The following is a 53,670-nucleotide window of genomic DNA, read 5'->3' on the forward strand; positions in this document are numbered from 1 at the left end:
CGAAGAAGCGCGGTGGCCACCAGACAGGCCGCGCGCTGCGCTACGCCAGATGGCTCCGCGCGCGGCCTCCTACACCACCCCGTGGGGCACTACCCCTTGAAGCCATGTTTTGCCGCCCACTGGGGGACAGTCAGCCCACTGCGCCGGATATCTTTCTTGGCCTGAATAAGTGTCTTTGACATTTTCCTGGTCGCGTGTAGCTTGGCACAGACACGACACAGAATATACACAAGTCAGCACATATCAACACAAGACAGCACACGCGAGGACGGGGTAGGTGCGCGATTGCGCCACCTGCGCGGCGAAAGCACTCAGGCAGAGTTTGCCGAGCGCTTGGGGCTGACGCGTTCGGCATTGGCCAATTACGAGAACGGACGCACGAAACCCAAACCGTCCCTGCTTCGCGAGATTTCTCGGAAGCTGGGGATATCGGAGGATTTTCTTCTTTCTGGTCAGGTGCGTAATGAGTACGAGCTTAACCTTGTTGTTACTGGTCGAGGCATGTTGAACGAAAGCCACACGACCCACGACGAAGAGGCAATTCTCAGGCTCTTGAGGGCCATTCCGCCGAACTACGTTAAAGAGATCGTTGAAAAGCTATTGGAACTGGTCGAGCTGAAACCCGAGGTTCGAGAGCGTTTGAACGGACCGGGGATCGAGACGGACTTGGCTTTGTTGGCCGAAATCTACCGCAAAGGCGGGGTATTCGATAAGGGCCAGCATCCGCTCGAAGCGGAAGAATGGCTTGAGCGGTATGCAAAGCTCGCGCGCTCAGAGCACTGACCTACGCCTTACCAATAGCTTTACTGGCAAGCTTCAACACACGGAAAATCAATAACTTATCATGCCGCACTGTCCTGCGGGATTGGGGCAATATTGGCTGCCTTCATTTCCGTCGGCAATTCAACGCCTTACGCGACACTCACGGCACGGTCGCGAACATTCCAAAGGTATCACTCAGGGAAAATCCAAAAGTCGCGCGTCAGCGGGGATATTTCGGACCAGAAGAAGTTCAGGGTCGGGCCCCCCGTTCCGGTCTTGGGAACAGGGGGCCTTCTCCTGGTGCGGTCATCGGCGTCCCCGCCTGTACCGCGGGTCCAATCATGACGTCGCAGGATTAAGAGTTCGTTACTTCTTCTGGTTCAAAATATCCCCGCCGGAGGCATGAAAGTTTCCGGCGCGACGGATCGGCCACGCGCGCCGCTTCAGACGAAGTGCCGCACGTCGCGGGGGTGTCGATGCAGCGCGGGCGGTGCGGCGGTGTTGGCGACGGGGCGTGGCACCGGCGCCGGCCGGTCGGGCGTCAGCCGGGGGCGCAGCAGCGCCAGCGGGTGGGCGCGCAGCGTCAGGCGCAGCGAGACGTAGTCCTCCACCACCTCCTCGCCCAGGGTCATCGGCTTCAGCGTCACCTCCGGCTCGCGCAGCCCTTCGCCGTCGAGATCGCCCTGGAACAGTGGTAGCTCGCCACCGTCGGGCAGCGCCCTGGCGGCCCAGAGCGCCTGGCGCCGGGTCAGCCCCAGCCCGGCGAAGACATCCGCCGTGGCCAGCACCTGCAGCAGCTTCGACGACAGCCCGGCGCGGCGCCACACGTCCTCGACCGCGTGGTAGCCGTTCAGCCGGGCGGCGGTGATCCACTGTGCCTCTTCCTCGGACAGCCCGCGCACCTGGCGGAAGCCCAGCCGCAGGGCCAGCCCGCCCTCGTCGTCGGGTTCCATCGTGTTGTCCCAGGCGCTCGCGTTGATGTCGACGGGGCGCACCTCGACTCCGTGCTCGCGGGCGTCGCGGAGGATCTGCGCCGGGGCGTAGAAGCCCATCGGCTGGGCGTTCAGCAGGGCGCAGGCGAAGATGCCCGGGTGGTGGTATTTCAGCCAGGCCGAGGCATAGACGAGCTGCGCGAAGCTGGCCGCGTGGCTTTCGGGGAAGCCGTAGGAGCCGAAGCCCTCGATCTGGGAAAAGCAGCGTTCGGCGAAGTCGGCCTCGTAGCCGTTCTGCGCCATGCCCGACAGGAACCGGCCGCGGAACTCGCTGACCGAGCCGTGTTTCTTGAAGGTGGCGAGCGACCGGCGCAGGCGGTCGGCCTCGTCCGGGGTGAAGCCGGCGCCGGTGATCGCGATCTGCATCGCTTGTTCCTGGAACAGCGGCACGCCGAGGGTCTTGCCCAGCACCGCGCCCAGCGCGTCCGAGGGAAACGTCACCTCTTCCTCGCCGTTGCGCCGGCGCAGGTAGGGGTGGACCATGTCGCCCTGGATCGGGCCGGGGCGGATGATCGCCACCTCGATGACGAGGTCGTAGAAAGATCGCGGCCGCATCCGGGGCAGGAAGTTCATCTGCGCCCGGCTTTCCACCTGGAACACGCCGAGCGAATCCGCGTCGCAGAGCATGTCGTAGACCGCCGGATCTTCGGGCGGCAGGCTGGCGAGGTCATAGGCCACGTTGTGGTGCTCCCGGATCAATCCGAAGGCCCTGCGGATGCAGGTCAGCATCCCCAGCGCCAGCACGTCGACCTTCAGGATCCCCAGCGCGTCGATGTCGTCCTTGTCCCAGGGGATGACGGTGCGGTCCTCCATCGTCGCGTTCTCCACCGGGACCAGCTCGTCCAGCCGCCCCTCGGTGATGATGAAGCCGCCCACGTGCTGGCTGAGGTGCCGGGGGAAGCCGATGATCTCGTAGATCAGCGCCATGGTCTGGATCAGCCGCGGGTCGTCGGGGTCGAGCCCGAGCTCGCGGAAGCGGCGGTCCTCGACGGCGTCGGCCGAGAAGAAGCCCCAGAGCTGCGACGACAGCGCGCTGATCGTGTCCTCGGTCAGCCCCATGGCGCGGCCGACCTCGCGGATCGCGCGCTTGCCGCGATAGTGGATGACCGTGGCACACAGCCCGGCGCGGTGGCGGCCGTAGCGCTCGTAGATGTGCTGGATCACCTCCTCGCGGCGCGCGTGCTCGAAATCCACGTCGATGTCGGGGGGCTCGTTACGGGCCTCGGAGACGAAGCGCTCGAAGACCATGGTGCCGATCTCGGGCGAGACGCTGGTCACGCCCAGGCAGTAGCAGACCACCGAGTTCGCCGCCGAGCCGCGGCCCTGGCACAGGATGCCGCGCTCGCGGGCGAAGGTGACCACGTCGTTCACGGTCAGGAAATAGGGCTCGTAGTTCAGCCTGGCGATCAGCTGCAGCTCGTGCTCCAGCATCGTGCGCACCTTCTCGGGGGCGCCGGAGGGGTAGCGCCAGTGCAGCCCCGCGTAGGCCAGGCGCGACAGGCGGTCGGCGGGTGCCTCGCCCTCGGCGATCTCGGCGGGGTACTCGTAGCGCAGCTGGTCCAGGTCGAAGGCGCAGCGCGCGGCGATCTCGGCGCTGCGGCGGACGGCGTCCTCGTGGCCCTCGAAAAGGCGCAGCATCTCGGACTCGGACCGCAGCCGCTGTTCGGCATTGGCCAGCGCGGCGCGGCCGAGGTCGTCGACCCGCACGCCCGCGCGGATCGCGGTCAGAACGTCGGTCAGCTTGCGCCGCGCCCCGTGATGCATGACCGGGGCGGCAGAGGCGACGGTGGGGATCCGCAGGGCCTCGGCCAGCGCGGCGAGACGGTCGAACCGCTCTTCGTCCTGCCCGTCGTAGCGAGGATAGATCAGCAGCGAGACCTGCCCGGGGAAGCGGCGCGACAGCCGGTCCGCCTGTGGCCGCCACGCGCCCGCGCCGCCCGTCTCCGCCTGCGCCTCTGGGGACGGGTGGAGGAGCAGTTCCTGCCCGTCCCCCCAGGCCATCAGGTCGTCCAGGGTCAGCCGGCAGTGCCCCTTCTCGGCCCGGAGCCGCCCGGCGGAGATCAGGCGGCAGAGCCGGCCCCAGGCGGCGCGGTCGCGGGGCAGGACGGTGACAGTGAACTCGTCCTCCAGCACGATCCGCGCGGCGGGGATCAGGCGGGGGACGGTCAGCACCGGTGCCGCCGGCGGCGGCGGGATATGCGCGGGGCGCGGGGGGCCGATCGGCTCTGCCTCCTGCCGCAGGCGGACCGCGCGGGCGATCTCCTTCATCTGGGTATGGGCGCGGACGATCCCGGCGACCGAGTTCTCGTCGGCGACGGCCACCGCCTCGACCCCCAGGATCGCCGCGCGCGCCATGTATTCCTCGGGATGCGAGCCGCCCGTGAGGAAGGTGAAGTTCGAGGTGGCGTTCAGTTCGGCGAAGGGCATGCCCGGCAGTATATTCCCGTTTTGTTCCAGTGTGGAGTCGTCCTTGCCGGCGAGCATGATTGGATGGGCCGGAAAGGCGTATTTCGAACGAGAAGAAGCCTGGTGCGCGACAGGGGGCTTCTTCTCGTTTCAAATACGCAAAATCCGACGGTCCGGCCGGGGGTGGCGGCGGGGTCAGCTCGCGGTGCAGCCCATCGCGAAGCAGTCCTTGATCGCGTCGATCTGCTCGGTCGTCGGATCGGTGAAGAAGTCGGGGTAGCAGGGCCCGACCTCCAGCAGCGGATCGGCGCCGGCATCGACGCGCAGGAAGGTCATCACCTGCCGGCCGGTGGGCACGCTGGCGCACCAGGCGGAGACGCAGTGCTCGACCACGCGGACGGTGCGGTTGACGGGCTCGGCGGGGCCGTCGCGGTTCAGGGTGTGGCCGGTGAAGGTCATGTCGTAGACCCGGTCCTCGGGCCGGGTGTTCGAGGGATCCTCCGGGCGCGGGCCGGGGCCGCCGGAGAATTGGCCGAGGACGATCACGTAGACCTCGGTGGCGGCGTTGGCGCGGGCGAAGGCGTCGACCGGGTCGGGCCGCATGCAGGACAGGGCGGCGGCCTGGGTGGCGGTGAGGCAGAGGGCGGCGAGGGCGGCAGTCAGGCGGCGCATCAGAGTTTCTCCCGGAAGCTGTCGATGACCTGGGTATAGACCGCTTGCTTGAACGGGACGATGGCGGCCACCAGGTCGTCGGGCGCCATCCATTGCCAGCGCGAGAATTCGGGGTGCTCGGCTTCGAGGTCGATCTGGTCGTCGCGGCCGAGGTAGCGCAGCAGGAACCAGCGCTGCTGCTGGCCCCGGTAGCGGCCCTTCCAGACCCGGCCCAGCAGGTGGGGCGGCAGGTCGTAGGTGATCCACTCGGCGGTCTCGGCCTCGCAGTCGACGAGGTCGGCCGTCACGCCCGTCTCCTCGCGAAGCTCGCGGAGGGCGGTCGTGCGGGGGGCCTCGCCCTCGTCGATGCCGCCCTGGGGCATCTGCCAGGCGCCGGGGGTATCGATCCGTTCGCCGGCGAAGATCAGGCCCGCGGGGTTGGCGAGGACGACGCCGACGCAGGGGCGGTAGGGCAGGCGGGCGGCGTCTTCGGGGGTCATGGGGTCCTCGTGGCCGATTCAGGGGGCAGGGTAGGGCGTTCGGAGCGGAAGGGAAAGCGGGAAGCGGGGGTGTCCAAGGTTGGACGCTATGTCAAGTCATTGATATATATACCGATAGCGGTAACGGACATGGTCGCGTCCGTGCCTCCACGCCTCGGCGGCCTCTTGCACGCCGGGCGCGGCGGCCGGGGCCGGCCCGGTCGGGAACCTGCGGCGCCGGGCCTGCATTGCCATGGTAACGGAGGGCCGCGCCATTACCTATTTCCAGAGCCTGTCCGCGGCGGGATTCGCCGCAACCGCGATCAGCTACGGCCCCGGCCGGATGGGGTTCGGCCTGTTCGTGCCCGAGTTCCGCTCGGCCTTTTCGATGTCCACCACGGCCGTCGGCTTCGTGTCGAGCCTTGGCTTCGTGGGGTTCTTCCTCGCCCTCCTGGCGGCGCAGCGCCTGCTCGTCCGGCGCGGGCCGGAATGCCCCGTCCTGGCCGGGCTCGCCGCGGCGACGGCCGGTATGGGCCTCGTGGCGATTGCCCCGAACGCGGCCGTACTGGCGCTCGGCGTCTTCCTGGCCGCGTCGAGCGCGGGCTTTGCCTGGACGCCGTTCAACGACGCCGTGCACCGCAAGATCCGCGACGCCGACCGGCCGGCGGCGCTGTCGGAGATCAGCACGGGAACCACCGTCGGGGTCGCGGCGGCGGGGCTCGCGGCGCTGGCGATGGTCCTGCTCGGCCTGTCGTGGCGGGTGTGCTGGGGCGTCTTCGCCGCGGCGAGCGGGATCGCCCTGCTGGCCAACTGGGCCGCCCTGCGCCCGGTCGAGCGGTCGCCCGAGGGCACGCCGCGCCGGGCCTGGCGGGCGCTGATCCATGTCGCGGCGATCCCGCTGGTCGTCGTCGCCTTCGTCTATGGCACCACCTCGGCGATCTACATCTCCTTCGCCGCGGACCGGATGGTGGAGCGCGGCGGCGTTCCCGGCATCGCCACGGCGGCCACGCCCGCGCTCGTCTTCATCCTCTATGGCGTCTTCGGCCTGTCGGGGCTGATGACCGGGCGCGCGAAGGAGGCCCTGGGGCTGCCCTGGTTGCTGCGCCTGCTGATGCTGGCCGGTGCGGTCTCGGCGGCACTGGTGGCCGTTCTGCCCGGGCACTGGGCCGGGCTGGTGCCGTCGGCCGGGCTTCAGGGCGTGCATGTGATGATGACGAGCGCGGTGCTCGCCTTCTGGTCGGAGCGGCTGTTCCCGACGCTGCCCGCGCTGAGCTTCACCGCGGCGCTGCTGGCCACCGCGGCGGGGAGCGTGATCGGCCCGGCCGTGGCCGGCATGGCGTCGGACGCGGTCGGGGCGCGGGCGATGTTCCTGGGCACGGCGCTGCTGCCGGCGGCAACGGCGCTGCTCCTGCGCGGCCGGCATGCGCAGGAGCGGCCGGCGCGCACAGCCGCTGCGTGACGGATGGCGTCGCACAGCGATGGCACCGGGCCGGGACCGGCCGGAGTCGCCTTAGCGCCCGGCGGCGCGCGGGGCGGTCGGGTCCGGCGCGGACGGGAGGCCGACAAGGGGCGTGTCGAGGAGATCCTCGATGAAGAGGCTGACGAATTGCGACCGGTTGGTGACGCCGGCCTTGCCGTAGACACGGGCGAGCTGGGCGCGGACGGTGCCGGGCGCGGCCCCGCGCAGCGCGGCGATTTCGGCCATGTCGAAGCCCTTCAGCGCGAACAGCGCGACCTCGGCCTCGGCCGGCGTGAGGCTCCAGCCCGCGAACCGCTCCTCGATCAGCGCGCCGAAGGCGCCGGAGGCCGCGGCCACGGCCTGTTCGGACCGGCGCATCGCCTCGATGGCGCGGCGCATTTCGAGGCCGCAGAAGAACGTGCCGACAATCAGCGCCACCGCGACGGCCGCCTCGAAGAGCGTATGCGGCACCAGTCCGGTCAGCCGCAGGTCGGCGACCACGTCGCCCACGAAGAACACCGCGCAGAGCGCCTGCAGGATCACCAGCGCGGCGAGCAGGTTGACCCGCATCCGCCCGCCGCGCCGCGCTCCGCCGGCCGCCGGCGCCGTCATCGCCGCCCCGGACCGATCATGCCGCGCACCAGGTTGCGGCCGCCGCGCCGCGATTCGAACGCCACGCCGGCGAGGTGCAGGGCGGCCAGCACCAAAAGGAGGTTGCCGCCGAATTCGTGGATCTCCTCCAGCACGTCTTCTCCTTCTTCGTCTTCCCCGTCCTCTTCGTGTTCTTCCGCCCCTTGGGCCTCGTCCCCGGTCTCGGGCTCGACATAGCCGTATGTGCGGCCCTCGGGGAACGGGTCGGATTCCATGGCAAGGCCCGTCACGCCCATCACGATCAGCGTGGCCCACATCGCATAGGCCATCAGCGCGCCCAGCGGGTTGTGCGACCGGTGCTCTTCATGCCGGCCCGCGCGGATGTCGGCAATGTGGGACCATGCCGCACGCAGTGAGGGCGGGAAGGCCGTGAACCGGGCCTCCTCGGGCCCGACGAGGCCCCAGAGCAGCCGCAGGCCCAGCATCGCGATCATCGCGTAGCCGATCCAGATGTGGAGTTGTGCGCCGCCCTCGACGATCAGCCCGTTCAGGACGACCGCGAACGCGATCGTCCAGTGCGTGAGCCGGACGAGCGGGTCCCAGACCCGCCCGCCCTGTGCCCGGGCCGTGTCGGCCGTCATCAGCTGTCACCTTCGCTGCGCAGGATGTGGCCGGTCAGGGGATCGACCTTCAGCTCCCAGCGGCGGCCGTCCCGGGTGGCGTAGATCTCGATCTCGCCCCGCTCGCGCTCGTAGCGCGTGATCTGATAGCCTTCGGCCGCGATCATCTCGCGGATGGCCGCATCGTCCAGGCCGGCCCGGTCCGGCGCACCGCGGCGCAGCCCCGCCTGCAGGCCGATGACCTCGCCGGTGGTCGCGTCGACCACGAGGTCGAGACGCGCGTCGTCGCGGATGGCCGTGACGTCGATCCGGTCGCCGGTGACCGTGTAGCGGGTCATCTCGTAGGCCTCGGCCGTCAGGGCGTCGGCGATGGCGCCGGCATCGGTTCCGAGCGTGGTGCCGAGGGTGGGGTCCGCGGCGGAGGCGGCGCCGGCCGTCAGGCCGAGGGCCGCGAGGGCGGCAAGTGTTCGTGTGCTCATCGTGGTCTCCTTGATTAACGCGCCGGGGAACGCCCGGCGGTGGTCGCAATCTGGAGACCGGGTTCGGGGCGGGGAATTGCCGCGACGCTTATGGCGGCGGCCGTAAGCGCGTGCGTATGCCCGCATGCGCGACGGCTCTGGCCGGCCATGGTCATTCTCCGAAACGAAAAGAGCGGGCCGCAGGGGCCCGCTCCGTTCTGTGTCAGGCCGGGCGGATCACTCCGCCGCGGCGGACATGGCCGACAGGCCGTGCAGCAGGTCGATCGCGTAGCTGAGCTGGAAGTCCTCTTCGCGCAGCTGCGCGGCTTCCTCGGCGGCGGCGCGTTCTTCCTCGATCTGGCGCTGCTCGTCCTCGCTGAGCGAGTCGTTGTCCAGTGCGCCGCGCAGGTCGGCCTCGGAGCGCAGCGGACGCGGGGTGTCCTCGTCCTCGGTCTCCTCCTCGGGGCGGGCCGGCGGCTGCTGGACCACGATGTCCGGCGACACGCCGAGCGCCTGGATCGAGCGGCCCGAGGGCGTGTAGTAGCGCGCCGTGGTCAGCCGCATCGCGCCGTCGCCCCGCAAGGGCATCACCGTCTGGACCGAGCCCTTGCCGAAGGACTTGGTGCCCACGACGATGGCGCGGCGGTGGTCCTGCAGGGCGCCGGCGACGATCTCCGAGGCCGAGGCGGAGCCGCCGTTGATCAGCACGACCATCGGCTTGCCCTCGGCCAGGTCGCCGGGCGAGGCGTTGTAGCGTTCGCCGTCCTGCGGGTCGCGGCCCCGGGTCGACACGATCTCGCCGGCTTCGAGGAAGGCGTCGGAGACCTTGATCGCCTGGGTCAGCAGGCCGCCGGGGTTGTTGCGCAGGTCGAGCACGATGCCCTCGACATTGTCCATGCCGCCCAGTTCCTCGACCGCCTCGGCCAGCCCCTCTTCGAGGTTCGGGAAGGTCTGGTCGTTGAAGGTGGTCACGCGCAGGACGATGGTGCTGCCCTCGGTGCGGGTGCGCACGGCGGTCAGCGTGATCGTGTCGCGGATGATCGAGACGTCGAAGGGCTCGTCGGTGCCCTCGCGCACGACGGTGATGATGATCTCGGACCCGACGGGGCCGCGCATCATCTCGACCGCCTCGTCCAGGGTCAGGCCCAGGACGGATTCACCGTCGACATGGGTGATGAAATCGCCCGCCTCGATCCCGGCATTGTCGGCCGGCGTATCGTCGATCGGCGAGACGACCTTGACGAAGCCTTCCTCCTGCGTGACCTCGATGCCGAGGCCGCCGAATTCGCCGCGGGTCTGCACGCGCATGTCGGCGGCGTCCTGGGGCGAGAGGTAGCTGGAATGCGGATCGAGCGAGGTCAGCATCCCGTTGATCGCGGCTTCGATCAGCTCGGCCTCGTCGACCTCTTCCACGTATTGCGCGCGGATGCGTTCGAAGATGTCGCCGAACAGGTCGAGCTGCTCGTAGACCGATCCCTGCTTGTCGCCTTCCTGGGCGAGCAGCGGGCCGGCGATCTGGGTGGTGGCGATGACCCCTGCCAGGGTTCCGGCCACCGCGGCCATCACGAATTTCTTCATAGGGTCCTCGTCGTCAGTCTATGGCGAACCATTGGGCCGGATTGATCGGCTTGTCGCCTTCCCTTGCCTCTATGTAAAGCGTTTCCGTCCGGTTAGCGCCAGCGCCGTCGGCGCCGGCATCGGGAAACGCCGCTCCCTGCGGTGCCTCTCCGCCCATCAGCCCGACCGGCGCGCCGGCGGGCAGCACCTCTCCCAGTTCTCCATACACCTCTTCGAGGCCGGCCAACACCAGAAGATATCCACCGCCCGGCTCAAGGATCATCACGTTTCCGTAGTCGAGCAAGGGCCCGCGATAGCGGATCGTGGCGGGCCAGGGCGTGGTGACCAGCGCGCGGGGCCGGGTGGCTACCACTATGCCAGGGCGGGCGATGCCCGCGGCGTCGGCCTCTCCGGCGCGGTGCAGGACGGTGCCGGCGACCGGCAGGGGCAGGTTGCCGCGGTCGGGGTCGAAGTCGGGCAGGGGCGCGCCGGCGTCTTCCATGTCGGTTAGGCCGGAGGCGAAGGCCTCCAGCGTCTCGGCGCTGTCGATCAGGCGGGTCAGCGCGTCGGGGTCGGCGAGCAGGCGCTTCGGCAGGTCGACGCGGTTGGAGATTGCCTGGGAGAGCGCGGTGCGGGCCTGCTGCACGCCGGCGAGGCCGTCCTGCAGGGTCTGCGCGGCGCTTTCCTGCAGGGCGCGGAGGGTGGCGATTTCCTCCAGGTCCTTGCGGAGCGTTTCCGCCTCGCGTTGCAGGGCCGGCGTCACCTGGCTGGCGATCATGCCGGAGCGGGCGGTGCCGGTGGGGCCGGCGGGGTGCAGCAGCAGGAGCGGCGCGGGCGAGGTTTCGATGGATTGCAGCACGCCGAGGAGGCGCATGACCTCCTCGCGCTTGGCCTCGAAGCGCTTGCGCAGCACCTCCTCGCGGATGGCGGCGCGGCGCAGGCCCTCGCGGAGGGCGATCAGGCCGTTCTCGTAGGCGCGGATCGTCATGGTCAGGGCGCGGACGCGGTCGCTGGCCTGTTCGGCGGCGGCCAGCGCGTTCTGGGCGGCCTCCAGCTGGCCCGCGGCGCGGCGGGCCATGAGTTCGAGGTCGTCCTGGGCCGGGGCCGGGGTGGTGAGGAGGGCGAGCGTGAACGCCGGGATTGCGAGCGCCGATTTCCACCCGTCCCGCACGGCGGCACGCCGTGCAGCGCCGCCTCTCGGCGATTGCGGGGCAATCGCCTGTCGGCAGGGCATTTCGTTTCGAAATGCCCGAGAGACCCGCCCCCCCGGGGCGGCGCTTCTGGCGAGGACAGTACCAGGTGTCCGACCTAGATTCTTATGTCTCCGGCATCGCAAAGCTCGACCGCGCCCCGGCGGGTCGGCGCTGCACGGCGTTCCGCCGAACCGTGGCAGAAAAAGGCGAAACAGCCTCATTCGGAGATCAGGCTTTCGCCGGTCATTTCCCCGGGCTTCTCCAGCCCCATCAGGTCCAGCACCGTCGGCGCGAGGTCCGCCAGCCGGCCGTCGCGCAGGTGGGCGCGGTCCGGGCCGCCCCAGACGATCACCGGGACGAGGTTGGTGGTGTGCGCCGTGTGCGGGCCGCCGGTCTCCGGGTCGACCATGGTCTCGCAATTGCCGTGGTCGGCGGTCACCACGATCGCGCCGCCGGCCTTGTCCAGCGCCTCCAGCGCGCGGCCGAGCCCGAGGTCGACGGTGGAACAGGCCGTCATCGCCGCCTTCAGGTCGCCGGTATGGCCCACCATGTCGGGGTTGGCGTAGTTGACGACGATCAGGTCGTAGCCCGCCTCGATGGCCCCGACGAGCTTGTCGGTGACCTCGGGCGCGCTCATCTCTGGCTGCATGTCGTAGGTGGCGACCTTGGGCGAGGGCGGCATGGCGCGGTCCTCGCCCTCGTAGGGCTCTTCCTGCCCGCCGTTGAGGAAAAAGGTCACATGCGGGTATTTCTCGGTCTCGGCCAGGCGGAACTGGGTCAGCCCGTGGCCGGAGACCCATTCGCCCAGCGTGTTGACGATTTCGCGCTTGGAGAAGGCGGTGGCCATGTAGCCGTTGTGCTTGTCGGAATACTCCACCATGCCCAGCAGCGCGGCATAGGCGGGGCGATCGCCCGCGTCGAACTCGGAAAAGCCGGGCTCGCCGATGGCGCGCAGGATCTCGCGGGCGCGGTCGGCGCGGAAGTTGATGAAGAAGACGCCGTCGCCGTCCTTGGCGCCGGAGTAGCCGTCGATGACCGTGGGGGTGATGAACTCGTCCGTCTCGCCGCGGTCGTAGGCGGCGGCGATGGCGGCGTCGGCGCTGTCGGCGGCCTCGCCCCGGGCGCGGATCATCGCGTCATAGGCCTTTTCCACCCGGTCCCAGCGGTTGTCGCGGTCCATCGCGAAGTAGCGGCCGGAGACGGAGGCCACGGTGACGCCGTCGGGCAGGTCGCTCACGAACTTCGCCACCTGTTCGCGCGCGGATTTCGGCGGGACGTCGCGGCCGTCGGTGATGACGTGGACGGTGACGGGCACGCCGCGGTCAGTCAGCAACTTCGCGGCGGCGACGATGTGGTCCTGGTGCGAATGCACGCCGCCGGGCGAGGTCAGGCCGGCGAGATGCGCCGTGCCGCCCGAGGCCTTCAGCGTCTCGGCGAAATCGAGGATCGCTTCGTTGTCGAAGAACGACCCCTCCTCGATGGCCAGGTCGATCTGGCCCAGGTCCATCGCGACGACGCGGCCGGCGCCGATATTGGTATGCCCGACCTCGGAATTGCCCATCTGCCCGGTGGGCAGGCCGACATCGGGGCCGAAGGTCGTGAGGAAGGCGTGCGGGCAGGTGGACCAGAGCCTGTCGAAGTTCGGCGTCTCGGCCAGGGCAGGGGCGTTCGCCTCGGTCTCTTCGCGATGGCCCCAGCCGTCGAGAATGCACAGAACCACGGGTTTCGGGTGCGTCATGTCGCTGCTCCTGCCTGCTGCCGGATGTCTACGCCTCACGGCGGTGGGTTTGAACCCGCTTTCTTGGCGGAATGGGCCGGATCGTGCCGGCCGCGGCGCTGCGCGCGGTTTCGGGGTGCATGGCGGCGGCGTGAAAGTTAATCCTGCGGGCGGACAACGAGGGGACAGCGATGCAACCGATCCGGACGGAGCGAACCACGATAACCGCCGCGATTCCCGCCGACTCGGCCGCCCTGGCGCGGTATTCGGTGCGCAACGCCGACCACCTGTCGCCGTGGGAGCCGGAGCGGCCGGAGGGCTGGCATTCCGAATCCGCCTGGTACACGAGGCTCGTCGCGAACGCCGCAGAGGTACGGGCGGGCCGCTATCTGCCGCTGGTCGCGCGGTTGCACGACGAGACCGAGATCGTGGCCGTCGCGAACCTGTCGAATATCGCGCGCGGGGTGTTCCAGGCCTGCAGCATCGGGTTCTCGGTGGACGCCGCGCACGAGGGGCAGGGCGTCATGCGCGAGGTGCTGGAGGCGGCGCTGGGCCATGCCTTCAGCGAGATGGGGCTGAACCGGGTGATGGCCAACCACCTGCCGGAGAACACCCGCGCGGCGGGCGTGCTGTACCGGCTGGGGTTCGAGCAGGAGGGCTATGCCCGGCGCTACCTGAAGATCGCCGGGGTGTGGCGGGACCACGTGCTGACGGCGCGCGTGGCGTCGCAGGAGGCCGCGGCGGCCGGGGCGGAGGGCGTCAGAGAGGCGGCGGCGACGGCGCGGGTGGTCTGAGCGGGCGTGCCCCCCGTCAGGCCCGGTGATACGGCGTGCCGGCGAGGATCGCGGCGGCGCGGTAGAGTTGTTCGGCGAGCATCACGCGGACCAGCATGTGCGGCCAGACCATCGCGCCGAGGCTGACGGCGATGTCGGCCTGCGCCCGCAGGGACGGGTCGAGCCCGTCGGCGCCGCCGATGGCGATGGCCGCGTCCGGCACGCCCTGGTCGCGCCAGTCGGCGAGAAGCTCGGCGAATTGCGGGGAGGTGAGGCGCTTGCCGCGCTCGTCCAGCACGGCGAGTTTCGCCCCCTTGGGCACGGCGCGGCGCAACAGATCGGCCTCGGCGGCCATGCCGCCGCCCTTGCGGTCCTCGACCTCGGTCACGCTTGCGGGGCCAAGCCCCAGGCCGCGCCCGGTCCGGTCGAACCGGGTGAGATAGTCGTCGACCAGCGCGCGTTCCGGACCGGCCCGAAGCCGGCCCACGGCGCAGATGTTCAGGCGCATCAGGCCTTGGCGACCACCGCCTCGCCCGGCGTCATCCACATCTTTTCAAGCTGGTAGAAGTCCCGGACCTCGGGGCGGAACACGTGGACGATCACGTCGCCCGCGTCGATCAGCACCCAGTCGCCGGTGTCCTTGCCCTCGACCTTGCAGACCAGGCCGAACGTTTCCTTCAGCCGCTCGGTCAGCTTCTCGGAGATCGACGCGACCTGCCGCGACGACCGCCCCGAGGCGATCACCATGTAATCCGCCATTTCCGATTTCCCGGTCAGGGTAATCGAAACAACGTCTTCGGCCTTGTCGTCTTCGAGAGAGGAAAGGATGCGTTCAAGCAGCTTGTCGCTTGTCGCTTGCTCCGCGAATTCGTTCATCGGAGCACCGCTAACGGCCCGTGGATCAGCCGTCGTTGCCGTGTAAGACAGGACATTGTCCTCCTTCGTTGCGCGCCGCCATCGGCCCCGGCGCCGGGCATGGGTTCAGGCTAGCACCGCCGGCGCGCATTCTCAATCGCTGCGGGGGGCCGGTTGCCGCGCTGGGCTGGAAATCGCACAGCTTTGCGGCAAATAGGTGACCCGGGGATAACAAACAAGGGTGACCGCTCGACAGAATCGGCGCGGGCGGCAAGGAAGAGGCATGGATTTCCGGCGTATTCTCAAACCGTTGATCCCGGTCTGGCGGATCGCCAACGGGGTGTCCGACGCGATCACCGAGCGCAATCTGGACCTGATCGCGGCCGGCGTGGCGTTCTATGCCATGTTCGCGATCTTTCCGGCCGTGGCGGCGATCATCGCGCTGTGGGGCTTTCTGGCCGATCCGGAAGTGGTGGAGGAGCAACTGGGAATGCTGCGCGCCTTCGTGCCGGATGACGGGTTCTCGGTGCTCAAGCGCCAGGTCGACCGGCTGATCCGCACCAACGAGAGCACGCTGGGCTGGGCGACGCTGATCTCGACCGGCGTGGCGCTGTGGTCGACGCGGGCCGGGGTAGGGGCGCTGACGCGGGGGCTGAACGCGGCCTATGGCACGATTCCGCGTTACGGCTTCTGGGGCATCGCCTGGTCGGTCTTCATGACCGGGGCGCTGGTGCTGGTGGCGCTTCTGGCGCTGGCCAGCGTCGTCGTGCTGCCGGTCCTTCTGAACATCTTTCCGCTGGGGCGGTTCACCGAAGCGGCGCTGACCGTGGCGCAATGGACGCTGACCGGCGGGGTCACGCTGGGCACGCTGGGGCTGCTCTATCGCTACGCGCCGAACCATCGCGGGCGGCGGCCGCGCTGGCTGAGCCTCGGCGCGGTCCTGGCGCTGGTGATCTGGGCCGTCGCGTCGGTGGCGTTCTCGTTCTACATGGCCAACTGGGGCAGCTACAACGAGGTCTACGGCTCGATCGGGGCGATCATCGCGCTCTTGATGTGGTTTTTCATCTCGGCGCTGTCGATCCTGCTGGGCGCCGCCGTGAACGCCGAGTTCGACGAACGGTATCCGCGCGAGCGGCCGAAGCGGTTCAGTCGGCAGCCTCCGCCCGAGTCGTGAGCGTGCTGCCCTCCAGCATCTTCACCTCGCGCTGCGGGAACGGGATCGAGATGCCGTTCTCCTGGAACGCATCCCACAGCGCGAGAAAGACGTTGCCACGGATATTGGTGAGCCCGCCGGTCGGGTCGCTGATCCAGAAGCGCAGGATGTAGTCGACCGACGAATCGCCGAACCCGACGATGTGGCAGACCGGCGGCCGGTCGGCCAGGACGCGGCTCACGCCGCTGGCGGCGGCGATGGCGACGCGGCGGACGAGATGCGGGTCGGCGCCGTAGGCGGTGCCGAAATAGATGTCGAGCCGCACGAAGTCGTTCGAATGCGACCAATTCACCACCTGCCCGGTGATCAGGTCCTCGTTCGGGATCAGGTATTCCTTGCCGTCCCGCGTGGTGATCGAGACGTAGCGGGCGCCGAGCTTGTTGATCCAGCCGAAGGTGTCGCCCAGCGAGATGACGTCGCCGGGCTTGATCGACTTGTCCAGCAGCAGGATGACGCCGGAGACCAGGTTGGACACCACCTTCTGCAGGCCGAAGCCGAGGCCCACGCCGATCGCCCCCGACAGCACCGCAAGGCCGGTCAGGTCGAACCCCACCGCCTTCAGCCCGATGAAGATGGCCGCCGAGAACAGGACGATCTGGATCACCTTGACCAGCAGCACCTGCATCGAGGGCGAGATGTCCTCGTTCCGGCGGATGCGGGCCGAGGAGGTGGAGGCGATCATCCGGGCGAGCGCGACGAGCACCGCCGTGACCGCAAGCGCCTTCAGGACCGCAAGCAAGGTCAGCCGGAACTCGCCGAATTCCAGCGCCAGGCCGTCGAGAAGCTCGGCCGCCTCGTCGGTCAGGCCGAGGTAATAGAGGATCACGTAGGCCCAGAGGCTCCAGGTGACGATCCGGCGCAGGGCCGGGTTGCGCACCAGCCGCGCCAGCAGCGCGACGGCGAGCATCGCGGTCGCAATGGTGGCGATCAACACGAGGATGTAGCGGCGTGACGGGAAGACGGTGACGGACATCATCGCCCCGACGGCGGACCAGGCGAGCGCGACGAAGAAGATCAGCTGCAGCCGCCGCTCGACGATCAGCAAGAGCCGCAGCCGCCATTTCGGCCAGCCCTCCAGGGTGCGCATCCAGCCGCGCATCCTTGGCGAGGTCCAGCGTTGCAGGCCCCATGCGAGGGCGAGACAGCCGGCGAGGATCGCGACCTGGGTCAGCCGCGAGGGCAGCAGCAGGTTCGCGGCCTGGGCTCGGATCATCGTCCAGGCCTCGGCCAGCAGGGTAGAGAGGGTTTGCAGTTCGGCTTCCATCGGCTGCGACGATCTTATCCCGGCCGGGCCGCGCGGCAAGCCTTCTCAGTCTGGCGGGCAGGCGCCGTCGGCGCCGGCGGTGTTCGCCCGTGCCAGCAGGTCGCCCGCCGTGAGCCCGCGCAGCACCGGCACGAAGCGCGCGCCGCCATCGGTGCTGAGATCGGCGGCGATGGGCGCGTCCGGATCGGGCCCGCCGCCCGTGGCGCAGGCGGAGACGGACAGCGCGAGCCGGCCGCGCGTCGCCTCGGGCGCCGCCGCCGTCCACGCCCGGATCCGCGCCAGCAGCGCGCGCAGCCGGGCCGCGTCGTCCGGGGACAGCGCCCAGAGATCGCCCCGGGAGGTCAGCGCGTAGCGGCCCGTCAGACGCGCGCCGGTGTCGGCGCGGGTGGCGCCGATGTCCAGCACGGCGGCGCCGGGCGGCACGACCAGCCCCGGCGGCAGCGCGATGCGCGCGACGATGCGTGCCGGGTCGGTCGTCAGCGGGTCCAGCGCCGACAGCCGGGCCACCCCGGCAGGGTCGAGCGCGGCACAGCCCGCAAGGCCGAGCGACAGCGCGGCGGCACGAAGGAAGGGCAGCATGAGAATTCTCCTTGAAACATGATTGAATTAATGTAAAACGATAAAAAATGATTCCACAAGAGGATACCATGGAAGACCTGAAAAAGCTTCGCCGCTGGGCCGTGCCGCTGCAGGTCGGCGCCATCCTGGCGATGGTCGCCCTGAGCCTTGCGGTCGGGTTGGGCATCGCCTTTGCCGACTTGCCCGACGACCTGCGCCGCGCGGCGGGCCTGGGCGACGGGGTGCAGCTGGACACGTCCCGCCGGGTCGCGGTGGGCGCCCTCGGCGCGCTGCCGGCCCTGGCGATGATCTACGTGCTGGGACAAATGGCGGCGCTGTTCGCGCTCTATGCGGCGGGCGAGGCGCTGAGCGTGCGCTGCGCGCGTCGCCTTCTGAACATCGGTGCCGGTCTTTTCGCGGGTGTGGTGCTGGAACTGGTGGCCCGGCCGGCGCAGATCCTGCTGGCCAGCCTGGCGAACCCGCCGGGCCAGCAGGTGCTGTCCCTCGGGGTCGAGGGCGCCGATCTCGGCCAGATCCTGGCGGCCGGGCTGCTTGTCACCGTCGGCTGGACGATGCGCGAGGCGGCGCGGATCGCCGAGGAGAACCGGGGGTTCGTGTGATGCGGATCGTCGTGCGGCTGGACGTGATGCTCGCGCGGCGCAAGATGCGCTCGCGCGAGCTGGCCGAGAAGGTGGGGATCACCGAGCAGAACATCTCGCTGCTGAAATCCGGCAAGGTGAAGGGCATCCGGTTCGAGACGCTGGCGCGGATCTGCGAGGTGCTGGACTGCCAGCCCGGCGACCTGCTGGAGGCCGTTGCGGACGGCGAGTGACGGGCGGGGGGCTCTTGGCCCCGGGCCGGAAAACTGGTCGGGACGCTGCGCTGCGCGAACGCCTGCCACTTGATCGAAAACCGGACTCCCTATACATCGGCGTGCATGACTCCGGTTTTCGATCTCGGCGACCGCGTGCGTCTGCGCGAACGGTTCCACGGCGCCACCCGGTCGGTGCTGGCCCGCCTATGAGGCGGTGCCGCTGCCGCACGACCTGAGACGAAACGCTATCCACGGAGAGAGGAACCGATGACCGCTCCGAAGACATTGTACGACAAGATCTGGGACGCCCACCTGGTCCACGAGGCCGAGGACGGGACATCCCTGCTGTATATCGACCGCCACCTGGTGCACGAGGTCACCAGCCCGCAGGCCTTCGAGGGGCTGCGCATGGCCGGCCGCACGGTGCGCGCGCCGGACAAGACCATCGCGGTGCCCGACCACAACGTGCCGACCACGCTGGACCGCGCGAACGGCATCAAGAACGAGGAAAGCCGCATCCAGGTCGAGGCGCTGGACCGCAATGCCAAGGATTTCGGGATCCACTACTATCCCGTGTCCGACCTGCGGCAGGGGATCGTGCATATCGTCGGCCCCGAGAACGGCTGGACCCTGCCGGGGATGACGGTGGTCTGCGGCGACTCGCATACGGCGACGCACGGGGCGTTCGGCGCCCTGGCCCACGGCATCGGCACGTCCGAGGTGGAGCATGTGCTGGCCACCCAGACGCTGATCCAGTCGAAGTCGAAGAACATGAAGGTCGAGATCACCGGCGAGCTGCGCCCCGGGGTGACGGCCAAGGACATCACCCTGTCGGTCATCGGCCGCACCGGGACGGCGGGCGGCACCGGCCATGTCATCGAGTATTGCGGCGAGGCGATCCGCGAATTGTCGATGGAAGGGCGGATGACCGTCTGCAACATGGCGATCGAGGGCGGCGCGCGCGCCGGTCTGATCGCGCCGGACGAGAAGACGTTCGAATACATCAAGGGCCGCAGCCACGCGCCGAAGGGCGCCCAGTGGGAAGCGGCGATGGAGTGGTGGAAGACGCTGTTCTCGGACGAGGACGCGCATTGGGACAAGGTGATCACCATCCGCGGCGAGGATATCGCGCCGGTCGTCACCTGGGGGACGAGTCCCGAGGACGTGCTGCCGATCGACGCCGTCGTCCCCGCGCCCGAGGACTTCCAGGGCGGCAAGGTCGAGGCGGCGAAGCGGTCGCTGGACTACATGGGGTTGCAGCCGGGCACCAAGCTGTCGGATGTCGAGATCGACACGGTGTTCATCGGCTCCTGCACCAACGGCCGGATCGAGGACCTGCGCGCCGCGGCCGCGGTGCTGAAGGGCAAGAAGATCAAGGCGGGGCTGCGCGCCATGGTGGTGCCGGGCTCCGGCCTGGTGCGGGCACAGGCCGAGGAAGAGGGTCTGGCCGACATTTTCCAGGAGGCCGGGTTCGAGTGGCGCCTGGCGGGCTGTTCGATGTGCCTGGCGATGAACCCCGACCAGCTTGCGCCGGGCGAACGCTGTGCCTCGACGTCCAACCGCAACTTCGAGGGGCGGCAGGGCTACAAGGGCCGCACGCACCTGATGTCGCCCGCCATGGCGGCGGCGGCAGCGGTGACCGGCAAGCTGACCGACGTGCGCGAGATGATGTGATCCGCGCTCGTCAGCCCCTGCGGGCCTTCCTCGCGAAGAGGGACTGCAGGGACCGATGAGCGCCCCCTGGAGACAAAGACATGGACAAGTTCACCACCCTGACCGGCATCGCCGCGCCCCTGCCGATGGTCAATGTCGACACCGACATGATCATCCCCAAGCAGTTCCTGAAGACGATCAAGCGCGAGGGGCTGGGCGTCAATCTCTTCGACGAGATGCGCTATGACCGCCAGGGCAACGAGATCCCCGAATTCGTGCTGAACAAGCCGCAATACCGCGACGCCGAGATCCTGATCGGCGGCGAGAATTTCGGCTGCGGCTCGTCGCGGGAACACGCGCCCTGGGCGATCAAGGATTTCGGCATCCGCTGCGTCATCGCGCCCAGCTTCGCCGACATCTTCTTCAACAACTGCTTCAAGAACGGCATTCTTCCCATTGCCCTGCCTCAGGAACAGGTCGACATCCTGATGAAGGACGCCGAGAAGGGCGCCAATGCGCGGATGACCGTGGACCTGGAAAAGCAGGAGATCACGACCTCGGACGGCGAGGTGATTTCCTTCCAGGTCGACCCGTTCCGCAAGCACTGCCTGCTGAACGGGCTCGACGATATCGGCCTGACGATGGAAAAGGCGGCGCGGATCGACGCTTTCGAGGCAAATCTCGAACAATCCCGTCCCTGGGTCTGACTTGGGGCTAAATCCCCTGAAACTACTAGATGTTGGGCCGTGCCTTTGGCGCGGCCCATTTGTGTTATCAAAATGATGCAATAGCGCACCACTTACTCCACGAAAACGCCCGAATCTTTTTGTTATCTTTTCCAGGCACTTGCTGGGGAAATTGAAAGTAGGCAAAAATTGGGCAAAGTTGAGGCAATCCGCCGCAATCGGCGGGATCAAAGTGGAACAAGGGCGCGGCATCGCACCGCTCCTGGCCAGTTTGAGGGAAAAGAGCGGTGATATCGCGACTTGCAGGCGCCCTTTTGCGCGCCCTCCTTGTGGTGTTGCTTATCGCGACGCCATCGCTCCTGTTGCCAGGGGTCACGTCCGACGTCACGCAGATCGTGGCGCTCGTCGCCATTTTCGCAGCCGCGCTCACCATCTTCGAATACGCCTCCGTCTATCCCGGCATCGTGGAATTCCGCAACGCCCCGCCGTTCAACCGCCTGCGCTATGCCGCGCTGTTGCTGATCGTCTTCCTGATCTCGATGGTCATCCGCGGCGAGACGACACCCTCTGCGCTGACCGCCCTGGTGACCGAGTTCGGCACCGGTATCGGCCGGGCCATCGACTTTCCCTATTCTCCGGTTCGCCAGATCGTCCTGCTGCTGCCCGAGGACACCTCGGCGATGCATATCGACCGGGTGCGCACCGCGGCGGGGATCAGCTATTTCTTCTCGATGCTCTCGCTCGCCGTCTTCTACTTCTTCGTGCGCGTGAAGAACTGGCCCCTGCACCGGGGGCCGTTCAATGTCTGGGTCAACCTGCCCACCTTCGACCCGACGACGGGCGGCGACGTGGTGCAGCGCCTGGAACGCGATGCGCGTTTTAACATTGTGGTAGGGTTTACCATGCCATTCATCATCCCGGCGGTGTTGAAGGCGGCCGAGTCGCTGTTCGGCCAGGTGACGCTGGACAACCCGCAGTCGATGGTATGGATCGTGGCGGCATGGGCCTTTCTACCGGCAAGCCTTCTGATGCGCGGCCTGGCGATGGGACGCATCGCCGCGCTGATCGAGCGCAAGCGCGCCAGCGCCATCCGCGCGCGCGAGCGCGAGGGGTTGGCGGCGGCCTGATCCTCCTGTTCCTTGCGGTCGGGGCGGCCTGGGCCGTTGCGCCCGCCTGGGCCGAAACGCTGCGCGTCGCCACCTGGCATGTCGAGATGCAGCGCCGCGGCCCCGGCCTGCTGCTGCGCGACATCGAGCGGGGCGAAGACCCGGACGTCGCGGCCGTGGTCGACACTATCGCGCATAACTCCCCCGACATCCTGCTTCTGACCGGCTTCGACTGGGACCATGGCCTTGCCGCCGCGCGGGCGCTGGAGGCGCGGCTGGACGCCGCCGGCGCGGGCTATCCGTACCTGTTCGCGCGGCGGCCGAACAGCGGTCTGGCGACCGGGCTGGACATGGATGGCGACGGCCGGACCGGCGGGCCGCGCGATGCGCAGGGGTTCGGCTGGTATGCGGGGCAGGGGGCGATGGTCCTGCTGTCGCGGCTGCCGGTGCGCGCGGCGGCGGCGCGCGACTTCAGCGCCGTGCGGTGGCGCGACTTTCCCGGCGCTCTGCTGCCCGAGGTCGACGGGCACCCGTTTCCGTCCGAGACGGCGCTCGCGGCGCAACGGTTGTCGACGACCGGGCACTGGGACGTGCCGGTGACGCTGCCCGACGGCGGCGCGCTGCACCTTCTTTGCTTCTACGCCGGGCCGCCGATCTTCGACGGGCCCGAGGACCGAAACGGCCGGCGGAACCACGACGAGGTGGCCTTCTGGTCCGCCTATCTGGACGGCGCCCTGCCGCAGCCGGCCCCGGCGACGCCGGTCGTGGTGCTGGGCAATGCGAACCTCGATCCGGCGGACGGCGAGGGGCGGCGCGCCGCGATCTCCGACCTGCTGGCGCATGCGCGGCTGCAGGATCCGGCGCCGGCCAGCGCGGGCGCGGCAGAGGCGGCGCGGCTGGACGACGGGGTGAACGCGGGGCAGTCCGGCGACCCCGCGCGCGACACGGCCGACTGGAGCGATACGGACGGGCCGGGCAACCTGCGCGTGAGCTACGTGCTGCCGGATGCCCGGCTGTCGGTGGCCGGGGCGGGCGTGGTCTGGCCGGCGAAGGACGACCCGCTGCGGCGACTGATCGAGGGAGAGGATCTGCCGCGCCACAGGCTGGTCTGGGTCGATCTGGAGGTTCCCGCCCGATAGCGCGGGACGAGGTGCGACGAGGCGGATCGCGACCCTGCCGACCCCGCGGGCCATTCTTGACCCTCCCGCGCCCTCGGGATAGGCGAACCGCACCCAGTCCAGACGCCACCGAAGGAACCCCGCGCCATGTCCAATCCCTCGCTCCTGATCCTGCCCGGCGACGGCATCGGCCCCGAAGTCATGGCCGAGGTCCGCAAGGTCATCGACTGGTTCGGAGCGAAGCGCGACCTGGCCTTCGACGTGAGCGAGGATCTCGTCGGCGGCTGCGCCTATGACGCGCATGGCACGCCGCTGACCGACGCGACGATGGCGCGCGCGCAGGAGGTCGACGCCGTCCTGCTCGGCGCGGTGGGCGGGCCGAAATACGACCAGCTCGACTTTTCGGTGAAGCCCGAGCGCGGCCTCCTGCGCCTGCGCAAGGAGATGGACCTTTATGCCAACCTGCGCCCGGCGCAATGCTTCGACGCGCTGGCCGAGTTCTCCTCGCTGAAGCCCGAGGTGGTCGGCGGGCTGGACATCATGATCATCCGCGAGCTGACCTCGGGCGTCTATTTCGGCGAGCCGCGCGGCATCGTCCGGGAGGGCAACGAGCGCGTCGGCATCAACACCCAGCGCTACACCGAAAGCGAGATCGCCCGCGTCGCCCGGTCGGCCTTCGAACTGGCGCGCAAGCGGGACAACAAGGTCTGCTCGATGGAGAAGGCCAACGTGATGGAGTCGGGCGTGCTGTGGCGCGACGTGGTGCAGGAGATCCACGACGCCGAATACCCCGACGTGGAACTGAGCCACATGTATGCCGACGCCGGTGCGATGCAGCTGACCCGCTGGCCCAAGCAGTTCGACGTGATCGTGACCGACAACCTGTTCGGCGACCTGCTGTCGGACCTCGCCGCGATGCTGACCGGCAGCCTCGGCATGCTGCCCTCGGCCAGCCTGGGCGCCCCGATGGCCAACGGCCGGCCCAAGGCGCTGTACGAGCCCGTCCACGGCTCGGCCCCCGACATCGCCGGGCAGGGCAAGGCCAACCCGATCGCCTGCATCCTGTCGTTCGCCATGGCGCTGCGCTACTCGTTCGACGCGGGCGACGAGGCGCAGCGGCTGGAGAGCGCGGTGAACGCCGTGCTGGCCGACGGGCTGCGGACCGCCGACCTGCTGGGGCAGGAGGGGGTCGAGCCGGTCACCACGGCCCAGATGGGCGATGCCATCCTGGCGAAGCTCGACGCCTCGCTCTGATCCGGGGCGCGGACCGGACGGTCGCTGCCGGTTGACGGCGGCGGCGAAGGGGGCATTGTTCGCGGTAACACCGTTCGGGAACCTCCCATGTCCGACGCCTCCGGATCCAACCTGAAGGGCGCGCTCTTCGCGCTCGCGGGCTTCGCGCTCTTCGCCTCGCACGACGTGGTCGTGAAGTGGCTGGGCGGCAGCCTGTCGACATTCCAGATTATCTTTTTCAGCGTGCTCCTGAGCCTGCCGCTCGTCATGCTGATGCTGATGCGCGACGCGACCGAGGGCACGCTGATCCCGGTACATCCCTGGTGGACGGCGCTGCGCACGGGCTCGGCCGTGGTCACCGGCCTGTGCGTCTTCTACGCCTTCGCCACCCTGCCGCTGGCGCAGGTCTACGCGATCATCTTCGCGATGCCGCTGATCATCACCGTGCTGTCGATCCCGATCCTGGGCGAGCGCGTGGGCTGGCACCGCTGGGCGGCGGTGGTCGTCGGGCTGTGCGGAGTGCTGGTCGTGCTGCGCCCCGGCGCGGCGCCGCTCACGCTGGGCCACCTTGCCGCGATGGTTGGGGCCTTCACCGGCTCCTTTGTCTCCATCGTCGTGCGCAAGATCGGCCAGGACGAACGCAACGCGGTGCTCATGCTATATCCGCTGATGGCGAATTTCCTGGTGATGGCGGCGGTGCTGCCCTTCGTCTACGTCCCGATGCAGATCGGGGAGCTGGGGCTGATCGGCCTGATGGCGGTGCTGGCCTTCGCGGCCAGCCGGCTGATGATCCAGGCCTACAAGGCCGGCGACGCGGCGATCGTCGCGCCGATGCAGTATTCCCAGATGATCTGGGCCGCGATCTACGGCAGCCTGTTCTTTGCCGAGCGGATCGACGGCTGGACCTGGACCGGGACGGGGATCATCGTGGCCAGCGGCGTCTATATCGTGCTGCGGGAGAGCCTTTCGGGCATCTCGCGGATGACCCCCGTGCTGCGCACGCGCTCGCGGGCGGAGACGGGGACGTCGCCCCGGGTTTCGATGCTGCTGCGTCTGGCGGGGCGCCCGCCGCTGCGCCGCAAATGAAGCCCTTGCAAATCCCTCTGCGACTCGCTAATCGACCCGCCACGGTCGGAGTGTAGCTCAGCCTGGTAGAGCACTGTCTTCGGGAGGCAGGGGTCGTAGGTTCGAATCCTGCCACTCCGACCAAGAAATCAATCAGATAGCAGACTTGCGCCGCACCGGCTGTCGCACGCCTCGCGGGCGTCGCCGGGTGGATCGGGACGATGGGCAGCAGGGCCGGCCCAATCAGGCCCTTCCGTCCTGCGCGGCGACCGGCGCAAGGTCATTCGTCCCGGGGTGCCGCGCCGTCCGGCGAATTCTGTCGCCCCGTTCTTGCGCCGCGCATGTAGTGCCTCTCGGGCCTGTAGCGGGCGCGTCCGATCCGGCCAAACCATGTCGCGACCGCGCTCAGGAGGTGTCGGGGGACGCGCCGTTTTCCGACGGGCTTCATGTGTCCGGGTCCTCTCGTATCCAGTGGTGTGACGGCGGGGCGCTTCAGCCCTCGGGGGCGCCGCGATGCCGCGCCCAGTCGCGCCTGCGAAGCTTCAGGAGAACCTGCCCGGCCGAGAACAGGAGCACTGCGACGGACAGCCCGACGAAGGTTGCGCTGATCGGTCGCGTCACGAAGGTCGACCAATCGCCGCGCGACAAGAGCAGGGCGCGCCGGAAGTTCTCTTCCATCATCGGGCTCAGGATGAAGCCGAGCAGCAGCGGCGCGGGCGGAAATCTCAGAAGCTTCATGCCGTAGCCGACGATGCCGAACAGGATCACGAGGAAGATGTCGAAGACCGAGCTGTTGATGCTGTAGACCCCGATGCAGACCAGAACCAGGATGATCGGGTAGAGCGTCGAATAGGGAATCTGCAGAAGCCGTGTCCAGATCCCGACGAGCGGGATGTTCAGGATCACCAGGATGGCGTTGCCGATCACGAAACTGACGACGAGGCCCCAGAACATCTGCGGCTGTTCCGAGACGAGGCCGGGACCGGGATTGATCCCGTGGATCATCAGGGCGCCGATCATCACGGCCATCACCGCGTCGCCCGGCACACCCAGGGTCAGGGTCGGGATGAAGGCGGTTTGTGCGGTCGCGTTGTTGGCGCTTTCCGGCGCGGTCACCCCTTCGATCGCGCCCTGGCCGAAGGCTTCCGGACGGCGCGAGACCCGCTTTTCGAGCGCATAGGCGATGAAGACGGCCATCGACGCCCCGGCCCCGGGGAGCGTGCCGCAGATCGCGCCGACGCCGGAACCGCGGCCGATCGCCGGCCACGAGCGCCGCAGCTCGTCGCGGCTCGGAAGCATCTTTCTGAACCGGAAACTCTCGGGCTTCATGTCGCGCTTCTGATGCGCGGTCGCCATCACCTCGGCGACGCCGAAGATGCCCATCGCGACCGCGACGATGCTGAGGCCGTCCGCGATGCCCGGAATGCCGAACACGAAGCGGAACTGGCCGGAGGTGACATCCTGCCCGACGATCCCGAGGATCAGCCCCACGATGACCATCGAGATCGAGCGGAAGAAGCTGTCTCCGCCGATCGCGGCCGAGCCGAGCAGGGCGAACAGGATCAGCGAGAAGTATTCGGCGGCGCCGAACTCGAGCGCAAAGCGCGCAAGCACCGGCGCGAAGGCGGCGACGAGAACGATGCCGAAGAGCGAGCCGATCAGCGACGCGATGGCGGTCATGAACAGCGCCTGTCCGGCGCGGCCCTGCTTCGCCATCGGATAGCCGTCGAGGCAGGTCACGGCCGCCGGCGGCGTGCCGGGCAGGTTGAGCAGGATCGACGCCGTCGACGCCCCGTACTGGCCACCATAATAGATGCCGGCGAGCATGATGATGGCCTCGGTCGGGTCGATGTAGAAGGTGATCGGCAGCAGCATGGCGATGGCGGGCAGCGGCCCGACCCCGGGAAGCACGCCGACGATCATGCCGAGCGTGACGCCGAGCAGGCAGTAGAGCAGGGCGCTCCACGACAGCGCCACATCGGCCCCGAGCGCGAGATTGGCGAACAGGTCGGTCACAGCAGCCCCTCGACGACAGTGAAGGGCAGCCCGAGCCCGAGCACGAAGATCAGCCATGCGAGGACCGGCGTCGCGACCGCCAGCGCGACTGTGCCGGCCACGGTGCGCCGCGGCGCCGCGGGGCTCGCGACGCAGACGAGCGCGATGCAGGCCGGGGCGAGGCCCGCGCGCTCGAGCAGGAGAGCGAATGCGATCATCGAGGCGGGAACGAGAAGGCGGCTCTTCCAGGCCGCGGGGTCGCGATCGGCGTCCGGCCGATCCTCGGTTCCCCTGGCCTCGAAGATGGCGATGCACAGGCCGAGGCCGACGCAGGCGATGCCGAGGAGCAACGGATAGTATCCGGGGCCCATCCGGCTGGGGCTGCCAAGCTGCATGCCGAGCGCCTGCGCGATGACGAAGGCCCCGATCAGGCCCATCAGCCCGCCGGCGACGATCGCCGACGGATCCAACCGGTGCCGGACGTCCAGGATACGGCGCGGGGTCATGCTACCAGGCTCCCACCTTGGTGCCGGGATCGGCCATCGGAACCTCCGGGAAATGGACGCCGCGCTGGCCCGACAGGCCGCGGTTGTCGATGCGCGGCATCTCGGGTTCCGGCAGTCCGACCAGCCGGTCGCCCACGATCAGGTCGAGATCCTCGCCGTAGAGCTGGTCGATCAGGACCGCTTCGAGGTGCCTGCGCCTTTCGGCGAAGGAGTCGTTGCCGGACAGATCCTCCTGTTCGGCCGGATCGCGTTCGAGGTCGAAGAGCTGCATCCGGTTTCCGGCGGGATACCAGATCAGCTTGAACCTCTCGTCGCGCACCATCCGGCTGGCGCGCGCGCCGAGATGCGACTCGCCATAGAGATGCGCGCGGCGGTCGCCGCCGGCAAGGCTCAGCCCCTCGCATGTTGCGGGACCCTCGATCCCGGCCATGTCGAGCATCGTCGGCATCAGGTCGTGGAGCGTGGCCAGCCGGTCGTCGGTGCCGCCCATCGGGCCGCAGCGCTGGCGGCCGGCGCGATCGACGACGATCAGCGGAACCCTGGCGGAGTTGTCGTAGAGCAGGCGCTTGCCGTACAGCCCGTGATCCCCGAGCATGTCGCCGTGGTCGGACGCGAACACGATGATCGTATCGTCGAGGATGCCTTCCTCGCGGAGCGTTCCGATGATCAGCCGGAGCTGGTGGTCGATATGCGTGCAAAGCGCGTAGAACGCCCGGCGCATGTCGGCGAGCTGCTCGGGCGTCAGCGTGGCATAGTAGTTCCGGGTCGCGCGCACGACGAAGGGCAGATCTTCCGCCCGCGCCGACCAGTCGCCGCCGACCGGCGGCGGCATCTCGCGGCGCGTGTAGCGTTCGAGATAGCTGTCCAGCGGGACGAGCGGCGGATGCGGGTGGGTGAACGAGACGTGCCAGAAGGACGGCCGGGTGGGATCGCGCCGCTTGATCGTGCGCGCCGCCGTGCTTGCCGTCCAGTTCGTGACATGGGTGCGCTCGGGCAGGTGCCAGGTTCGCCAGCTGTATTCGTTGTTGCTCATGCCGTGCATGAACTGCTCGCCGGGGTAGCCGCAGTCGGCGAGGAACATCTCGTAGTCGTCGGGGCCGCCGAGATGGCCGCGCCCTTCTTCGGCGAGCTGTGCGTCATCGAAGCCGATGCGGTCGCGCGGCGGATAGACGTGGAGCTTGCCGGTGGCGAAGGTCTGATAGCCCGCCGCGCCGAAGGTGCCGGCCAGCGTTGGCGCGTCCGCGGGCATCGGCAGGTCGGGCTGGAAATCGCGGTCGCCATGCCCGCGCGAGGACATCCCCGTCATGATCGACCGGCGCGCCGGGATGCAGATCGGCGTCTGCGCGTAGCAGTTTGTGTATCGCGTACCGACCCTGGCAAGCTGGTCGATCGTCGGAGTTTCGATGGTGCCGTGCCCGGCGCAACCGAGAAGGTCGCCCGGCCACTGGTCGACGGTCACGAAGAGAACGTTGGGTTTCGCGGATGGCACGCCGGTCTTCTATACTGCTGTCATTGATTGATGTGGGCCGGCGGAGGAGTGTCCCCTCCGCCGATCTACGGTCACTGTTGCTTCTGCTGGGCCGCACCGGCCTGCTCGACCAGGTCGCTCAGCTTCTTGGACTCGCTCTCGATGAACGACTTGAAGTGCTCGGCGCTTTCGCCGACCAGCCCGATATTGAGGGCGGCAAAGCGCTCCTGCACGTCCGGCTTCGACATCGCCTCCCGCGTGGCCGCGTTCAGTTTCGAGACGATCGCGGCATCGGTGCCGTCCGGCACGCAGAAGCCGTGCCACGCGGTGTAGACCATGCCCTCGACGCCGGATTCCTCCATCGTCGGCACATCCGGAAGCGCGTCTACGCGCGAATCGCTGGTGACCGCAAGCGGCGTCACCTGGCCGTCCTCGATCGACGGGATCAGCGTGCCGTCGATGAAGGCGTCGACCTCGCCCGAGATCAGCGCCGTCCGCGCCGGTGCGGCGCCGTTATAGGGGATGTGGAGGGCCTCGATCCCCGCCAGCTGCTTGAAGTACTCGAAAGCCAGGTGCTGCGCCGAGCCGACGCCGGACGAGGCGTAGTTGAGCTCGCGGTCGCCCGAGCGCGCAACTTCGAGGAACTCCTCGATGGTCTCGATCTCGAGGCTGGGCCCGATGCCGAGGACGAGCGGAACCGAGGTGATCTGGATCACCGGCTCGAAATCCTCGAGCGGGTCGTAGGTCAGGTTCGCGTAGACATGCGGATTGATCCCCATCGTGCCGATCTCGCACATCACGACGGTGTAGCCATCGGGATCGGCCTTCGCGACCTCGCCGGTCGCGATCGTGCCGCCGGCACCGGCGCGGTTCTCAACGACGATCGGCTGCCCGAGGGCTTCGGACATCGGCTCGCTCAGGGTGCGGGCGATGCGGTCGTTGTTGCCGCCGGCCGAATAGGGCACGATGACATGCACGGGTTCGGTCGGCCAGCTTTCCTGCGCGGTCAGCGTGCCGGCGGGCAGCACGCCCAGGGCCAGGGCGGTCGCTGTGCAGAGCTTGGTTGTATGGTTCATGGTCCTCCTCCTGGAAATCTCCCCGCGCCGGGCTTCCTCCCGGCGCTTGCGCTGACATTCGGTGACCCCGGCGCTATGATCTAATAAGCAACGCTTATTGAAGGCGGGGACCGGAGGCGACATGGATCAGGGCCAACTCGAAGCGGTGGTCATCCTGAGCGAGGAACTGCACTTTGCCAACGCCGCGCGCCGGCTCGGGATAAGCCAGCCGGCGCTGTCCCAGAAGCTGCACAAGCTGGAGGCCGATCTCGGCGTGTCGTTGTTCTCGCGCTCGCAGCGCCGCGTCCGGCTGACCGAGGCCGGCAAGCTGTTCCTGGTCCAGGCCCGGGCGGCGCTCTACGAGATCGAGCGCGCGATCCGCACCGCGCGGAACGCGGCGAAGGGGCAGATCGGAAGTCTCAGCATCGGGTTCGTCGAGAACGCGAGCCAGAATGTCCTTCCCAAGGCCGTCTCCGCCTTTCGCAACAAGTATCCCGACGTGGATCTCCGCCTGAGCGAGATGATCTCGACCGAGCTTTTCGAGAAACTCCTCACCGAGCGGATCGACATGGCTCTGATGCGTCCGGTGAAGACCGATCCGTCGCTCGAGACGCAACTCGTCTTGAGCGAATCCTATGTCGCCGCGCTTCCCGTCGACCATCCGCTGACGTCGCAGGCCGCCGTTCGTATCAGCGACCTCGCGGCCTATCCGCTCATCATGGCGGCCGGCGCCAAGGCGACGTATCTCCGCAGCCAGTTCATGTCCCATTTCGCGCGGCGCGGCTATGAAATGAGCGTAGGCCAGGAGGTGAACCAGCTGCCGGCGATCATCGGCCTGGTGAGCAGCGGCGTCGGCTATGCCCTGCTTCCGGAATCGTCGGTGACGATGAGCGCGCTCGATGTCGAGTACCGGCCCCTGGCGGACCCCGACGCCCCCAGCGCCGACCTGATCGTGGCATGGCGGAGCGGCGCGACCAACCCGATCATCAAGCCCTTTGCCGACTGTCTCCCGATCCCGAAGCGCGGCGACTACGCCTAGCTTCGGTGCCCGTATCGCGTGGCCGATACGGCGCGCTTGCCCCCACCAAGCCTGTCGAAAGGCCCGAATGCAGGGGCGGCTGCCGTCCCGCTCCGGCTTTGACCACCGAGGAGCGCGTGGTCTAGAACGGGAGACGACACTTAGAACAGCCGGATCGCCGAGCCTCGATATGCCCCGTCTTCCCTCCTGGCTCTGGCTGATACTCTTCTTTTTCCTCGTCAGCTTCCTGGCGCTGGACGGGGTCCGCGACGGCCAGCCCTGGGCCGCGTTCCTGCAGTCGGACGATTTCGCGCTGATCGCCTACGAGACCTCGCAGCTCTTCGTACTCGAGGGCACCGCCCTGCCGGAGGACGGCCAGGACGTTCCCTGGCAGCTGATGCTGGCCGCGTTCCTGGCGCCCGTCGTGACGATCCTCGCATTCCTTCAGCTGATCTGGCGCGACATCGTCGCCAGCGTCTCCGCCTTCCTCCACCGCTACGTCTACCGCAATCACGTCGTGGTCATCGGCTACGGCTGGAGAGGGCAGGCGTTCAGCCGGGACGCCCTGGCCAAGGGCTACCGGGTCGTCGCGGTCGACAGCCGGGCGGACGCCCTCCGCACCCCGGCCGACGACCGGCGCCGGTTTCGCCTGCTGCAGGGCGACGCGCGCGCCATGGACCTCGTGAAGGTCACCGGGGCGCATCGCGCCACGGCGGTCGTTGTCTTTTGCGGCGGCACGCATGCCGGCGTCTCCGTCGCCCGCGCGGTCTCGGCGGCGCTCGGACGGACCCGGCGACCGAAGGACAGGCTGCCGCGGGTGATCTGCCACGCGCGGGCCTCGGTCCAGCGCGACCAGGTCATCGAGGACCAGAGCCTGACCGAAAGCCCGGATGCGAAGATCGAGTTCTACAGTCCCGAAGAGGCGGTGGCCCGCGCCTTCGTTCGCAGATTTCCGCCCCGCACCTTCGCCGGCTACTACCGCCAGGACAGACCCCGGGTCGCGGTCGTCGGCGACGGCGCGCTGGCCCGCGAGATCGTGCAGCATGTCGCGGTCCTGTCGCAGGTCTCCGACGGCTCCTGCCCGGAGATCACGCTCTTCACCGCGGATCCGACGCAGTTCGAGGATCTCGCCGCGCGGCTCGCGCCGGTCTGCGCGATGCACATGGTGCGTGCCGACCTGCCCCGGGGCGACGGCTGGCGCGCGGAGTTCCTCGAACGGGCGAAACGGCTGACCCAGGTCGTGGTCTGCACGGATCGGGCCGGACTGGCCGCCGACCTCGCCCTGGCCCTGCGCAAGGACACCGAAACGCTGCTCTGGCGGACCCCGCCGGTGTTTCTGGGCCCGCACGAGCACGGGACCGAACCGGACCCGACCCGAACGGCCACGGCCCGGCCGTTTCCCTCGACGCTCGTCACGGCCTTCGGCGACAGCGCGTCGTTTCTTGGCTGGGACCATGTCGTCGCGCAACGGCAGGACACACTCGCGCGCGCCAACCACGAGGCCTACCTGCAGAAGCTCCGCCGAGAGACCGGCCACCTGGATCCCGTCGCGAAGCCCGCAGCGCGGCCGTGGTCCGACCTTGGCGTAAGCTTCCGGGCGTCGAACAGGTCCTTCGTCGATCACATCACGCAGAAACTGGCGCTGGTCGGCTGCGTGCTGGCCCCGGATAACGGGACCGCACAGCACCGCTTCGACGACGCGGAGATCGACATGATGGCCCGGGCCGAACACAACCGCTGGCGCGCCGAGCGTCTGGCGGCCGGCTGGACACATGGCGAAAGCCGCGACGACATGCGCCTGCGCCATCCCGACCTCGTGGATTGGGAGGCGCTGCCGGACGCGACCAGGGCCTACGACATCGCCCTTGTCCGCGCGATCCCCGAGATCGTGCAGGCCGCCGGCTACCGCGTCGCCCCGCTGACACGGATCGGTGTCTCGGGGCATCGTGACCGGCGCATTTCCGCGGAGAACCGCAGGCTGGTCGCCGCCATCGACGTCGCCCTGAAAGACATCCAAAGCGCGTGTCCCGGCCACGTGTTCGAGGTGGTCTCGCCCCTGGCCGAGGGGGCGGACCGGTTGGTCGCGCGTCGGGCCATGGCCCTTCTCGACGCACGGCTCACGGCGGTTCTGCCCTTCCGGATGGACCTCTACCGGCAGGACTTCGTGCATACGGGCGGGGCGAACGCGGCCGAGCGGACGCGGCACTCGCTCGCGGAATTCCAGCACCTGCTCGACGAAGCGACGACCGTCTTCGAATTGCCGGCCCTCGCGGAGGACACCGACATCGACCAACTCAGGACCCGGCAATACGAGGCCGCCGGCGCCTGGCTCCTGCAGCATTGCGACCGCATGGTTCTGGTCTGGGACGGCAACCCGGCCCGGGGCCAGGGCGGGACCGGCGATGTCGCGGGATGGGCGCACGACGGCGACCTGCCGGAGCGCCTCCGCTGGCCGGGCGCGCGCCACCGGCTCGCCACACCCCATATCGTCGCTTTCGAGCGGTAGGCCAAAGGCCGCTTGGCCGGAGCGCTTGCCGCGGGGTAAGATGCCCCCGCAAAGGCGGGGCCGGTAGCGAGCAACGACATGAGCGAAACGCGCCAGAGCCGCGTCGTCGGGTATCTTCTGAAGCTCTTCGCCGTGATCGGCGGGTTCGCGATTTTCGCGGTCGGGCAGGAGATCTTTCCGTCCAGCGAGGACCTGCAGAAAGCGATGCTCGGCGTCGGGATCGGGGTCGGCGGCCTGCTCTGGTGGCGCGGCAGCAAGCACCTGCAGCCGCTCGCCGAAACGGTCATGGCCTCCGACACCCGGCCGCCCGTGCTCTACCTGCGGTCCTTCGCGAACGAGGCCGACGTTCATGCCGAAGAACGCGGCTTCGCCGATCTGCTCGCCCCGGTCGGCCCGCTGATCGCCATCGGTCAGCCGGGCGAGACGCTGCCACCGCTCGGCGCCGCGCGCCTTTATGTGCCGAAGGCGGACGAGTGGCAGGCGAAGGTCTCGGACCTTCTGGGGCGCTCCCGATACGTGCTGATCTATGGCGGCCGGACGCCGGGCCTCGGCTGGGAACTGCGGCAGGTGCGCCAACGGCTGTCGCCGGAGCAACTCGTCGTGATGATCCCGAACGACCAGCCGGCCTGGAACCGCTTTCGCCAGCTCGCCTACGAAAAGGCCGACCTGTTCCTGCCGCCTCTGCCGGAGGGGCCGGCGATGCGGCACGTCACCGCCGGTGTCGCGGGCTTTCTGTCCTTCGACCGGGACTGGCATCCGCACTTCACGCCGCTGCCGCCGAAATCGACGCGCGCGACGGCCGGCTGGTCGGACACGGCGGCGCAAAGCGCGATGGCGCTCGCCGACATCCTGGAGGCTCGGGGTGAGCAGGTCGACAGGCCCTCCCGGTCCGGCCTGCTGATCTACATCCACATCATGCGGGCCTATTTCTATCTGCTCGGGATCGTCCTTGTCGTCCTCGCTCTGGTGGGGCTCTATTACTGGTCCACCGGACAGCTTGTCTTTACCGGCGCCGATATCGACTGGATCGGGCCGCCGCCCGTCTGGTGGCCATTCGACTGATCCCCGGCACACGCAACGGATCGAACGCCGAAGCGGATGACATTCGCGCGCCTCTGCGGTAACCTGACGTCAACAAAGGGGTGGTCCGAATGGCCAGCGGTAGCATTGCAGCGGTCAGTCTCTCCGTGCTGAAGCGGCTCTCGCTGGCGGCGTCGAACGGCAGCCTCGACTATGCGACGCTGGCCGCACAGGCGCGAAATCTCGGCCTGACGGTGCCGCAGCTCGTCGCGGGCATCGAGGCGGCGATGACGACGGCAGAGGTCGCGAAGGGCGGCGCGGCCGCCGGCTATGCGCGCCAGGTCTTTTCAGCGATCAAGCTCTTGCCCGAGGGCGCAAGGCTCGTCGCCGAAGCGTCCCGCCTGGGCGCGGTCGCGACCACCACGTCGGAACTCGCCACCGCGCAGGCCGGCCGCTCCGTCGTTGTGCGCGGCGCCACCTGGATCGGCACGCGGCTGGGCCTGCGCGGCGCGGCCGCGACACTGGTCGGCGGCTCGGTCGGGGTCATCGGGCTGATCGGCGCCGTCTGGCTGGTCTGGGAGGCCGGCGCGGCCCTGATGGGCGGCGGCAGCGTGACCGCCGAACCGGCAGAGGCCATCGTGGATAACGACGCCGTGCCCCATCCCTGCGGCAACCGCGATATCCCCGTCGATGCCGAGTGGCGCTGGTATCAACGGATCCAGGGCGGCGGCCGGTCCGTGAACTACGAGCGCCGGGGCTTCATCTGCCTCAACAACGGATACTACACCTATGGCGGCGCGTTCACCGCCTATTCCTGCGACCGCGACTGGCTGAATTGCCGGCGGTCGGCCGATCCGCCGAGGGTCATCTCCAGCGTCAAGCATCACGATGACGGGGGCGCGAATTATTACTACGGCAACGATACAAGCTGGGGCTGGCGCGATCCGGTGAGGTAGACCCGGCGATCTGCGTCCATGGGAGTATGGGGTACTCCCTAAGCCCGGTGGCGTGGCATCACCGCCGCTACGCTCTGGCGTGCAGACAGGGCCTCGACCAGCGCGCGCAGCCCGCCGCGCTTTCGCCGATGATCTGCCCCTCGGGAAGCGCCAGTGCCGGTATCTGTCCGGTCGGGTTGAGTTTCAGAAAGTCGGCCGAGCGATGCTCTCCGGCGGCCATGTCGACGGGCCGCAGCGTGTAGGGGGCTTGAATCTCTTCAAGGACGAACTCGACGGCCATGGCCCCCGACATCGCTTCCCAATACAGGGTGTACCCGGCCCGATCGGTCGAACCGTCCTGTGACATCCCTTCAGCCTCCCTTACGAGGTGAGCGGGTCGACCGTTACGTGAATATCCTTTGAAACCAGGACAGCGGCAGATGCTGTCCGGCCGTGAACAACCACGCGAACGGCGCCGGGAAGCTGGTGGAAAACCGCCCCTTGCGGATCGCCGTCAGCACGACCTCCGCCGCGTCCTCCGGCTCCATCAGCTGCGGCATGCGGAAGTCGTTCTTCTCGGTCAGGCGGGTGCGGATGAAACCGGGGTTGACCCGCTGCACCTCCACCCCGGTGCCCTTCAGGTCGGCGCGCAGGTTCTCGGCCAGGTGCATCACCCCGGCCTTGGATGCGCCGTAGCCAATGGCGCCCGGCAGGCCGCGGAAGCCCGAGAGCGAGCCGACCAGAACGATCCGGCCCCGGCCCCTGTCCAGAAGCGCCGGCACCGCGCGGCCCATCACGTTCAGGCAGCCGACGAAGTTGACCTGCCCCATCGTCCGCGCGGCGCGAGCGTCCCAGGCCGTGGCCGGCATCGGCTCGTAGAAGCCGGCGGAGAAGAGGATGCCGTCGAAGGGCAGCTCTTGGTCGAATGCCGCGTCAACCGAGTTCGGGTCGGTCACGTCCATCGGCACGATCCGCGCATCCGTCAGCTCGGCGGCCAGCTTCGACAGGCGGTCCTCGCTCCGGGCCGAGAGGATCAGCGAGGCGCCGGCCGCATCCATCCCCTGCGCCAGCGACCGGCCGAGCCCCTCGCTGGCGCCGACGATCCACCAGGTTCGGCCGCGGACCGGGTCGTCAGGCATGGGCCAGCTCGACCTGAACGACGTCGGTCTGCCGCACCGCGAAGGACGCCGCACAGATGCCGAGATAGTAGCGCCAGGATCGCAGGAAGCGGTCGTCGAACCCCATGCGCCGGATCCGCCCGGCCTCGGCGTCCAGCCGTTCGCCCCAGGTGGCGCAGGTGCGGGCATAGTCGCCGCCGAACGAGAACACGTCGCGCACGGCGAGGCCGGCGTCGCGGGCGTGCCGGGCGATCTGCGCGTTCGACAGCAGCATCCCGCCCGGGAAGGTGTATTGCCGGATGAAGTCCGAGCTGCGGCGGTAGACGTCGAAATAGCCGTCCGGCACGGTGATCGCCTGCACCACGGCGCGGCCACCCTCGGCCATCCGCGCCTTGAGCGTGGCGAAATAGGCGGGCCAGTAGGCTTCGCCCACGGCCTCGATCATCTCGATGGAGACGATGTTGTCGTAAAGGCCTTTCGTGTGGCGGTAATCCTCCAGCCGGATCTCGGCGCGGCCGTCGAGCCGGGCGTCGGCATAGGCCTTCTGGCTGGGCGAGATCGTCAGCGCGGTGACGTCGCGGCCGTGGTCGGCGGCGCGCTCGGCAAAGCCGCCCCAGCCGCAGCCGATCTCCAGCACCCGCTCGCCCTCGCCCAGCCGCGACAGGATGCGGTCGTACTTGCGGTCCTGGGCGCGGGCCAGGTCGGTCTCGCCCTCGGCGAACAGGGCCGAGGAATAGGTCATGCCGGGGTCGAGCCAGAGCTGATAGAACTCGTTGCCGACGTCGTAATGCGCCCGGATGTTGCGCGCCGCGCCGCGGGCGGAGTTGCGGCGCAGCAGGCGGTCGACCAGCCGGAACTTCAGCGACTGCCAGAAGCCGGCATAGGCGAAGCCCGACAGCTCCTGCAGGTTCATCAGCGCGACCTGCGTCAGCGTCTCGATCGACGGGGTATCCCACAGCCCTTCGACATAGGCCTCGCCGAACCCCACGTCGCCGCGCGCGGCGGCGGCGGTGACGGCGGACCAGTCGTGCAGCTCCAACGCGGCCTCCGGCGCGCCGGCGCCGAAGTCGTGGATCTCGCCCTCGGGCGTCTTCAGGCGCAGGCTGCCGTGGCGGATGGTGGCGCAGCTGTCGAGGAATTCGCGCTTCACGCGGTCGGACAGGAACGGCATTCAGGTGATTTCCTTCGCGGGTGGTTCGGGGCGTCTACGATAGGGCGCCCCCTTCAGTTTCAAGACGAGCGCCTGCCAGTAGATCAGCGCCAGCGTCCGCATCGCCCCGAACGGCCGGCGCAGATAGGCGGTGAGGATGGCGCGGTTGGTCAGCGGGCGGCGCGGGCCGAACAGCGTGGCGATCACGCCCTGCGGCCCGTTGGCGTGGAAGATGCGGATCGCGATGCGCGCGTCCCGGATATCGAAATGGAACGCGTAGGAGCCGGCGACCTGCTGATAGGGCGAGACGTGCAGATACTTCGGCGTCTCGATCCGGTCGGTCCGGGTGATCGGCGCGAAGCCCGGCTTGTGGCAGAGATAGCTGTGGCGGTCGTGGAACGGGGTCGAGACCTCGGCGATCACGGCGCGCAGGCTGTCGCCCTCCATCGCCAGCCAAAAGCTGACGGGGTTGAAGACGAGGCCCAGAAAGCGCGGCTGGGTGAGCAGCAGAAGCCGGCGGTCGCCGGTGATCTCGAACCCGGCCCCCGCCAGGACCTCGCGCGCCCAGTCGGCGCCGCGGCCCTGCCCGATGGGGCCGCCATGCGCGCGGTCGTGGACCGAGGCGAGGTTCAGCCGGTTGCGCGAGAACAGCAGCGGGCCGCGCCGCGCGTCCGGGTCGATCAGCACGTAGTCCACGCCGTAGCGGAAGGCGTTCCTGATGCCGCCGCGCCGGGCATGGGTCGTGGTGCCCGCGATATGTTCGGGCCAGCGGCTCATGCCGGCAGTCGGTCCATTGCGCGCACCACGCGGACGGCACTGGCGAAGCCGTCCTCGTGAAACCCGTGGCGTGTCCAGGCGCCGGCGAACCAGGTGTTGTGCATCCCCTGGAGGCTGCCCAGACGGCCCTGGGCGCGCAAGGCCGCTTCGTCGAAGACCGGGTGCCGGAAGGTCGTCTCGTCGTAGACAAGGCGGTCCGGAACCTCGCGCGCCGGGTTGAGCGACACGAAGAGCGGGTCGCTCTCGGGGATGTTCTGCAGGCGGTTCATCCAGTAGGTCACGCCGATCTGCGGCTCGGCCCGGCCGGTCTCGGCGCGGTAGACCCAGCTGGACCAGACCGAGCGGCGCCGCGGCATCTGCGAGGTGTCGCAATGCAGGATCGCGCGGTTGTCCTGGTAGCGCACGGCCGAGAGCGTCGCCTGCTCCGCTGGCGTCGGGCGGGCCAGCAGGCGCAGCGCGTCGTCGGAGTGGCAGGCGAAGATCACCTGGTCGAAGCGGTCGTTGCCGTGGGCGGTGCGGATCGTCACGCCGGTGGCGTCCCGCTCGACCGCCTGAACGGCGGTTCCGGTGCGGATCGCCGCGCCGTGACCCTTCAGGTGGTGTTCCAGCCGGCGGACGTATTCGGCGCTGCCGCCGTCGACGGTCCACCACTGGTGCTGGCCCGAGGCCGACAGCAGCGCGTGGTTGCGGAAGAACTGCACCAGCGCGCGGGCCGGAAAATCGCGGATCGTCTCGGTCGGGGTGGACCAGATGGCACCGCACAGGGGCGTCAGGTAATAGCGCTGGAACCAGTCGCCCAGCCGCAGCTCTTCCATCAGCTCGCCGATGGTGCCGCTGTCGTCGCCCGCATGCGCCTCGGCCCGCGCGTTGAACCGCAGGATGTCGCGGATCATCCGCAGGAAGCCGGGCCGCAGCAGGTTGCGGCGCTGGCCGAGCAGGGCGGTCAGGTCGCGCAGGCCGTACTCGATGCGGCCGTCGTCGATGGTGGCGCCGAAGCTCATGTCGCTTTTCGCGACCGGCACGTCGAGATCCCGGAACATCCGCGTCAGGTGCGGATAGGTGGCGTAGTTGAACACGATGAAGCCGGTATCGACCGGCTGGTCGCCGTGCCGGCCGGCGGTCACGGTGCGGGCGTGCCCGCCCAGGCGCGGCGCGGCCTCGTAGAGCGTGACCGCGGTTTGCGGCGCCAGAAGGTAGGCCGCGGCCAGCCCCGAGATGCCGCCGCCGATGATGGCCACGCGCTCGGCGGGCGCCGGAATGGTGTCGAGAGACATAGGCTTCCCCAATGATCAGTTATGCCGGCTACGGAAAACGAACGCCGGCAGATCAATTATTGATCCGGGGCGGACTTGCACCCGTAAGCCCGTTATGCTGACCGGAAACGTGGACATCGCCGTCGCCGAAGCCCCGGCCCCGCCGAGGGTGGCGGCACGTCGGCCGCAGACCCGGAGGACACCGCGCAGGATGGCGCAAGTGAGCGAACAGACGGCCCTGATGCTGGCCGTGCGGGACCGCCGCGACAAGGCGGCCTTTTCGCGGTTGTTCGATCATTTCGCGCCGCGCCTGAAGGCGGTTATCATGCGGTCCGGCACCGGATCCGGTCAGGCGGAAGAGATCGTGCAGGAGGTCATGCTGACGGTGTGGCGCAAGGCGGATCAGTTCGACCCGGAGCGGGCGCAGGTGTCCGCCTGGGTGTACCAGATCGCGCGCAACCGTCAGATCGACGTTCTGCGAAAGGAAAGCCGGCCCGTGCCGGAGGCGTTGAAACACGAGACGGAGAACGAACCCGACGCGACCCGGATGCTTGCCGTGGAACAGGAGGCCGGTCACCTGCGACAGGCGCTGGAGGCGCTCAGCCCCGACCAGCGCGTGGTGATCGAGAAGGCCTATTTTGGCGAGATGACCCATCAGGACATCCATGACGACACGGGGTTGCCTCTGGGCACGATCAAGTCGCGGATCAGGCTGGGTCTGGAACGGTTGCGTCACGAGTTGAAGGGACTGCGCGCGGAATGAAGGGAATAGAGCATCACATTCCGGAACGGCTGCTGATCGCCTATGCGGCGGGCACGCTGCCCAAGGGCTTCTCGCTGGTCGTGGCCGCGCATGTGTCGATGTGCGACACCTGCCGCGCCGCGCTGGAGGCGCATTACGCCATGGGCGGGGCGCTTTTGGAAAAAGAAGGCAAGGCGGCTGTGTCCGACGAGATCAAGACCGACCTGATGGCGCGGCTGGACGAGCCGGCGCCCGAGGAGCCGGTTTTCGGCCGCGACGGTCCCTATCCCGGCCCGGTGATGGCGGCGATGAAGGGCCGCGCGCCGCGCTGGCGGTCGCTGGGCGCGGGGGTGAAGCAGTCGATCCTGTCGGCGGACGAGACGGGCAGCGTGCGGCTGCTGTCGATCCCGGCCGGACAGGCGGTGCCCGATCACGGCCATAGCGGGCTGGAGCTGACGATGGTGCTGCAGGGCGCCTTCGCGGACGAGACCGGCACCTTCGGCGTGGGCGACGTCGAGGTGGCCGACGAAGAGTTGGAGCACACGCCGACGGCGGCGCCCGGCGACACCTGCATCTGCCTGGCCGCCACCGACGCGCCGCTGCGGTTCAGCGGTTTCCTTCCGCGGGTATTGCAGCCGTTCTTCGGGATCTGACGGACCGGTTCGGTGGCGGGGGCTCGGCCCCCTCTCTGGCCCTCCCCCTGTCAGGGGGAGGGAAACGCGCGCCGATCAGGCGATGCGGCGGCCTCGGCTCCAGCTTCCCATGACCACCGGCGAGCGGTCCGTCTCGTGCACGCGCACGAGGTCGGCGCGCTGGCCGGGTTCGATCCGGCCGCGGTCGGTCAGGCCGGTGGCGCGCGCCGGCGCCTCGGATACGGTGCGGATGGCGCGCGGCAGGTCGTCCCAGAACGCGCCCAGGCGGAAGGCCGACAGCAGAAGCGCGGCCGGCACGTAGTCGGACGACACGATGTCCAGAAGGTCCATTCCCGCCAGCTCCATCGCCGAGACGTTGCCGGAATGCGACCCGCCCCGGATGATGTTGGGCGCCCCCATCATGATGGCGATGCCCTTGTCGCGGCAGGCTTCGGCGGCCTCGACCGTCGTCGGGAACTCCGCCAGCCGGATGCCGTGGTCCGACGACCTGGCGACATGCTCGGCCGTGGTGTCGTCGTGGCTGGCCAGCACGGCGCCGTAGCGCGCGGCCTCCTTCACCGCCATCGCCTCGTGCCGGTCGCCGAAGCGGGCGCGCAGGTCCTTCAGCTTGCGGAAATGGGTGTCGATCTCGGCGTCCGTCATGCTGCGCTTGCCGCGCAGGTAGTTGGCGAAAGTCGTCACGTCGCGGAACTGGCGCTGGCCCGGCGTGTGGTCCATCAGGCTGACGAGGCCGACGCGGTCGGCGGGGCCGAATTCCTCCATCTCCTCGGTCAGGGTGTTGGAACAGACCTCGGCGCGCAGGTGCAGGAAATGGCTGATCTTCAGGATGCCCCGGTCGCGCAGCCGCAAGAGCTCGCTGGCCGTGCCGCGGGCGTAACGCTCGTGCCGGCCCTTGCCGAACAGGACCGAGCCGACGCGCAGGGCGTCGAAGACGGTGGTGATCCCGGTCGCCGCCAGTTCGCCGTCATGCGCAAGGATCGCGGGGGCCACCGGCCAGTCGACGCCGGGCCGCGGCTGGATGTGGCGCTCCAGGTTGTCGGTGTGCAGTTCGACCAGCCCGGGGATCAGGTAGTCGCCGCCGCAGTCGAGGGCGCCGGCGGGGACGGCGGCGGTTTCCTCGACCTCCGCGATCGTCTCGCCGTGGAGCGTCACGCGGCCGCGCGCGATGCGGTCTGGCAGGACGAGTTGCGCGTTGGCGAGGCAAAGCTCCTGTGCCACATCGGCGTTACCTGGCTCTGGCATCGGGGTCGTCGGGAAAGGAGAGTTCATGTCAGACCACGTCCGCTACGCGATTTACTACCTGCCGCCCGCGGGGCCGCTCGCCCGGTTCGGCGCGGCATGGCTTGGATGGGATGTAGACCGGGGGGTGGCCGTCGCACAGCCGCCGGTCGCGGGGATCGAGGCGTTCACCGCGACGCCGCGGAAATACGGGTTCCACGGGACGTTGAAGCCGCCGTTCCGGCTGGCCGACGGCTGCGACGTGGGCGCGCTGCACGCGGCTGTGGCGCGGCTGGCGGCGGGCCGGCCCCTGGTCGAGATCGCGGCGCTGGTGCCCGGCGCGCTGGGCCATTTCCTGGCGCTGGTGCCGCGCGGCGAGGCCGAGGGGCTGCACGCGCTGGCCGCGGCCTGCGTGGCCGATCTGGACGGGTTCCGGGCACCGGCGGGCGCGGCGGAGATGGACAAGCGGCGCAAGGCGGGGCTGACCGAGCGGCAGGAGGCGATGCTGCAGCGCTGGGGCTACCCTTACGTGTTCGACGAGTTCCGGTTCCACATGACGCTGACCGGCCGGATGGAGCCCGATGCGCTGGCGCGGGTGCAGGCGGAGGTGGAGGCGCGGCTGCCGGATTTGCCCGAGCCGTATGTCATCGACGAGATCGCGCTGGCCGGGGAGCGGCCGGACGGGATGTTCGAGACGGTGCATCGCTACACCCTCGCCGGGTAGAGCGCGGCGAGCGCCGCGTCGACGGCTTCCGACAGCGGGCCGTCATTGGCGATCTCGACGGCCCGGACGCCCGCCGGCAGGGACATGTCGGCGCGGGCGAGGCGCGTCTCGATGACCTCGCGCGGCTCGCGCCCGCGCCCGGCGAGGCGTTTCGCCAGGGTCTCGGGCCGGGCCGTGAGGTGCAGGACGACGGCGCCGGGGAAGGCGGCCTGCATCTCGGCCAGCACGCCGCGCGAGAGGTTCACCAGCATGTCCCGGCCGTCGGCGAGATCGTCGCGGACCGCGGCCGGGATGCCGTAGCGCAGGCCGTGCGCCTGCCAGGAGAGGCAGAAGGCGCCGGTGGCGGCCATGTGGGCGAAGGCCGTCTCGCCCACCGCCTCGTAGTCCTCGCCGCCCAGGTCCGGGGCGCGGGTGATCACGCGGCGGACGATGCCGAGATCGGGGCGGCGGGCGGCCATCGCGGCCATCACGCTGTCCTTGCCGACGCCCGAGGGCCCGACCACGGCGATCAGCCGGCCGCTCATGCCACCCGCTCCGGCGCGAAGGCGGAGACGTCGACCTCGCGGTCGCAGACGCGGGCGCGGGCGTCGGCGTCGTGGAAGATGCCGACGATGGCGGCGCCACGGGCCTTGGCCTCCTCGATCAGGGTCAGGACGGTGTCGCGGTTGGCGGCGTCGAGGCTGGCGGTCGGCTCGTCCAGCAGCAGCGCCGGATAGGGATAGGCGAAGCCGCGGGCGATGTTCACTCGCTGCTGCTCGCCGCCCGAGAAGGTGGTGGGCGACAGCGTCCAGAGCGTCTCGGGGATGTTGAGCCGGCCCAGCAGCTCTTCGGCCCGGTGCCGGGCCTCCTCGCTGCCGGTGCCGGTGGCCAGGAGCGGCTCCATCACCACCTCCAGCGTCGGCACGCGCGGGACGACCCGCAGGAACTGGCTGACATAGCCCAGCGTCTCGCGGCGCAGCGCCAGGATATCGCGGGGCTCCGCCGTGGCCACGTCCACGCCGCCGACCCGGATCGCGCCGCCGGCGGCCAGGTAGTTGCCGTAGATCATCCGCATCAGCGTGGACTTACCCGCGCCCGACGCCCCGGTCAGCGCCACGCAGTCGCCGGGCGCGACCGACAGCGCCGCGCCCTGCATCACCGGGATCGCGGCGGCGCCCTGGTTGTGCAGCGTGAAGGTCTTGGAGAGGTCCGCGATCTCGATCATAGCCAATTCTTCCACTTGAAGACGACATAGGTGCCCACGGCCGAGACCAGCATCACGAACAGCGAGCCGGGAAAGCCCAGCGGCCAGTCCAGGATGTCCATATGCGTGAAGTTCATGCCGAAGATCGACGCCACCAGCGTCGGCGGCAGGAACAGCACGGCGACGACCGACAGGATGCGCGCGGTGGCGTTCTGTTCCAGGTTGATCATCCCCAGCGTCGCGTCGACGGTCAGACCGATCCGCGAGGACAGGTAGTCGGAATGCACCGCCAGCGCCTTCACGTCGCGGATCAGCCCCTTGGTCAGGTCGCGCACCGTGCTCTCGCGCTTGGTGTTGCCGAAGAAGATCAGCGCGCGCTCCAGCGACAACAGCGCCAGCCGCACCTGCCCGATCAGCTCGCCCTGGCGGCCCACCTTCTTCAGCGCGGCCTGCAGGTCTTCCGGCTCGATCTCGGCCTCGCCGAACACGTCGCGGGCGTTGGCGTCCAGCACCTCGCCCGCGCCTTCCAGAAGGTCGGCGAGGCGGGCGATGATCTCGTCCAGCAGGCTGACGAAGACGCGCTCGGGCGAGGTGCAGTCGGCGACCGCGCGTTCGGGGCGGTTGGCGAAGGTCTGGAAGGAGCGCGGGGCGTGGTGGCGCACGGTGACCAGCCGCTCGGCGGTGAGGATGAAGGTGACGGGGCCGGAGACCCGCTCCTGTCCGTCCGACTGGCCGGGCAGGATGACGGTCATGTAGTCGGCCGTGTCGACGCGGTAGAGACGCGAGGAGATCTCGATCTCCTCCATCTCCTCCAGCGTCGGCACCTCGATGCCCAGCGCGCGGACGGCTTCGACCTGCCGGTCGAGCGGGCGGTAGAGGTCGATCCAGATCGCGTCGTCGGGCAGCGCGGGGACGGGCGCGTCGCGGTCCTCCAGCCGGCTGCCGGGGATGGTCAGCGCCTGCAGCCCGCGGCCGTCGGTGCGATAGGCCATCAGCATCGTCAGACCTGCAGGACCGAGGAGACGAGAAGCTGGGTGTAGCCGTGCTGCGGGTCGTCGAGCACCTGGTCGGTCAGGCCGGTCTCGACCACGTCGCCGTCCTTCATCACCATCAGCCGGTGCGCCAGCAGGCGGACCACGGCAAGGTCGTGGGTGACCACGATGGCCGACAGCCCCATGTCGCGCACCAGCCCGCGCAAGAGGTCCAGCAGCCGCGCCTGCACGCTGACGTCGAGCCCGCCGGTGGGTTCGTCCATGAACACCAGCCGCGGGCCGATCACCAGGTTGCGGGCGATCTGCAGCCGCTGCTGCATGCCGCCGGAGAACGCCGTCGGCCGGTCGTCCACCCGGTCGGCGGCGATCTCCACCCGGCCCAGCCAGTCGACCGCCTGCGTGCGGATGTCGCCGTAATGGCGTGCGCCGACCGCCATCAGCCGCTCGCCCACATTGCCGCCGGCGCTGACCCCCATGCGCAGCCCGTCGCGGGCGTGCTGGTGGACGAAGGCCCAGTCGGTGCGGCCTAGCATCCGCCGCTCCGGCTCGGACATGGTCAGCGTGTCGCGGGGGCCGTCGGCGCGGGTGTCGAAGATCACCTCGCCGGTATCCGGCGCCAGCTGGCCGGCGAGGCAATTCAGGAGCGTGGTCTTGCCCGAGCCGCTTTCGCCCACCACGCCCATCACCTCGCCGGGATAGAGATCGAAGGACACACCGGCACAGCCGATGCGCGCGCCGTAGCGTTTCGTCACGTCCCGGACGGAAAGAAGCGGTGTCACGGGCGAACCTCCTGGTGTCGCGATGTGGCTCGGCGCGCCCTTCGGGCTTTTCTCGCCGTCGCGAAGAGCGCCGGACAGGCGCGATGAACGGATCATGCCGCGTCCTCCCCCGCCATGTCGCCGCGGTGCCCCGCGGCCCGGCGCGTCTCGCAGTAATCGGTGTCGGAGCAGACGAACATCCGCCCGCCGGCGTCGTCGGTGATCACCTCGTCCAGGTAGCTGTCCGCCGCCCCGCACAGCCCGCAGGCATGCGGTGCCTTCGACGGGTCGAACGGGTGATCCTCGAAGTCCAGGCTGACGGCCCGGGTGTAGGGCGGCAGCGCATAGATCCGCTGTTCCCGCCCGGCGCCGAACAGCTGGATCGCCGGGCTGTCCAGCTTGGGATTGTCGAATTTCGGGATCGGCGAAGGGTCCATCACGTAGCGCTCCTCCACCTTCACCGGATAGGCGTAGGAGGTGGCGATATGCCCGTGGCGCGAGATATCCTCGTAGAGCTTCACGTGCATCAGCCCGTATTCCTCCAGCGCATGCATTTTGCGCGTCTCGCTCTCGCGCGGCTCCAGGAACCGCAGGGGTTCGGGGATCGGCACCTGGTAGACGAGGATCTGGTCCTCGCTCAGCCGTTCCTCGGGGATGCGGTGGCGGGTCTGGATGACCGTCGCCTCGCCCGTGCGCGTCGTCGTGGCCACCCCCGCCGTGCGCTCGAAGAACCTGCGGATCGACACGGCGTTGGTGGTGTCGTCGGCCCCCTGGTCGATCACCTTGAACCGGTCGCCCGGCGTCAGCGTCGCGGCCGAGACCTGCACGCCTCCGGTGCCCCAGCCATAGGGCATCGGCATCTCGCGGCTGGCAAACGGCACCTGGTAGCCGGGGATCGCGAGGCCCTTCAGGATCGCGCGGCGGATCATCCGCTTCGTCTGCTCGTCGAGATAGGCGAAATTGTAGTCGGACATCGGCTCAGTTCCGGTTCATGCGCAGCAGGATCGCGCCGGCGATTGTCATGGCGGTCGACGCGACCTTGGCCAGGCTCAGGCGCTCGTTCAGGATCGTCACGCCGATCAGCAGCGCGAAGACGATGGAGGTTTCGCGCAGCGCGGTGACATGGGCGATGGGGGCCTGCGTAAAGGCCCAGACCACCAGCAGATAGGCCGTGAAGGAGGCGCCGCCACCCAGGAACAGGTGCCGGCGCAGGCGCACCGCCTGCCGCAACACGCCGGGACGCACGACCGCCCAGCCCGCGAGGAAGACGACGCCGTCGATCAGCGACAGCCACCCGAAATAGGCCAGAGCGTCGCCCGTCTGCCGGGCCCCATGCCCGTCGACGATGGAATACCCGGCGATGAAGCCGCCGGTGATCAGCGCCAGCAACGCCGCCTTGCCCTGGAACAGCCCGTCCGCCCGTCGCACCAGGCTGGTCGAGGCGATGCCGATCGAGATGGTGACGATCGCGGTCAGTTCGAAGGGGGTGAACGTGGTGCCGAAGAACAGGGCCGTGCCCAGCACCACCAGCAGGGGCGATGCGCCGCGCGCGATCGGGTAGACCTGCGTCAGGTCGCCGATCCGGTAGGCCAGGATCAGGAAGACGTTGTAGCCCAGATGCAGCGCCACGCCGCCCGCGAGCCACGGCCAGACCGCGGGCGCGGGCAGCGGCGCGAATGGGACCAGTGCCAGCCCGCACAGCCCCTGGCCGAGGATCACGGCGGTCATCGCGGCGGCCTTGTCGGCGCCGCCCTTGACCATCGCGTTCCAGCCCGCGTGCAGCAGGGCCGCCAGCAGGACGATGGCGAAGACCCCGGCCGTCATCCGCAGACTCCGTCGTTGCGCCCGGTTCGGGTCACGCTCCTGCCGCCTTTCCGGTGTGAATTGCCTTTGCAATCGAAGGATGCGCGATGTTCGAGACCTGCAAGGAAACCGTCAGCCCGCTCTGGGCCCTGATCTTCGGCGCGGGCGACGCCTGCATCGAGATGTCGATGTGGTCGATCCTGCTGCTGATCCTGCCCTTCGCGGCTTTCGTCATGGTGCTGCAGTTCGTCGCGAACCGCCTGCTGTTCGGCCGGCGCGAGCGGCCGGACGCGCCGCGCGAGAACCGCCGCCGCGTCCGGCCCAAGGCCGGCCAGCGCGTGGCGCGGCATCTGCGGGAGGCGGACGGCGACCAGAGTCATTCCGCCGCCTCCTGATCGCCGGCGTCCCGCCGCAGCTTGCGCACCAGCTCCAGTTCCGACTGGAAGTCCACGTAATGCGGCAGCTTGATATGCTCCAGAAACCCCGTCGCCTGGATGTTGTCGCCGTGGTACAGCACGAATTCCGCGTCCTGCGCCGGCGCGCCGACATCGTCCTCGCCCAGTTCCTCCCAGCGCATCGCCCGGTCGACCAGCGCCATCGAGATCGCCTTGCGCTCGCTCTGCCCGAAGACCAGCCCGTAGCCGCGGGTGAACTGCGGCGGCTCGGTCTTCGACCCCTTGAACTGGTTGACCGTCTCGCATTCGGTCAGCGTGACTTCGCCGATCTCGATGGCAAAGCCCAGCTCCGCCACCTCCATCTCCACCGGCACCGTGCCGATACGCAACTCGCCCACGAAGGCGTGGTTGCGGGCATAGCCGCGCTGGGTCGAATAGGCCATGCCCAGCGTGAACCCCTCGTCCGCCCGGGTCAGCGCCTGCAGCCGCAGGGCGCGGTTCGCCGGCATCTCCAGCGGCTCTCGGGTCAGGTCGGGCGGCGGCGTGTCGTCCTCGGGCGCCGCCTCGATCAGCCCCTCGCGGTTCAGGAACCCGGTGACGCGCGGCACGGGTGCCGGCGCCGTGTCGCGCTCCGGCGCCTGGGGCCCCTCGCCGTCTGCGGCGAGCTTGAAGTCCAGAAGACGGTGCGTGTAGTCGAAGGTCGGCCCCAGAACCTGCCCGCCCGGCAAGTCCTTGAAGGTGGCCGAAATGCGCCGGTCGCAGGCCATGCCGCCGGTGTCGACCGGGTCGGAATAGCCGAAGCGCGGCAGCGTCGTGCGGTAGGCCCGGATCAGGAAGATCGCCTCGATCAGGTCGCCCCGCGCCTGCTTGATCGCCAGCGCCGCGAGGTCCGGGTCGTATAGCGAGCCCTCGGTCATCACCCGGTTGACGGCCAGCGACAGCTGCTCGCGGATCTGCGGCACCGTCAGCTCGGCGACAGAGGTATCGCCCCGCCGTTCCTCGGCAAGCCAGTCATGCGCGTTCTCGATGGCGCGCTCGCCGCCCTTCACCGCGACATACATCAGCCGACCTCCGTCGAGCGGGGCAGGGCGGCGACCTGCGCCCCGGCCGTGAAGATGAAGTCCAGCCCCAACGGGAACAGCCGCCGGTTCGCCCGGAACGCCGCCGTCTCGGGCAGCGACAGGCGTGCCGTGTCGCGGATGCCGGGGCCGCGCAGCGTCGCGCCGTCGGCCGACAGCCCGTCCATCTCGACGATCAGGGTCGTCGAGCGGTCGGGGTAGTCCGGCGTGCCCGCCGGATAGGCCGAAAGCGGTTGCAGCGCCGCCCACCGGCCGAGCGCGAAGGCGGCCTCGCCCGGCCCGGTCAGCGGCGCGCCCAGGTGGAACCGGACCCAGTCGCGCACCGCCTCCGTGTCCGTGTCGCCCGCCAGGTACAGCCCGGTATCGGCATCGCAGAGCGTCAGCAGGACGGCGCCGGCCGCGGGCGAGAGCGGCGCCGGCGGCGCGGCGCCCGCGACGGTCTCGATCCGGCCGGGGCGGGCCATGGCATTCAGGATCGCGCGGAAGGCCGTCGCCGCCTGCGGCGCGGGATCGGCGAAGCCGCCCTGAAGGCTTGCGCTGTCCATCAGTCCTCTCCCCGCACGAGGGTGAAGAACTCCACCTTCGTCGCGGCGGCCTTGCGGGCGCGGGCGCTGCGGCGGGCGGTCTCCTCGGCCTCCAGCGGCGTGAGCACGGCGGCGCGGATCGCGGCCGCCTCGCCCGTCTGCATCAGCGCATCCACCTGCGCCGCCGCCTCGGCCTCCGCCTTGCGCCGGCCCTGCACGTAGCCATGACCCACGGTCCCGTCCGCCAGCCGCAGCGAGCAGCGCGTGACGGCCATCTCGCCCAGGTTGAACAGCGCCCCGGTGCCCCCGGCGCGGCCGCGGACCATCACGCTGCCGATCTCCGGCGCGCGCAGCCAGTCGAACTTGCGCGCCGCCCCGGCCTCTGCCAGAAGCGCGGCCACCCGCCCCTCCGGCGCCCGGGCTAGCAGGCCCATCCACGCCTGACGTTCGGTCCTGTCCGCGCTAACATCGAGCATCCCGGCCCCTTTCGCCGAAACTAGACAACTAGACATATCCTGCCAAATCCCACGGCGCCGCGCCACCGGAAATCTGTGAAGTTTTGACGACATGACCGACCTCGCCGCCCGAAAGACCCCGCTCTGGCAAGCCATCGCCAGCGCCCTGACAGAGGACATCGCCGAGGGCCGCTACCGCGAGGGCGACAAGCTGCCGACCGAGGCGCAGCTGGCCGAGCGGTTCGGGGTCAACCGGCACACGGTGCGGGCGGCGCTGGCGCAGCTTGTCGACGCCGGGCTGGTGCGAACGCGGCGCGGGGCGGGGGCCTTCGTGACGGCGCGGCCGACGGACTACCCGATCGGCCGGCGCGTGCGGTTCCACCGCAACCTGCTGGCCGCGGGCCGGACGCCGGACAAGCGGGTGCTGACGGCCGGCGAGCAGGTCTCGACCCCCTATATCGCGGAACGGCTGCGGATCGCCCCCGACGCGGCGGTCTGCTACTATCACGGGCTGTCGCTGGCCGACGGCCGCCCCGTCGCGCTGTTCGAGAGCCACTTCCCGGCACAGCGGTTTCCCGCGCTGGCCGAGGTGCTGCGCCGGACCGCCAGCGTGACGGCCGCGCTGGCCGAGTACGGGGTGACCGACTACACCCGCGCCGCCACCCGGCTGAGCGCCCGGGCGGCCGACGCGACGCAGGCGCTGCAACTGGAGCTGAAGGAAGGCGATCCGCTGCTGTTCTCGGAGGGGATCAACGTGGATTCGGACGGGCGGCCGGTGGAGTTCGGCCAGACCTGGTTCGCCGGCGAGAGGATCACGCTGACCCTGGGCGAGGACTAGGTGTCCGAGGTTGGACGGGGTCTTAAGTATCTGAAATATATATACTGATACCGCTAGCACACCCCATCCGGACGCTGTGCCCCGGCGGGAACCGGACGGGGCGCGACCCTGCCATTCGTCGGGCGCGCTCCATCAGGAATTGCGCGAATGGTCTTCATCGCGCCTGCATGGGCTCGGGGAATGTCTCTAGCGCACGCGGTCCCGCGGCATCGGCTGGATCAGGAAGATCAGCGAGTCGCGGCGAATGCGACTTGGACATGCGCGCGTTGATCTCCAGGAGGTTCAGCGCGCCGCTGTCGGGATCGCGGAAGAACTCGACGTTGAACGGCCCGTCGTCGAAGCCGATCTTGTCCAGCACCTTCGCCGTCTGCGCGCGCGCCGCCTCGACCAGCTTGAACTGATGCGGTCGATACTCCCACCGCATCAGTTCAGTCGGGTGTGAAGGTCGTCTGCGCAATGTGACGGACACCGCCTTTCGTCCGGACCGGTTCGTTGGCGAGATTCATGTAGTACAGGGCGAGCAATCGGTTCGGCTCATGCTCGATGATCCGTGGATAACCGAGATCCCAGCTGCCGCCGTCGTTGCGCAGCACGATGTCGCCGCCCCAAGTCGCTCCGGAATCTTCAGAGATCCTAGCCCGCAGACCAGGCGGGCGGACGCGGTAGCCATAGACGCATACGATCCGCCCGTCCGACAGCTGCGCCAAGTCGCCCGGCGCGCCCCAGTCGGTGATCCGCGACAGGAAGGTCCAGGTCAGGCCCCCGTCGGCGGAGCGATAGAGTTCGGTCCAGATCACGTTGCGAGCGTCGCGCTGGGCGCGAACCGCGGCGAGGATCGTGCCGTCAGAGAGCTCGATCAGCCGGGGGTAGAACCGGCCGATAGCGCCGAAGATGAAGCTGCCTTGGCGGGTGCTGACAAAGGTGGTGCCGTCCTCGGTGCCGATGAACGACAGGAAATGCCAGTCGATGCCGTCGCGGCTCGCATAGACGAGCGGGCGGTTGGCCCAGCCGTCCTCGGTCGTCATAGCCAGCCCGATCAGGTTCATCCCGTCGCTGCGGGTCAGGGAGGAGCCGCAACCCGAGAGTGCTGGGAAGCCTCCCATCGGCAGCAGGATGTGGCGGCGCCAGGTGCGGCCACCGTCGGTGGAGGCGCGTAGCCATGGCTGGCTGTCGGGCTTTAGGAAGGCGGGAACGGCGCCGGTCATGATCAGCGTGTCGGGGCTGGCAAATTCCAGCGGCCCCTCGGCGCGGTAGTCGCGGGCTCCCCGAGCGAGTATTTCGTCGGCCCCGATGTCCAGCGGGTGCACATGGGTCAGCTCGTCGCCGTTCCAGGTGCGGCCGTTGTCCACCGAGCGGATTAGGTACAGGTCGCCCTGGCGATAGGTCAGGCGGTCGTGCGAGATCTCGGCCATGTCGCGGTAAGCCAGCGGGATCTTCTTGAAACCGGCGACGAGGTCGCCATTCGCCACCCGCCAGAGCCCGCAGTAGAATGGCCATCCGCAGAAGGCATCCTCGCGTCGGTAGACGATGCTGTGTTCGGCGTCGCTGGCGGGGCGGGGTGCGTGTTGTCTAGGCGGCATGGGCGGTGCGGTGCATTCAGTCCTCCACGAGGAACTGGCGCCGCCGGCTCAGCGTCGGCACGAGGGCCGAGCCGACCACCACGACCGTCAGGGCGAGGAGCGCGAGGGTCCGCGGCTCGCTCACGAAGAGCCAGACGTCGCCGCGGCTGAGGATTAAGCCCCGGCGCAGGTTGTCCTCCAGCATCCCGCCGAGGACGAGGCCGAGGAGAAGAGGCGCGGGTTCGAACTTGAGCTTGAAGAGCGCGTAGCCGAGTATCCCGAACATCGCGACCTGCATCACGTCGGCAGGGCGCGAATTGACCGAGTAAATGCCGATGCAGCAGAGCAGGACGATCATCGGGAACAGGAGGCGGTAGGGGACTTTGAGGAACCGGACCCAAATGCCGATGAGCGGCAGGTTGATGATGACCAGCATCAAGTTGCCGATCCACATCGAGGTGACGACGCCCCAGAACAGATCGGGGTGCAGGTCGATCACCTGCGGACCTGGGACGACGCCGTGAAGCGTCATGGCGCCGCCCACGAGCGCCATCGTGGCCGTGGACGGCAGGCCCAGCGTCAGGAGCGGGACGAATGTGGTCTGGGCGGCGGCGTTGTTGGCGGATTCCGGACCTGCGACGCCCTGGATCGCTCCCTTGCCGAAGCGTTCAGGGTGACGCGAGATTCGCTTTTCCAGCACGTAGGACGCGAAGGAGGACAGCG

Annotated in this window: 56 protein-coding genes and 1 tRNA gene (1 of these 57 only partly in view); 22 read left to right on the plus strand and 35 right to left on the minus strand. The window is 69.1% G+C overall.

From position 1 onward, the window contains the following. Positions 1–285 precede the first annotated feature (285 nt). Complete coding sequence (locus P1J78_RS10085; protein ID WP_275567223.1) at positions 286–783, plus strand: helix-turn-helix domain-containing protein; 498 nt, start codon at positions 286–288, stop codon at positions 781–783. 422 nt (positions 784–1,205) lie between these two features. Here P1J78_RS10085 and P1J78_RS10090 read toward each other — a convergent pair whose 3' ends face one another. The 3 genes from P1J78_RS10090 to P1J78_RS10100 form a co-directional block, all read right to left on the minus strand. Further along, complete coding sequence (locus P1J78_RS10090; protein WP_275567224.1) at positions 1,206–4,181, minus strand: error-prone DNA polymerase; 2,976 nt, start codon at positions 4,179–4,181, stop codon at positions 1,206–1,208. Between the two features lie 174 nt (positions 4,182–4,355). Beyond that, entirely contained in the window at positions 4,356–4,832 is a 477-nt protein-coding gene (locus P1J78_RS10095; RefSeq protein WP_275567225.1) for a hypothetical protein, read from the minus strand. Then, the gene (locus P1J78_RS10100; RefSeq protein ID WP_275567226.1) at positions 4,832–5,311 is read right to left on the minus strand and encodes an RNA pyrophosphohydrolase; all 480 of its coding nucleotides are present in this window, start codon (positions 5,309–5,311) and stop codon (positions 4,832–4,834) included. The genes P1J78_RS10095 and P1J78_RS10100 overlap by 1 nt, the downstream gene beginning before the upstream one ends. A 232-nt stretch (positions 5,312–5,543) precedes the next feature. Here P1J78_RS10100 and P1J78_RS10105 point away from each other — a divergent pair, with 232 nt between their 5' ends. Then, positions 5,544–6,749, plus strand: coding sequence for an MFS transporter (locus P1J78_RS10105; protein ID WP_275567227.1), 1,206 nt, complete (start codon positions 5,544–5,546; stop codon positions 6,747–6,749). A 51-nt stretch (positions 6,750–6,800) separates the two neighbouring features. On the opposite strand, the gene P1J78_RS10110 is transcribed toward P1J78_RS10105, so the two are convergent. The 6 genes from P1J78_RS10110 to gpmI all read right to left on the minus strand — a co-directional run bounded on the left by P1J78_RS10110 (position 6,801) and on the right by gpmI (position 12,906). Then, positions 6,801–7,361: a helix-turn-helix transcriptional regulator gene (locus P1J78_RS10110; protein WP_275567228.1), complete on the minus strand. Its 561-nt coding sequence runs from the start codon at positions 7,359–7,361 to the stop codon at positions 6,801–6,803. Continuing rightward, positions 7,358–7,981, minus strand: coding sequence for a cytochrome b/b6 domain-containing protein (locus P1J78_RS10115; RefSeq protein ID WP_275567229.1), 624 nt, complete (start codon positions 7,979–7,981; stop codon positions 7,358–7,360). Before P1J78_RS10115 ends, P1J78_RS10110 begins: the two co-directional genes overlap by 4 nt. Further along, a complete protein-coding gene (locus P1J78_RS10120) occupies positions 7,981–8,439 on the minus strand; it encodes a PepSY domain-containing protein (RefSeq protein ID WP_275567230.1) in 459 nt (152 codons plus the stop codon). The genes P1J78_RS10115 and P1J78_RS10120 overlap by 1 nt, the downstream gene beginning before the upstream one ends. Positions 8,440–8,655: 216 nt before the next feature. Next, a complete protein-coding gene (locus P1J78_RS10125) occupies positions 8,656–9,996 on the minus strand; it encodes a S41 family peptidase (protein WP_275567231.1) in 1,341 nt (446 codons plus the stop codon). 13 nt (positions 9,997–10,009) lie between these two features. Further along, positions 10,010–11,053: a murein hydrolase activator EnvC family protein gene (locus P1J78_RS10130; protein WP_275567285.1), complete on the minus strand. Its 1,044-nt coding sequence runs from the start codon at positions 11,051–11,053 to the stop codon at positions 10,010–10,012. 332 nt (positions 11,054–11,385) lie between these two features. Continuing rightward, positions 11,386–12,906 (minus strand): 2,3-bisphosphoglycerate-independent phosphoglycerate mutase, encoded by a 1,521-nt coding sequence (gpmI, locus tag P1J78_RS10135; RefSeq protein ID WP_275567232.1) that lies wholly within the window; start codon positions 12,904–12,906, stop codon positions 11,386–11,388. A gap of 170 nt (positions 12,907–13,076) precedes the next feature. Between gpmI and P1J78_RS10140 the strand changes: the two genes are divergently transcribed. After that, positions 13,077–13,679, plus strand: a complete 603-nt coding sequence (locus P1J78_RS10140; RefSeq protein WP_275567233.1) for a GNAT family N-acetyltransferase — start codon at positions 13,077–13,079, stop codon at positions 13,677–13,679. Positions 13,680–13,695: 16 nt separating this feature from the next. Here P1J78_RS10140 and rlmH read toward each other — a convergent pair whose 3' ends face one another. Both rlmH and rsfS read right to left on the minus strand, forming a co-directional pair. Next, entirely contained in the window at positions 13,696–14,166 is a 471-nt protein-coding gene (gene rlmH, locus P1J78_RS10145) for a 23S rRNA (pseudouridine(1915)-N(3))-methyltransferase RlmH (protein ID WP_275567234.1), read from the minus strand. Then, positions 14,166–14,534, minus strand: coding sequence for a ribosome silencing factor (gene rsfS / locus P1J78_RS10150; RefSeq protein WP_275567235.1), 369 nt, complete (start codon positions 14,532–14,534; stop codon positions 14,166–14,168). Before rsfS ends, rlmH begins: the two co-directional genes overlap by 1 nt. Positions 14,535–14,796: 262 nt before the next feature. Here rsfS and P1J78_RS10155 point away from each other — a divergent pair, with 262 nt between their 5' ends. After that, on the plus strand, positions 14,797–15,687 hold the full coding sequence (locus P1J78_RS10155; RefSeq protein WP_275567236.1) for a YihY/virulence factor BrkB family protein: 891 nt from the start codon (positions 14,797–14,799) through the stop codon (positions 15,685–15,687). Here the strand turns inward: P1J78_RS10155 and P1J78_RS10160 are convergent. Beyond that, positions 15,659–16,990: a mechanosensitive ion channel family protein gene (locus tag P1J78_RS10160; protein WP_275567237.1), complete on the minus strand. Its 1,332-nt coding sequence runs from the start codon at positions 16,988–16,990 to the stop codon at positions 15,659–15,661. The genes P1J78_RS10155 and P1J78_RS10160 overlap by 29 nt on opposite strands. Before the next feature lie 45 nt (positions 16,991–17,035). Then, positions 17,036–17,569 (minus strand): hypothetical protein, encoded by a 534-nt coding sequence (locus tag P1J78_RS10165; RefSeq protein WP_275567238.1) that lies wholly within the window; start codon positions 17,567–17,569, stop codon positions 17,036–17,038. 68 nt (positions 17,570–17,637) lie between these two features. On the opposite strand from P1J78_RS10165, the gene P1J78_RS10170 reads away from it, so the two are divergent. The 9 genes from P1J78_RS10170 to P1J78_RS10210 all read left to right on the plus strand — a co-directional run bounded on the left by P1J78_RS10170 (position 17,638) and on the right by P1J78_RS10210 (position 25,367). Next, entirely contained in the window at positions 17,638–18,168 is a 531-nt protein-coding gene (locus P1J78_RS10170; RefSeq protein ID WP_275567239.1) for a DUF2975 domain-containing protein, read from the plus strand. Beyond that, positions 18,168–18,380 carry a helix-turn-helix domain-containing protein gene (locus tag P1J78_RS10175; protein WP_275567240.1) on the plus strand — a complete coding sequence of 71 codons (213 nt, stop codon included), beginning with the start codon at positions 18,168–18,170 and terminating at the stop codon, positions 18,378–18,380. The genes P1J78_RS10170 and P1J78_RS10175 overlap by 1 nt, the downstream gene beginning before the upstream one ends. Before the next feature lie 249 nt (positions 18,381–18,629). Further along, the gene (gene leuC, locus P1J78_RS10180; protein WP_275567241.1) at positions 18,630–20,036 is read left to right on the plus strand and encodes a 3-isopropylmalate dehydratase large subunit; all 1,407 of its coding nucleotides are present in this window, start codon (positions 18,630–18,632) and stop codon (positions 20,034–20,036) included. An 80-nt stretch (positions 20,037–20,116) separates the two neighbouring features. Then, positions 20,117–20,722 (plus strand): 3-isopropylmalate dehydratase small subunit, encoded by a 606-nt coding sequence (gene leuD / locus P1J78_RS10185; RefSeq protein WP_275567242.1) that lies wholly within the window; start codon positions 20,117–20,119, stop codon positions 20,720–20,722. A 311-nt stretch (positions 20,723–21,033) separates the two neighbouring features. Beyond that, positions 21,034–21,828, plus strand: coding sequence for a hypothetical protein (locus tag P1J78_RS10190; protein WP_309568125.1), 795 nt, complete (start codon positions 21,034–21,036; stop codon positions 21,826–21,828). A gap of 86 nt (positions 21,829–21,914) precedes the next feature. Beyond that, positions 21,915–22,946, plus strand: coding sequence for an endonuclease/exonuclease/phosphatase family protein (locus P1J78_RS10195; RefSeq protein ID WP_275567243.1), 1,032 nt, complete (start codon positions 21,915–21,917; stop codon positions 22,944–22,946). Between the two features lie 126 nt (positions 22,947–23,072). Beyond that, positions 23,073–24,179 carry a 3-isopropylmalate dehydrogenase gene (gene leuB, locus P1J78_RS10200; protein ID WP_275567244.1) on the plus strand — a complete coding sequence of 369 codons (1,107 nt, stop codon included), beginning with the start codon at positions 23,073–23,075 and terminating at the stop codon, positions 24,177–24,179. An 87-nt stretch (positions 24,180–24,266) separates the two neighbouring features. Beyond that, positions 24,267–25,244, plus strand: a complete 978-nt coding sequence (locus P1J78_RS10205; protein WP_275567245.1) for a DMT family transporter — start codon at positions 24,267–24,269, stop codon at positions 25,242–25,244. Between the two features lie 46 nt (positions 25,245–25,290). Further along, positions 25,291–25,367, plus strand: a tRNA-Pro gene (locus P1J78_RS10210). Between the two features lie 348 nt (positions 25,368–25,715). On the opposite strand, the gene P1J78_RS10215 is transcribed toward P1J78_RS10210, so the two are convergent. The 4 genes from P1J78_RS10215 to P1J78_RS10230 form a co-directional block, all read right to left on the minus strand. After that, on the minus strand, positions 25,716–27,296 hold the full coding sequence (locus P1J78_RS10215) for a tripartite tricarboxylate transporter permease (RefSeq protein ID WP_374213233.1): 1,581 nt from the start codon (positions 27,294–27,296) through the stop codon (positions 25,716–25,718). Continuing rightward, positions 27,236–27,724 (minus strand): tripartite tricarboxylate transporter TctB family protein, encoded by a 489-nt coding sequence (locus P1J78_RS10220; protein ID WP_275567247.1) that lies wholly within the window; start codon positions 27,722–27,724, stop codon positions 27,236–27,238. Before P1J78_RS10220 ends, P1J78_RS10215 begins: the two co-directional genes overlap by 61 nt. Position 27,725: 1 nt before the next feature. Next, positions 27,726–29,213 carry a sulfatase-like hydrolase/transferase gene (locus tag P1J78_RS10225; protein WP_275567248.1) on the minus strand — a complete coding sequence of 496 codons (1,488 nt, stop codon included), beginning with the start codon at positions 29,211–29,213 and terminating at the stop codon, positions 27,726–27,728. Positions 29,214–29,284: 71 nt separating this feature from the next. Beyond that, positions 29,285–30,268, minus strand: coding sequence for a Bug family tripartite tricarboxylate transporter substrate binding protein (locus P1J78_RS10230; protein WP_275567249.1), 984 nt, complete (start codon positions 30,266–30,268; stop codon positions 29,285–29,287). Positions 30,269–30,365: 97 nt separating this feature from the next. Here P1J78_RS10230 and P1J78_RS10235 point away from each other — a divergent pair, with 97 nt between their 5' ends. The 4 genes from P1J78_RS10235 to P1J78_RS10250 all read left to right on the plus strand — a co-directional run bounded on the left by P1J78_RS10235 (position 30,366) and on the right by P1J78_RS10250 (position 35,747). Further along, positions 30,366–31,286 carry a LysR family transcriptional regulator gene (locus P1J78_RS10235; protein WP_275567250.1) on the plus strand — a complete coding sequence of 307 codons (921 nt, stop codon included), beginning with the start codon at positions 30,366–30,368 and terminating at the stop codon, positions 31,284–31,286. Positions 31,287–31,455: 169 nt separating this feature from the next. Further along, positions 31,456–33,771, plus strand: coding sequence for a RyR domain-containing protein (locus P1J78_RS10240; protein ID WP_275567251.1), 2,316 nt, complete (start codon positions 31,456–31,458; stop codon positions 33,769–33,771). A gap of 78 nt (positions 33,772–33,849) precedes the next feature. Continuing rightward, on the plus strand, positions 33,850–34,833 hold the full coding sequence (locus P1J78_RS10245) for a hypothetical protein (protein WP_275567252.1): 984 nt from the start codon (positions 33,850–33,852) through the stop codon (positions 34,831–34,833). 89 nt (positions 34,834–34,922) lie between these two features. Next, positions 34,923–35,747 (plus strand): hypothetical protein, encoded by an 825-nt coding sequence (locus tag P1J78_RS10250; RefSeq protein ID WP_275567253.1) that lies wholly within the window; start codon positions 34,923–34,925, stop codon positions 35,745–35,747. Between the two features lie 67 nt (positions 35,748–35,814). Here the strand turns inward: P1J78_RS10250 and P1J78_RS10255 are convergent, their stop codons facing one another. The 5 genes from P1J78_RS10255 to P1J78_RS10275 are packed head-to-tail and all read right to left on the minus strand — an operon-like array spanning position 35,815 to position 40,045. Further along, positions 35,815–36,093: a glutathione S-transferase N-terminal domain-containing protein gene (locus P1J78_RS10255; protein WP_275567254.1), complete on the minus strand. Its 279-nt coding sequence runs from the start codon at positions 36,091–36,093 to the stop codon at positions 35,815–35,817. Between the two features lie 37 nt (positions 36,094–36,130). Then, positions 36,131–36,865: an SDR family NAD(P)-dependent oxidoreductase gene (locus tag P1J78_RS10260; protein WP_275567255.1), complete on the minus strand. Its 735-nt coding sequence runs from the start codon at positions 36,863–36,865 to the stop codon at positions 36,131–36,133. Then, complete coding sequence (locus P1J78_RS10265; RefSeq protein WP_275567256.1) at positions 36,858–38,015, minus strand: SAM-dependent methyltransferase; 1,158 nt, start codon at positions 38,013–38,015, stop codon at positions 36,858–36,860. Before P1J78_RS10265 ends, P1J78_RS10260 begins: the two co-directional genes overlap by 8 nt. Beyond that, positions 38,016–38,771, minus strand: a complete 756-nt coding sequence (locus P1J78_RS10270) for a DUF1365 domain-containing protein (protein ID WP_275567257.1) — start codon at positions 38,769–38,771, stop codon at positions 38,016–38,018. Continuing rightward, complete coding sequence (locus tag P1J78_RS10275) at positions 38,768–40,045, minus strand: NAD(P)/FAD-dependent oxidoreductase (RefSeq protein WP_275567258.1); 1,278 nt, start codon at positions 40,043–40,045, stop codon at positions 38,768–38,770. Before P1J78_RS10275 ends, P1J78_RS10270 begins: the two co-directional genes overlap by 4 nt. Positions 40,046–40,139: 94 nt before the next feature. On the opposite strand from P1J78_RS10275, the gene P1J78_RS10280 reads away from it, so the two are divergent. Together P1J78_RS10280 and P1J78_RS10285 are read left to right on the plus strand one after the other, a co-directional pair. Continuing rightward, positions 40,140–40,787 (plus strand): sigma-70 family RNA polymerase sigma factor, encoded by a 648-nt coding sequence (locus tag P1J78_RS10280; RefSeq protein ID WP_374213234.1) that lies wholly within the window; start codon positions 40,140–40,142, stop codon positions 40,785–40,787. Next, positions 40,784–41,419 carry a ChrR family anti-sigma-E factor gene (locus P1J78_RS10285; RefSeq protein WP_275567259.1) on the plus strand — a complete coding sequence of 212 codons (636 nt, stop codon included), beginning with the start codon at positions 40,784–40,786 and terminating at the stop codon, positions 41,417–41,419. Before P1J78_RS10280 ends, P1J78_RS10285 begins: the two co-directional genes overlap by 4 nt. 75 nt (positions 41,420–41,494) lie before the next feature. On the opposite strand, the gene P1J78_RS10290 is transcribed toward P1J78_RS10285, so the two are convergent. Next, entirely contained in the window at positions 41,495–42,661 is a 1,167-nt protein-coding gene (locus P1J78_RS10290) for an alpha-D-ribose 1-methylphosphonate 5-triphosphate diphosphatase (protein WP_275567260.1), read from the minus strand. A 25-nt stretch (positions 42,662–42,686) separates the two neighbouring features. On the opposite strand from P1J78_RS10290, the gene P1J78_RS10295 reads away from it, so the two are divergent. After that, the gene (locus tag P1J78_RS10295) at positions 42,687–43,361 is read left to right on the plus strand and encodes a DUF1045 domain-containing protein (RefSeq protein ID WP_275567261.1); all 675 of its coding nucleotides are present in this window, start codon (positions 42,687–42,689) and stop codon (positions 43,359–43,361) included. Here P1J78_RS10295 and phnN read toward each other — a convergent pair. The 6 genes from phnN to P1J78_RS10325 form a co-directional block, all read right to left on the minus strand. Continuing rightward, entirely contained in the window at positions 43,343–43,885 is a 543-nt protein-coding gene (phnN, locus tag P1J78_RS10300) for a phosphonate metabolism protein/1,5-bisphosphokinase (PRPP-forming) PhnN (RefSeq protein ID WP_275567262.1), read from the minus strand. The two genes, P1J78_RS10295 and phnN, sit on opposite strands and share 19 nt — an antisense overlap. After that, complete coding sequence (gene phnL / locus P1J78_RS10305) at positions 43,882–44,565, minus strand: phosphonate C-P lyase system protein PhnL (protein ID WP_275567263.1); 684 nt, start codon at positions 44,563–44,565, stop codon at positions 43,882–43,884. Before phnL ends, phnN begins: the two co-directional genes overlap by 4 nt. Next, complete coding sequence (locus tag P1J78_RS10310; RefSeq protein ID WP_309568126.1) at positions 44,562–45,536, minus strand: magnesium transporter CorA family protein; 975 nt, start codon at positions 45,534–45,536, stop codon at positions 44,562–44,564. Before P1J78_RS10310 ends, phnL begins: the two co-directional genes overlap by 4 nt. Positions 45,537–45,544: 8 nt before the next feature. Beyond that, entirely contained in the window at positions 45,545–46,315 is a 771-nt protein-coding gene (phnK, locus tag P1J78_RS10315; protein ID WP_275567265.1) for a phosphonate C-P lyase system protein PhnK, read from the minus strand. Positions 46,316–46,407: 92 nt separating this feature from the next. Beyond that, positions 46,408–47,268: an alpha-D-ribose 1-methylphosphonate 5-phosphate C-P-lyase PhnJ gene (locus P1J78_RS10320; RefSeq protein ID WP_275567266.1), complete on the minus strand. Its 861-nt coding sequence runs from the start codon at positions 47,266–47,268 to the stop codon at positions 46,408–46,410. A 4-nt stretch (positions 47,269–47,272) separates the two neighbouring features. Then, on the minus strand, positions 47,273–48,118 hold the full coding sequence (locus tag P1J78_RS10325) for an EamA family transporter (RefSeq protein WP_275567267.1): 846 nt from the start codon (positions 48,116–48,118) through the stop codon (positions 47,273–47,275). A gap of 86 nt (positions 48,119–48,204) precedes the next feature. On the opposite strand from P1J78_RS10325, the gene P1J78_RS10330 reads away from it, so the two are divergent. After that, positions 48,205–48,492 (plus strand): hypothetical protein, encoded by a 288-nt coding sequence (locus P1J78_RS10330; protein ID WP_275567268.1) that lies wholly within the window; start codon positions 48,205–48,207, stop codon positions 48,490–48,492. On the opposite strand, the gene P1J78_RS10335 is transcribed toward P1J78_RS10330, so the two are convergent. From P1J78_RS10335 to phnG, 3 genes are read right to left on the minus strand one after another with little or no spacing between them, the layout of a single operon-like run. Further along, positions 48,474–49,553: a carbon-phosphorus lyase complex subunit gene (locus P1J78_RS10335; RefSeq protein WP_275567269.1), complete on the minus strand. Its 1,080-nt coding sequence runs from the start codon at positions 49,551–49,553 to the stop codon at positions 48,474–48,476. The two genes, P1J78_RS10330 and P1J78_RS10335, sit on opposite strands and share 19 nt — an antisense overlap. Further along, positions 49,553–50,116 (minus strand): phosphonate C-P lyase system protein PhnH, encoded by a 564-nt coding sequence (gene phnH, locus P1J78_RS10340; RefSeq protein ID WP_275567270.1) that lies wholly within the window; start codon positions 50,114–50,116, stop codon positions 49,553–49,555. The genes P1J78_RS10335 and phnH overlap by 1 nt, the downstream gene beginning before the upstream one ends. Further along, positions 50,116–50,571, minus strand: coding sequence for a phosphonate C-P lyase system protein PhnG (gene phnG, locus P1J78_RS10345; RefSeq protein WP_275567271.1), 456 nt, complete (start codon positions 50,569–50,571; stop codon positions 50,116–50,118). Before phnG ends, phnH begins: the two co-directional genes overlap by 1 nt. Before the next feature lie 91 nt (positions 50,572–50,662). Between phnG and phnF the strand changes: the two genes are divergently transcribed. Next, on the plus strand, positions 50,663–51,388 hold the full coding sequence (gene phnF, locus P1J78_RS10350; RefSeq protein ID WP_275567272.1) for a phosphonate metabolism transcriptional regulator PhnF: 726 nt from the start codon (positions 50,663–50,665) through the stop codon (positions 51,386–51,388). Between the two features lie 154 nt (positions 51,389–51,542). On the opposite strand, the gene P1J78_RS10355 is transcribed toward phnF, so the two are convergent. The 3 genes in view from P1J78_RS10355 to P1J78_RS10365 are tightly spaced (at most 16 nt apart) and all read right to left on the minus strand, a layout consistent with a single transcriptional unit that may run on beyond the window. After that, entirely contained in the window at positions 51,543–51,812 is a 270-nt protein-coding gene (locus P1J78_RS10355; protein WP_275567273.1) for an ATP-binding protein, read from the minus strand. 4 nt (positions 51,813–51,816) lie between these two features. Next, positions 51,817–52,968 (minus strand): sialidase family protein, encoded by a 1,152-nt coding sequence (locus P1J78_RS10360; RefSeq protein WP_275567274.1) that lies wholly within the window; start codon positions 52,966–52,968, stop codon positions 51,817–51,819. Between the two features lie 16 nt (positions 52,969–52,984). Continuing rightward, positions 52,985–53,670 carry the 3' portion of a tripartite tricarboxylate transporter permease gene (locus P1J78_RS10365; protein ID WP_275567275.1) on the minus strand. It continues 817 nt past the right edge of the window, so 686 of the gene's 1,503 nt are visible here — the last part of the coding sequence; its start codon lies off the right edge, out of view; it ends in the stop codon at positions 52,985–52,987.

Source organism: Psychromarinibacter sediminicola, assembly GCF_029168335.1.
GTDB lineage: Bacteria > Pseudomonadota > Alphaproteobacteria > Rhodobacterales > Rhodobacteraceae > Psychromarinibacter > Psychromarinibacter sediminicola.

What these genes read in the sequence shown, in the direction of transcription:
- P1J78_RS10100 (WP_275567226.1), bottom strand. Translation starts at nt 5,311, where the DNA reads ATGACCCCCGAAGACGCCGCCCGCCTGCCCTACCGCCCCTGCGTCGGC.
- phnF (WP_275567272.1), top strand. Translation starts at nt 50,663, where the DNA reads ATGACCGACCTCGCCGCCCGAAAGACCCCGCTCTGGCAAGCCATCGCC.
- P1J78_RS10125 (WP_275567231.1), bottom strand. Translation starts at nt 9,996, where the DNA reads ATGAAGAAATTCGTGATGGCCGCGGTGGCCGGAACCCTGGCAGGGGTC.
- P1J78_RS10265 (WP_275567256.1), bottom strand. Translation starts at nt 38,015, where the DNA reads ATGCCGTTCCTGTCCGACCGCGTGAAGCGCGAATTCCTCGACAGCTGC.
- leuD (WP_275567242.1), top strand. Translation starts at nt 20,117, where the DNA reads ATGGACAAGTTCACCACCCTGACCGGCATCGCCGCGCCCCTGCCGATG.
- P1J78_RS10140 (WP_275567233.1), top strand. Translation starts at nt 13,077, where the DNA reads ATGCAACCGATCCGGACGGAGCGAACCACGATAACCGCCGCGATTCCC.
- P1J78_RS10090 (WP_275567224.1), bottom strand. Translation starts at nt 4,181, where the DNA reads ATGCCCTTCGCCGAACTGAACGCCACCTCGAACTTCACCTTCCTCACG.
- P1J78_RS10120 (WP_275567230.1), bottom strand. Translation starts at nt 8,439, where the DNA reads ATGAGCACACGAACACTTGCCGCCCTCGCGGCCCTCGGCCTGACGGCC.
- P1J78_RS10115 (WP_275567229.1), bottom strand. Translation starts at nt 7,981, where the DNA reads ATGACGGCCGACACGGCCCGGGCACAGGGCGGGCGGGTCTGGGACCCG.
- P1J78_RS10275 (WP_275567258.1), bottom strand. Translation starts at nt 40,045, where the DNA reads ATGTCTCTCGACACCATTCCGGCGCCCGCCGAGCGCGTGGCCATCATC.
- phnH (WP_275567270.1), bottom strand. Translation starts at nt 50,116, where the DNA reads ATGGACAGCGCAAGCCTTCAGGGCGGCTTCGCCGATCCCGCGCCGCAG.
- P1J78_RS10105 (WP_275567227.1), top strand. Translation starts at nt 5,544, where the DNA reads ATGGTAACGGAGGGCCGCGCCATTACCTATTTCCAGAGCCTGTCCGCG.
- leuB (WP_275567244.1), top strand. Translation starts at nt 23,073, where the DNA reads ATGTCCAATCCCTCGCTCCTGATCCTGCCCGGCGACGGCATCGGCCCC.
- P1J78_RS10360 (WP_275567274.1), bottom strand. Translation starts at nt 52,968, where the DNA reads ATGCCGCCTAGACAACACGCACCCCGCCCCGCCAGCGACGCCGAACAC.
- rlmH (WP_275567234.1), bottom strand. Translation starts at nt 14,166, where the DNA reads ATGCGCCTGAACATCTGCGCCGTGGGCCGGCTTCGGGCCGGTCCGGAA.
- rsfS (WP_275567235.1), bottom strand. Translation starts at nt 14,534, where the DNA reads ATGAACGAATTCGCGGAGCAAGCGACAAGCGACAAGCTGCTTGAACGC.
- leuC (WP_275567241.1), top strand. Translation starts at nt 18,630, where the DNA reads ATGACCGCTCCGAAGACATTGTACGACAAGATCTGGGACGCCCACCTG.
- P1J78_RS10195 (WP_275567243.1), top strand. Translation starts at nt 21,915, where the DNA reads ATGCAGCGCCGCGGCCCCGGCCTGCTGCTGCGCGACATCGAGCGGGGC.
- P1J78_RS10220 (WP_275567247.1), bottom strand. Translation starts at nt 27,724, where the DNA reads ATGACCCCGCGCCGTATCCTGGACGTCCGGCACCGGTTGGATCCGTCG.
- P1J78_RS10110 (WP_275567228.1), bottom strand. Translation starts at nt 7,361, where the DNA reads ATGACGGCGCCGGCGGCCGGCGGAGCGCGGCGCGGCGGGCGGATGCGG.
- P1J78_RS10295 (WP_275567261.1), top strand. Translation starts at nt 42,687, where the DNA reads ATGTCAGACCACGTCCGCTACGCGATTTACTACCTGCCGCCCGCGGGG.
- P1J78_RS10310 (WP_309568126.1), bottom strand. Translation starts at nt 45,536, where the DNA reads ATGGCCTATCGCACCGACGGCCGCGGGCTGCAGGCGCTGACCATCCCC.
- P1J78_RS10260 (WP_275567255.1), bottom strand. Translation starts at nt 36,865, where the DNA reads ATGCCTGACGACCCGGTCCGCGGCCGAACCTGGTGGATCGTCGGCGCC.
- gpmI (WP_275567232.1), bottom strand. Translation starts at nt 12,906, where the DNA reads ATGACGCACCCGAAACCCGTGGTTCTGTGCATTCTCGACGGCTGGGGC.
- P1J78_RS10335 (WP_275567269.1), bottom strand. Translation starts at nt 49,553, where the DNA reads ATGTATGTCGCGGTGAAGGGCGGCGAGCGCGCCATCGAGAACGCGCAT.
- P1J78_RS10330 (WP_275567268.1), top strand. Translation starts at nt 48,205, where the DNA reads ATGTTCGAGACCTGCAAGGAAACCGTCAGCCCGCTCTGGGCCCTGATC.
- phnN (WP_275567262.1), bottom strand. Translation starts at nt 43,885, where the DNA reads ATGAGCGGCCGGCTGATCGCCGTGGTCGGGCCCTCGGGCGTCGGCAAG.
- P1J78_RS10165 (WP_275567238.1), bottom strand. Translation starts at nt 17,569, where the DNA reads ATGCTGCCCTTCCTTCGTGCCGCCGCGCTGTCGCTCGGCCTTGCGGGC.
- P1J78_RS10240 (WP_275567251.1), top strand. Translation starts at nt 31,456, where the DNA reads ATGCCCCGTCTTCCCTCCTGGCTCTGGCTGATACTCTTCTTTTTCCTC.
- P1J78_RS10280 (WP_374213234.1), top strand. Translation starts at nt 40,140, where the DNA reads ATGCTGACCGGAAACGTGGACATCGCCGTCGCCGAAGCCCCGGCCCCG.
- P1J78_RS10155 (WP_275567236.1), top strand. Translation starts at nt 14,797, where the DNA reads ATGGATTTCCGGCGTATTCTCAAACCGTTGATCCCGGTCTGGCGGATC.
- P1J78_RS10095 (WP_275567225.1), bottom strand. Translation starts at nt 4,832, where the DNA reads ATGCGCCGCCTGACTGCCGCCCTCGCCGCCCTCTGCCTCACCGCCACC.
- P1J78_RS10320 (WP_275567266.1), bottom strand. Translation starts at nt 47,268, where the DNA reads ATGTCCGACTACAATTTCGCCTATCTCGACGAGCAGACGAAGCGGATG.
- P1J78_RS10160 (WP_275567237.1), bottom strand. Translation starts at nt 16,990, where the DNA reads ATGGAAGCCGAACTGCAAACCCTCTCTACCCTGCTGGCCGAGGCCTGG.
- P1J78_RS10285 (WP_275567259.1), top strand. Translation starts at nt 40,784, where the DNA reads ATGAAGGGAATAGAGCATCACATTCCGGAACGGCTGCTGATCGCCTAT.
- P1J78_RS10215 (WP_374213233.1), bottom strand. Translation starts at nt 27,296, where the DNA reads ATGGCTGATCTTCGTGCTCGGGCTCGGGCTGCCCTTCACTGTCGTCGA.
- P1J78_RS10175 (WP_275567240.1), top strand. Translation starts at nt 18,168, where the DNA reads ATGCGGATCGTCGTGCGGCTGGACGTGATGCTCGCGCGGCGCAAGATG.
- P1J78_RS10245 (WP_275567252.1), top strand. Translation starts at nt 33,850, where the DNA reads ATGAGCGAAACGCGCCAGAGCCGCGTCGTCGGGTATCTTCTGAAGCTC.
- P1J78_RS10130 (WP_275567285.1), bottom strand. Translation starts at nt 11,053, where the DNA reads ATGGCCCGCCGCGCCGCGGGCCAGCTGGAGGCCGCCCAGAACGCGCTG.
- P1J78_RS10355 (WP_275567273.1), bottom strand. Translation starts at nt 51,812, where the DNA reads ATGCGGTGGGAGTATCGACCGCATCAGTTCAAGCTGGTCGAGGCGGCG.
- P1J78_RS10325 (WP_275567267.1), bottom strand. Translation starts at nt 48,118, where the DNA reads ATGACGGCCGGGGTCTTCGCCATCGTCCTGCTGGCGGCCCTGCTGCAC.
- phnL (WP_275567263.1), bottom strand. Translation starts at nt 44,565, where the DNA reads ATGATCGAGATCGCGGACCTCTCCAAGACCTTCACGCTGCACAACCAG.
- P1J78_RS10205 (WP_275567245.1), top strand. Translation starts at nt 24,267, where the DNA reads ATGTCCGACGCCTCCGGATCCAACCTGAAGGGCGCGCTCTTCGCGCTC.
- phnG (WP_275567271.1), bottom strand. Translation starts at nt 50,571, where the DNA reads ATGCTCGATGTTAGCGCGGACAGGACCGAACGTCAGGCGTGGATGGGC.
- P1J78_RS10290 (WP_275567260.1), bottom strand. Translation starts at nt 42,661, where the DNA reads ATGCCAGAGCCAGGTAACGCCGATGTGGCACAGGAGCTTTGCCTCGCC.
- P1J78_RS10170 (WP_275567239.1), top strand. Translation starts at nt 17,638, where the DNA reads ATGGAAGACCTGAAAAAGCTTCGCCGCTGGGCCGTGCCGCTGCAGGTC.
- P1J78_RS10230 (WP_275567249.1), bottom strand. Translation starts at nt 30,268, where the DNA reads ATGAACCATACAACCAAGCTCTGCACAGCGACCGCCCTGGCCCTGGGC.
- P1J78_RS10255 (WP_275567254.1), bottom strand. Translation starts at nt 36,093, where the DNA reads ATGTCACAGGACGGTTCGACCGATCGGGCCGGGTACACCCTGTATTGG.
- P1J78_RS10270 (WP_275567257.1), bottom strand. Translation starts at nt 38,771, where the DNA reads ATGAGCCGCTGGCCCGAACATATCGCGGGCACCACGACCCATGCCCGG.
- P1J78_RS10250 (WP_275567253.1), top strand. Translation starts at nt 34,923, where the DNA reads ATGGCCAGCGGTAGCATTGCAGCGGTCAGTCTCTCCGTGCTGAAGCGG.